General features: G+C 61.8%; 52 protein-coding genes and 2 pseudogenes (1 of these 54 running past the window's edge). 8 read left to right on the forward strand and 46 right to left on the reverse strand.

All coding sequences use genetic code 11. The annotated features are described in order from the left end of the window. Positions 1–230 precede the first annotated feature (230 nt). Positions 231–1,707, reverse strand: a pseudogene (locus HV770_RS09670) (phage integrase family protein); the annotation flags it as partial. 342 nt (positions 1,708–2,049) lie between these two features. Here HV770_RS09670 and HV770_RS39385 point away from each other — a divergent pair. Beyond that, on the forward strand, positions 2,050–2,181 hold the full coding sequence (locus HV770_RS39385) for a hypothetical protein (RefSeq protein WP_281366206.1): 132 nt from the start codon (positions 2,050–2,052) through the stop codon (positions 2,179–2,181). 33 nt (positions 2,182–2,214) lie between these two features. On the opposite strand, the gene HV770_RS09675 is transcribed toward HV770_RS39385, so the two are convergent. The 15 genes from HV770_RS09675 to HV770_RS09745 all read right to left on the reverse strand — a co-directional run bounded on the left by HV770_RS09675 (position 2,215) and on the right by HV770_RS09745 (position 22,759). Then, complete coding sequence (locus HV770_RS09675) at positions 2,215–6,717, reverse strand: DEAD/DEAH box helicase (protein WP_175159195.1); 4,503 nt, start codon at positions 6,715–6,717, stop codon at positions 2,215–2,217. After that, on the reverse strand, positions 6,707–8,692 hold the full coding sequence (locus HV770_RS09680) for a phospholipase D-like domain-containing protein (protein WP_246290788.1): 1,986 nt from the start codon (positions 8,690–8,692) through the stop codon (positions 6,707–6,709). Before HV770_RS09680 ends, HV770_RS09675 begins: the two co-directional genes overlap by 11 nt. 41 nt (positions 8,693–8,733) lie before the next feature. Beyond that, positions 8,734–10,008: a hypothetical protein gene (locus HV770_RS09685; protein ID WP_175159196.1), complete on the reverse strand. Its 1,275-nt coding sequence runs from the start codon at positions 10,006–10,008 to the stop codon at positions 8,734–8,736. 171 nt (positions 10,009–10,179) lie between these two features. Further along, entirely contained in the window at positions 10,180–10,362 is a 183-nt protein-coding gene (locus HV770_RS38520) for a hypothetical protein (protein WP_246290789.1), read from the reverse strand. A 342-nt stretch (positions 10,363–10,704) separates the two neighbouring features. After that, a complete protein-coding gene (locus tag HV770_RS09695) occupies positions 10,705–11,112 on the reverse strand; it encodes an SMI1/KNR4 family protein (protein WP_175159198.1) in 408 nt (135 codons plus the stop codon). 13 nt (positions 11,113–11,125) lie between these two features. Next, positions 11,126–11,713 carry an HNH/ENDO VII family nuclease gene (locus HV770_RS09700; protein ID WP_246290790.1) on the reverse strand — a complete coding sequence of 196 codons (588 nt, stop codon included), beginning with the start codon at positions 11,711–11,713 and terminating at the stop codon, positions 11,126–11,128. Continuing rightward, the gene (locus tag HV770_RS09705) at positions 11,710–15,021 is read right to left on the reverse strand and encodes an ATP-binding protein (protein ID WP_217468581.1); all 3,312 of its coding nucleotides are present in this window, start codon (positions 15,019–15,021) and stop codon (positions 11,710–11,712) included. The genes HV770_RS09700 and HV770_RS09705 overlap by 4 nt, the downstream gene beginning before the upstream one ends. Before the next feature lie 5 nt (positions 15,022–15,026). After that, entirely contained in the window at positions 15,027–15,947 is a 921-nt protein-coding gene (locus HV770_RS09710; RefSeq protein ID WP_217468582.1) for a hypothetical protein, read from the reverse strand. A 13-nt stretch (positions 15,948–15,960) separates the two neighbouring features. Further along, positions 15,961–18,216: a dynamin family protein gene (locus tag HV770_RS09715; RefSeq protein ID WP_175159199.1), complete on the reverse strand. Its 2,256-nt coding sequence runs from the start codon at positions 18,214–18,216 to the stop codon at positions 15,961–15,963. Further along, positions 18,213–19,223, reverse strand: coding sequence for a dynamin family protein (locus HV770_RS09720; protein WP_217468583.1), 1,011 nt, complete (start codon positions 19,221–19,223; stop codon positions 18,213–18,215). The genes HV770_RS09715 and HV770_RS09720 overlap by 4 nt, the downstream gene beginning before the upstream one ends. A 61-nt stretch (positions 19,224–19,284) precedes the next feature. Next, on the reverse strand, positions 19,285–19,557 hold the full coding sequence (locus HV770_RS39390) for an H-NS family nucleoid-associated regulatory protein (protein ID WP_175159200.1): 273 nt from the start codon (positions 19,555–19,557) through the stop codon (positions 19,285–19,287). Between the two features lie 169 nt (positions 19,558–19,726). Beyond that, positions 19,727–20,809 carry a helix-turn-helix transcriptional regulator gene (locus HV770_RS09730; RefSeq protein WP_246290791.1) on the reverse strand — a complete coding sequence of 361 codons (1,083 nt, stop codon included), beginning with the start codon at positions 20,807–20,809 and terminating at the stop codon, positions 19,727–19,729. Positions 20,810–20,841: 32 nt separating this feature from the next. Further along, entirely contained in the window at positions 20,842–21,411 is a 570-nt protein-coding gene (locus HV770_RS09735) for a hypothetical protein (RefSeq protein ID WP_217468584.1), read from the reverse strand. Next, a complete protein-coding gene (locus HV770_RS09740) occupies positions 21,344–21,769 on the reverse strand; it encodes a hypothetical protein (RefSeq protein WP_175159202.1) in 426 nt (141 codons plus the stop codon). Before HV770_RS09740 ends, HV770_RS09735 begins: the two co-directional genes overlap by 68 nt. Before the next feature lie 171 nt (positions 21,770–21,940). Next, positions 21,941–22,759: an SIR2 family NAD-dependent protein deacylase gene (locus HV770_RS09745; RefSeq protein ID WP_175159203.1), complete on the reverse strand. Its 819-nt coding sequence runs from the start codon at positions 22,757–22,759 to the stop codon at positions 21,941–21,943. Positions 22,760–23,032: 273 nt separating this feature from the next. On the opposite strand from HV770_RS09745, the gene HV770_RS09750 reads away from it, so the two are divergent. Together HV770_RS09750 and HV770_RS09755 are read left to right on the forward strand one after the other, a co-directional pair. Next, entirely contained in the window at positions 23,033–23,956 is a 924-nt protein-coding gene (locus HV770_RS09750) for a GlxA family transcriptional regulator (protein ID WP_246290792.1), read from the forward strand. Continuing rightward, the gene (locus HV770_RS09755) at positions 23,953–24,639 is read left to right on the forward strand and encodes a hypothetical protein (protein WP_175159204.1); all 687 of its coding nucleotides are present in this window, start codon (positions 23,953–23,955) and stop codon (positions 24,637–24,639) included. Before HV770_RS09750 ends, HV770_RS09755 begins: the two co-directional genes overlap by 4 nt. Before the next feature lie 447 nt (positions 24,640–25,086). Here HV770_RS09755 and HV770_RS39670 read toward each other — a convergent pair whose 3' ends face one another. After that, positions 25,087–25,365: a hypothetical protein gene (locus HV770_RS39670; protein ID WP_175159205.1), complete on the reverse strand. Its 279-nt coding sequence runs from the start codon at positions 25,363–25,365 to the stop codon at positions 25,087–25,089. A gap of 1,043 nt (positions 25,366–26,408) precedes the next feature. On the opposite strand from HV770_RS39670, the gene HV770_RS09765 reads away from it, so the two are divergent. Next, the gene (locus HV770_RS09765; protein ID WP_175159206.1) at positions 26,409–26,837 is read left to right on the forward strand and encodes a hypothetical protein; all 429 of its coding nucleotides are present in this window, start codon (positions 26,409–26,411) and stop codon (positions 26,835–26,837) included. 60 nt (positions 26,838–26,897) lie between these two features. Here the strand turns inward: HV770_RS09765 and HV770_RS09770 are convergent. From HV770_RS09770 to HV770_RS09870, 21 genes and pseudogenes are all read right to left on the reverse strand, one after another. Continuing rightward, positions 26,898–27,684 (reverse strand): annotated as a pseudogene (locus HV770_RS09770) (DNA adenine methylase). A 15-nt stretch (positions 27,685–27,699) separates the two neighbouring features. Beyond that, positions 27,700–28,749: a relaxase/mobilization nuclease domain-containing protein gene (locus HV770_RS09775; RefSeq protein WP_175159207.1), complete on the reverse strand. Its 1,050-nt coding sequence runs from the start codon at positions 28,747–28,749 to the stop codon at positions 27,700–27,702. 1 nt (position 28,750) lies between these two features. After that, positions 28,751–29,278 (reverse strand): plasmid stabilization protein, encoded by a 528-nt coding sequence (locus tag HV770_RS09780; protein WP_175159208.1) that lies wholly within the window; start codon positions 29,276–29,278, stop codon positions 28,751–28,753. Between the two features lie 10 nt (positions 29,279–29,288). Beyond that, positions 29,289–30,854, reverse strand: a complete 1,566-nt coding sequence (locus HV770_RS09785; protein WP_175159209.1) for an LPD7 domain-containing protein — start codon at positions 30,852–30,854, stop codon at positions 29,289–29,291. Positions 30,855–30,894: 40 nt separating this feature from the next. Continuing rightward, entirely contained in the window at positions 30,895–32,781 is a 1,887-nt protein-coding gene (locus HV770_RS09790) for a PriCT-2 domain-containing protein (protein WP_175159210.1), read from the reverse strand. Then, a complete protein-coding gene (locus tag HV770_RS09795) occupies positions 32,778–34,559 on the reverse strand; it encodes a type IV secretory system conjugative DNA transfer family protein (protein WP_175159211.1) in 1,782 nt (593 codons plus the stop codon). The genes HV770_RS09790 and HV770_RS09795 overlap by 4 nt, the downstream gene beginning before the upstream one ends. After that, the gene (locus HV770_RS09800) at positions 34,556–34,957 is read right to left on the reverse strand and encodes a hypothetical protein (RefSeq protein ID WP_175159212.1); all 402 of its coding nucleotides are present in this window, start codon (positions 34,955–34,957) and stop codon (positions 34,556–34,558) included. Before HV770_RS09800 ends, HV770_RS09795 begins: the two co-directional genes overlap by 4 nt. Before the next feature lie 14 nt (positions 34,958–34,971). Next, on the reverse strand, positions 34,972–36,099 hold the full coding sequence (gene virB11, locus HV770_RS09805) for a P-type DNA transfer ATPase VirB11 (RefSeq protein ID WP_175159213.1): 1,128 nt from the start codon (positions 36,097–36,099) through the stop codon (positions 34,972–34,974). After that, the gene (gene virB10, locus HV770_RS09810; protein ID WP_175159214.1) at positions 36,096–37,313 is read right to left on the reverse strand and encodes a type IV secretion system protein VirB10; all 1,218 of its coding nucleotides are present in this window, start codon (positions 37,311–37,313) and stop codon (positions 36,096–36,098) included. Before virB10 ends, virB11 begins: the two co-directional genes overlap by 4 nt. After that, positions 37,306–38,142 carry a TrbG/VirB9 family P-type conjugative transfer protein gene (locus tag HV770_RS09815; protein ID WP_175159215.1) on the reverse strand — a complete coding sequence of 279 codons (837 nt, stop codon included), beginning with the start codon at positions 38,140–38,142 and terminating at the stop codon, positions 37,306–37,308. Before HV770_RS09815 ends, virB10 begins: the two co-directional genes overlap by 8 nt. Beyond that, positions 38,139–38,855, reverse strand: a complete 717-nt coding sequence (locus HV770_RS09820) for a VirB8 family type IV secretion system protein (protein ID WP_175159216.1) — start codon at positions 38,853–38,855, stop codon at positions 38,139–38,141. The genes HV770_RS09815 and HV770_RS09820 overlap by 4 nt, the downstream gene beginning before the upstream one ends. Positions 38,856–39,032: 177 nt before the next feature. Continuing rightward, positions 39,033–39,740, reverse strand: a complete 708-nt coding sequence (locus HV770_RS09825) for a TrbJ/VirB5 family protein (protein ID WP_175159217.1) — start codon at positions 39,738–39,740, stop codon at positions 39,033–39,035. Further along, a complete protein-coding gene (locus tag HV770_RS09830) occupies positions 39,737–40,894 on the reverse strand; it encodes a TrbL/VirB6 family protein (protein WP_175159218.1) in 1,158 nt (385 codons plus the stop codon). The genes HV770_RS09825 and HV770_RS09830 overlap by 4 nt, the downstream gene beginning before the upstream one ends. Then, entirely contained in the window at positions 40,891–43,380 is a 2,490-nt protein-coding gene (locus tag HV770_RS09835) for a VirB4 family type IV secretion/conjugal transfer ATPase (RefSeq protein WP_175159219.1), read from the reverse strand. Before HV770_RS09835 ends, HV770_RS09830 begins: the two co-directional genes overlap by 4 nt. 1 nt (position 43,381) lies before the next feature. After that, positions 43,382–43,702 carry a VirB3 family type IV secretion system protein gene (locus HV770_RS09840; RefSeq protein ID WP_175159220.1) on the reverse strand — a complete coding sequence of 107 codons (321 nt, stop codon included), beginning with the start codon at positions 43,700–43,702 and terminating at the stop codon, positions 43,382–43,384. Positions 43,703–43,715: 13 nt separating this feature from the next. Beyond that, positions 43,716–44,057 (reverse strand): TrbC/VirB2 family protein, encoded by a 342-nt coding sequence (locus HV770_RS09845; RefSeq protein WP_175159221.1) that lies wholly within the window; start codon positions 44,055–44,057, stop codon positions 43,716–43,718. A gap of 35 nt (positions 44,058–44,092) precedes the next feature. Then, a complete protein-coding gene (locus tag HV770_RS09850; protein WP_175159222.1) occupies positions 44,093–44,740 on the reverse strand; it encodes a lytic transglycosylase domain-containing protein in 648 nt (215 codons plus the stop codon). Then, positions 44,737–45,315: a hypothetical protein gene (locus HV770_RS09855; RefSeq protein WP_175159223.1), complete on the reverse strand. Its 579-nt coding sequence runs from the start codon at positions 45,313–45,315 to the stop codon at positions 44,737–44,739. Before HV770_RS09855 ends, HV770_RS09850 begins: the two co-directional genes overlap by 4 nt. After that, the gene (locus HV770_RS09860) at positions 45,308–46,156 is read right to left on the reverse strand and encodes a ParA family protein (RefSeq protein ID WP_175159224.1); all 849 of its coding nucleotides are present in this window, start codon (positions 46,154–46,156) and stop codon (positions 45,308–45,310) included. Before HV770_RS09860 ends, HV770_RS09855 begins: the two co-directional genes overlap by 8 nt. 464 nt (positions 46,157–46,620) lie before the next feature. Then, on the reverse strand, positions 46,621–46,944 hold the full coding sequence (locus HV770_RS09865) for a hypothetical protein (RefSeq protein WP_175159225.1): 324 nt from the start codon (positions 46,942–46,944) through the stop codon (positions 46,621–46,623). Further along, positions 46,941–47,174 (reverse strand): helix-turn-helix transcriptional regulator, encoded by a 234-nt coding sequence (locus tag HV770_RS09870; RefSeq protein WP_175159226.1) that lies wholly within the window; start codon positions 47,172–47,174, stop codon positions 46,941–46,943. Before HV770_RS09870 ends, HV770_RS09865 begins: the two co-directional genes overlap by 4 nt. Before the next feature lie 273 nt (positions 47,175–47,447). Here HV770_RS09870 and HV770_RS09875 point away from each other — a divergent pair, with 273 nt between their 5' ends. Further along, positions 47,448–47,666 carry a hypothetical protein gene (locus HV770_RS09875; protein WP_175159227.1) on the forward strand — a complete coding sequence of 73 codons (219 nt, stop codon included), beginning with the start codon at positions 47,448–47,450 and terminating at the stop codon, positions 47,664–47,666. A 273-nt stretch (positions 47,667–47,939) separates the two neighbouring features. Here the strand turns inward: HV770_RS09875 and HV770_RS09880 are convergent, their stop codons facing one another. From HV770_RS09880 to urtB, 8 genes are all read right to left on the reverse strand, one after another. After that, the gene (locus HV770_RS09880) at positions 47,940–48,974 is read right to left on the reverse strand and encodes a porin (RefSeq protein WP_175159228.1); all 1,035 of its coding nucleotides are present in this window, start codon (positions 48,972–48,974) and stop codon (positions 47,940–47,942) included. A 74-nt stretch (positions 48,975–49,048) separates the two neighbouring features. After that, positions 49,049–49,594, reverse strand: a complete 546-nt coding sequence (locus HV770_RS09885; protein ID WP_175159229.1) for an amino acid synthesis family protein — start codon at positions 49,592–49,594, stop codon at positions 49,049–49,051. Then, the gene (locus tag HV770_RS09890; RefSeq protein WP_175159230.1) at positions 49,591–51,006 is read right to left on the reverse strand and encodes an amidase family protein; all 1,416 of its coding nucleotides are present in this window, start codon (positions 51,004–51,006) and stop codon (positions 49,591–49,593) included. The genes HV770_RS09885 and HV770_RS09890 overlap by 4 nt, the downstream gene beginning before the upstream one ends. A 54-nt stretch (positions 51,007–51,060) precedes the next feature. Further along, complete coding sequence (locus HV770_RS09895) at positions 51,061–52,239, reverse strand: ABC transporter substrate-binding protein (RefSeq protein ID WP_175159556.1); 1,179 nt, start codon at positions 52,237–52,239, stop codon at positions 51,061–51,063. Between the two features lie 28 nt (positions 52,240–52,267). Further along, on the reverse strand, positions 52,268–53,014 hold the full coding sequence (locus HV770_RS09900) for an ABC transporter ATP-binding protein (RefSeq protein ID WP_175159231.1): 747 nt from the start codon (positions 53,012–53,014) through the stop codon (positions 52,268–52,270). Continuing rightward, positions 53,001–53,735 (reverse strand): ABC transporter ATP-binding protein, encoded by a 735-nt coding sequence (locus HV770_RS09905; RefSeq protein WP_175159232.1) that lies wholly within the window; start codon positions 53,733–53,735, stop codon positions 53,001–53,003. The genes HV770_RS09900 and HV770_RS09905 overlap by 14 nt, the downstream gene beginning before the upstream one ends. Beyond that, positions 53,735–54,808 carry a branched-chain amino acid ABC transporter permease gene (locus tag HV770_RS09910; protein WP_175159233.1) on the reverse strand — a complete coding sequence of 358 codons (1,074 nt, stop codon included), beginning with the start codon at positions 54,806–54,808 and terminating at the stop codon, positions 53,735–53,737. Before HV770_RS09910 ends, HV770_RS09905 begins: the two co-directional genes overlap by 1 nt. 5 nt (positions 54,809–54,813) lie before the next feature. Next, a complete protein-coding gene (gene urtB / locus HV770_RS09915) occupies positions 54,814–55,689 on the reverse strand; it encodes an urea ABC transporter permease subunit UrtB (RefSeq protein WP_175159234.1) in 876 nt (291 codons plus the stop codon). Between the two features lie 165 nt (positions 55,690–55,854). Between urtB and HV770_RS09920 the strand changes: the two genes are divergently transcribed. The 3 genes from HV770_RS09920 to HV770_RS09930 all read left to right on the forward strand — a co-directional run. Continuing rightward, the gene (locus HV770_RS09920; RefSeq protein WP_175159235.1) at positions 55,855–56,214 is read left to right on the forward strand and encodes a helix-turn-helix transcriptional regulator; all 360 of its coding nucleotides are present in this window, start codon (positions 55,855–55,857) and stop codon (positions 56,212–56,214) included. Between the two features lie 57 nt (positions 56,215–56,271). Beyond that, a complete protein-coding gene (locus HV770_RS09925) occupies positions 56,272–56,601 on the forward strand; it encodes a helix-turn-helix domain-containing protein (protein WP_175159236.1) in 330 nt (109 codons plus the stop codon). A gap of 339 nt (positions 56,602–56,940) precedes the next feature. Further along, positions 56,941–57,671, forward strand: partial view of an amidase family protein gene (locus tag HV770_RS09930; RefSeq protein ID WP_175159237.1) — the 5' portion only. It continues 694 nt past the right edge of the window; only the first 731 of its 1,425 coding nucleotides appear in the window; its start codon is at positions 56,941–56,943; the stop codon falls past the right edge of the window.

Below are 57,671 nucleotides of genomic sequence, written 5' to 3' on the forward strand. Positions count from 1 at the left end.
AGTGGGCCGCAGCGTATCAGGCTGCAATAAGCCCGAATATAAAGCTGCAACCCATCCTGCCACAGTCGTAGCACGCGAAAACCGTCGCAAACGGGAGGCGTTCATATAAGGGCAGATGAAAGACTGTGGTTTCGGACAGACTCCCGCGGAGCAGTTCTACTCGTTGGCGGTATAAGTAGTCCTCAGCATGCTGGCCATTGTTCAACGCACTTTTCTTAGTGCGACAGAACCAGCGCGTCTGTCGCATGGGTATGGCGCATCCAGTGTGGACTCGCCTGCCGCAGTTTTTGTGCAACCGCCGGGCCGTCGGCGTCGACAAGATCAGCGGTCCTGGCAAAGAACAGCCGCAGCACGTTCCAGAGTCGCGCGCTGGTGATGCACGCCGCACCGTCCTCGGCGAGACTCGCGATCAACGGCGTGTCCGGTCTCCAGCGGCCGGGCGTCACGGGTAGCCGCCGTTCGACCAGGTGACGATCGAGCGCCATGCGGGCGAGCGGCGGCAATGCGACCTTGGCCATTTTTCGTCCTTTCCGGACGACCTTGAGCCAATGGTCGCCGCGCGCGTCGGTCTCGATATCGCCGAGTGCGGTGCCAACCAGTTCGCTTGCGCGCAGACCCGTCGCATAGCCAAAGTCCAGGATGAAGCGCAGTCGCTGTGCCGCCTCGGGCGCCCAGCGGTATGACCACTCGAGGCCGTCGGCGATCGCGCGGATGAGCAGCCATTCCCCTTCGGTAAATGCATGAGACGTGTCGAGCGCACCCGCACGGGCGCTCCCCCACCTTCACGCCGGCAAACGGATTCGCCAGCAGATACCGCTGCGCAATGAGCCAGCGAAACGGCGCGCCCAGCACGGACAGTGCATAGGCGGCGGAACGGGCCGACAGCCCGCCCAAGAACGGGCGCCAGTCGGGTGCGCTGCGTGGCCGGACCGGTCCCACCCAGCATTCCCGTCGTGTCGGTCGGCGCAGGAACGCGCGATAGGCGACCGCATCCTCGGTCGTGAGCGACGAAAGCGCCCTCCCGGTTCGACGATCGCCCACAGGATGAGCCGCTCGGCTTCCTTCCGGTACGCGCGCTGCGTCGCCGCAGACTCGTGCAGTGGTAACCAAGCCTGCACCGCCTGGTAGTCGTTGTCTGCATTGAGCGTGCAGGTAGCGCGCGAGCCCCCGATAGGCGCCGGCCGAGCCGTCGACCTCGTCCGGCAGCCGCAACTGCTCCCACGGCACGATACTGCTGGCCGGCGAGACGGCGATAAGCGCCCTCGCCCGCTCGGTCAGCGCCGGGTGCGCGGCAAAGAACGCCTCAACGCGACGCGCACCGGCAGGGCCGAACCCGGGAATAGCCTTCCACCACTGGCGCCGACTCGGAATCCGTACGGTGAGGTCCGGCAGCGTCGAGATAGCGTGTGCACGCAGGGTGGCGACCGCTCGCGCCGGCAGCCAGATGCCGATGTCGTCACTGATCTGCGGAGTCGGCATGCGCGCGTGCCGCAGGACCTCGATCGCGTCTGCGACCGCCTTCGCTTCCCGAAAACGCTCCCCGTCAGGGTGCTCAAAAACGGTGGTGAGATCCGGCCGGCCGACCTGCCGTGCGACCCTCGCCGGCCGCCGACGAACTCCGCCGTGGACACCGCGCGCCGACTGCCCTGCTCCGATGCGATCCGACAGGTAGCGTTCCACGGCTTTGCGAACCGACATGCCGGTGTACTAGGGGCGCAGCATGGCCGCATCATCAGCTTCCGCCCTCGCAGTGCACGTGCAGGCTCAACCGGTAGCACGTTCACCGGAGCTCAAGTCGGGTTTTTGCTAAGACGTCCAGCCGATTGCATCAAGACGTTTCGCGCCTCCTTGAAAAGGCCCAACTGAAAAGAGGCGCAAGCAATGTGGGCTACGCCTCTTTTAGTGAATCCGGACATCATTTGTCGCAATGCTCCGTCATTCTTTGACTGCGCACATTGCATTGACGGTCCACGGCGCCAAGCGCACATGTCCGCACTCGCATGCGTGTGACCTCATTAACCCGTGCGCGACTTTAAAGGAACCGATATCGTGTCGAACAATTCCCCGCTAGAAAGCCTCGCCGCATTCGCGATCGTCTTCGTCGCCGGTGTGCTGGCTACCACCGCATTTGGCAAATACATCGACAAGGTGAAGCGCGACGCACGGGCTTCAGTAGGCTGACCCGTTCGACCAGGGACACGATGCAACCCACAGTCACAGTGCCAGCGCCGAACCGACGGCCTGAATGAGCGTGTCCCGACATCCTTTGCGTTGAAAGTTGGTGAGCGCCTGCATTTTCGTTCGCACCATCTGCCACGCTTCGAGCAGATCGGTGCGCGCTTTATCCCAGGCTGCGGGATGGTGATAGAGCGTCACGAAACGATACTTGTCACCTTTCCAGGTGAATGCCGCAGCGCCCTCGGCGACTTCTCCTTCCCATGCATCCAGCCAAACGTGCGGAAGCTCTTCATATTTAGAGAGCGGCAACTCCGGTTTCGGTCCTTTGATGATCGGACTGGCGGCAAGCTCCCAGACCATCTTCGGTCCGGATATGACGTTCTTATTGCCCATCGCATCGTTCAAATCCAGATACGCCTGAATGCGAAAGTGCTCCTTGCCCATAGCGCACAGGTGCAAAATCCCCCCTTCGAGAAACGCAAGCGGCGTCACCGTCAAACGGAGCTGCGGATTGTCGTCCGCCGTTTCGCATAGCGTATCCAGTACCGCGTTGAATGCGCCGTTAAACCATTCCTGAACGCCCGCAAGCACGCTACCGCATGCCAAAAAATCGTCGTGCTTCATGCTGGAGATATTTCCTTCTCTAAAGGTTTTCAGGAGCCGGGATACGTGCAGGTCCGCATCGCCACCGTACGATTGGTTCAGCGCAGCAAGGGCCGGAAACGCGGCGCGTGCACGATATTCTTTCTCGACATATTGCTCGGGATTCTTCACTGTGGATCGGTAGTAGAGCGCCATCCTCCCCATCTCCGCCGAAAGTCGCGTAAGCAAGTTTTGTTCATCGCCGTCGGCATCGCTCACCACGACAGCGAACCATACGATGCCAGCCTCCGCCATCAGATAGCCCCAACGCCGGTCATGGTTCTTCGTCGCGAGCCAGCGCTGCAAGTTGCGTCCCTCTGCCGTCGAGACCGCCGCCGCTGCACAGACAGCGGTACGCAACAACCAGAACTCCCCGCCAACCGACTCCAGAATCACCCTGCCGCTCCCCTGCCCTCGGCATGCAAACGCGTACGACATATCCATTGCGCGGGTCGCGGTTTTCACCAACGGATCGAGTGCGAAACCTTTCGCGTTAGTATGCTTGACCGACGAGGGTTCTCCTTCAGCAAGCGCCTCGCTCAAGGAGCGCGCTTCGGCAAGCGTGCCCGGTACCAGCATTTCCTCCGTACAAAAGATGTCCGCATCCTTCGAACCGGTTCGCGAAAGGCGCAGCACGCCTGTTCCCGTGTCAATCGTCCGCTGTGCCAACCTGCTGTCTCCCGACTCGTCGGAAACGCATCGCCGCACACGCACGCAGTTGAACGCCGGCAAGTATTCCGCCGACGTGAGCGCGCTTTCGTCAGTGGCTTGCACGGATCGCACGGTGTCGTCACCACCCTTGCATCGAATACCGTCAAGTAAAGTAATCTCTGACGGCGCGGCGTCTTTTGCGACGAGCGCCCTCGCGGAATCGGGAAAAAACACTGCGCCGGATTGCGGAAAATAATTGGTCGCCGCAACCTGAATCGACTCGTCGTCAAACGTTGCGAGACTCAACTCACCGATTTCATCCTTGCGCTTACCGAGGTCCATTCGAAGATCACTGACGATCTTGGCCTGAATCACGCGCTCGACCTGAAAGCGGTCGAGTGTGCCGTCCAGATAAGGGAAAGCAACACCAAGCCGCGGCAGACCCTGCGTCCGGTCGCCCTGAGCGCTCGCGAAGCGCTCGATCCGTCGTCCGATCAGACTGCCCAACCGGTCGATACGCCCGATGCGCTGCTCGAGGTCACCCGAGGTCCACGCCACCCCGTAGTGCACGATGTTGTCGCAGAACAGGTGCATATCGACGCCCTCTTTCAGCACGTCTGTACAGATCAGCACGTTCGGGTAGGTCGGAAACTTGAACTGCGTGACCGCATTCTGGTTTCGCAGGCGACTCGAACGACCAATCACCGGCGACATCTGACGAAACGCCAGATGCACGCGTTCACGGTAAATCTCTCCCCAGTCGACTGCCGCGCCACTGCGCATACATTTGTCGACGATCAGATCAAAATGCTCGATCCAGCGGCGGAATCTTTCCTTCCAGTTGCCAATGTAATTGGCAAATTCATGGCTTGCAGCGCTGTGCGGTCCGGCCTCCAGCAGCCATAGCAACTTGTCGGGCAGTTCGGTTTTGTCCGTCGGCGTGCGTGCTACGTGCGTATGCAAAATGTACAGATCGACCAGAAAATCGGTTTGCCTTATCGATTGAAGCACGCATAGCTGCAACGCGGCGAGCTTCCACGCATCAACCGCGTTGTCGGCCGCGTTGCCGAACAGCCATTGCCGAGGCGGGTCGGCGCTGAGTTCTTCCGCTCGCCTTTCACCCAGAACGATCTGCAGAAAGCGGGTCCAGCGCGCCGCATTGTTCTGCCAGTGGGATTCATTCGCCTTGCTCACCACCTCATCGCACGCTTGCGGACGCTTCAGGAGAAAGCCTCGCAGCGGGTTGCGCGAGGCATCCTTCGCGCTGAGCAGGCGCGATCCGAACGAAACCAGCATCCCGTGATCGCCGCCTTTTTTTGCGCGCTTCAGCGCTTCGAAATAAGGGAGCTTGAGCGCGTCCTTATAGGCGGTGCCGCGTGGTTCGTCAGCTGACGGCCCTTCATCGCCGAGTTGCTCGATACTTTCGCGTTCGACGTCCTCGTCGGCCTTTCTCTCCGCCGCGACGACCTCCTCGTCAGCGCTCTCGGTTGGTCTCGCGTGTTCTGTCTCCCAAAACTCGCCTTTGATCCACGGCGATTTACCTTGCATGCCAAAGGCGGACCGCATCAACTGGGTTCGCCATGTCTCGATCCGCTGATCCATTTGTTGCTGGAACTTCGTATGCAGCAGGTCGCGGATTTCCTCCACCGTATCGATACGCCGCACGAAGACGAGCGTCTTCTGACAGCTGGCGTCTTTGAGGCTGTGTTCGAACAGCGCGTCGGCGGCACGATTCAGTTTGGCGTGAGGAAGCGCGACACCCTGCCGCGCGGTCGGTGTCGCGCCACCGAGCGCCTTCATCGCGTTCTCGAAGTCGCGATTCAAGTCGTCGATAACGGTACGGTCAAACGCTATACCGGCTTCATCGTCCTGCGTGTGTTGTCTTGCATCACGCAGGGATTCATATTCGCGCTCGGCGATCGGCTCCGATGTGCCCTGTTTCCAGGACCCGAGCGTGCGTCTAACGGACGCCGACAATGATTCAAACGACGCGCATTCGCCGAGGCGAAACTTGTTTCCTTTGCCGGCAAGCGCACCAACCAGCCGTTTCTGCACCAGCGACATCGTCAGCGACAGAAATGGGTCGTCCGCACCGGTATAACGAATCCGCTCGTATTTACGGTACTGGATCTTTCCGTATCGCGTGTCCTGGCTATCCGCATACGTGCGGGTTCGACGCACCATGAACTTCGGCAGCAGGGGCACGACGTCGCGCCTACCTTCCGGTTGCGCGTGAAGCTGCCAGGTGATACGGCTGCACGATTCCTGATAGTTGCAGTTGCCGCAATCGCGCGGAATTTCCAACTCGCGCTTGTCGTCGGCGCTACCTACGAACAAAGGCTTGCGGCAAAGATAGGTATCGAGACTGCGAATGTCGTTCACGCTCGAATGCAGCGGCGTCGCGCTCATGAACAACCAGCGTTCAACATTGCGCCGGAAAATCGCGGCAATATGGCTATTCTGAAAATTTCCCGTATGACGAAGATACTGTGCTTCATCGAAGATCACCAGATCGAGCGGCTGGTTGGGAACCGACGCACCATTTTCAAGCCGGGAGCCGTTTGTCATCAATGCGCCGATGCGCCGGCAATACGCCGCGCCAAGTGCGTGCGTGAGGTCCTCTTTCTCGGCTTTGGACAGCTTCCGGCGCGTCGCGGGAATCGCGCATTCATCCTTGTCCATATCGTCGATCGAGGCCGCGCCAATCTTTTCCCGATACTCTCCCAATATCGAAGCCGAATCTTCGCCCTTGAGCGAAAGCGGCCGTCTAAAAGACGAATACCGCATCAGATGAATCCGGGCATCGCCGAGGCTTAGCGTTTCGACGAAGTCGCGCAGGCTATGGTGAAAATTCAGATGCTCCAGTGGGCTCGCCTCCGCTGTACTGAGCAAGCGGTTGTCGAGCAACCTGTAGCAGGTTCGCAGAAACTCCGACCATTCGCTTTGCCACTGGCGCTGCAGCGTTGCGCTTGAGCAGACGATCACCACGCGCGAATCCGGCTTGCGCAGGAATTGCGTCGCGATGATGCCCATTGCCTGCCGCGTCTTTCCCATACCGACTTCGTCGGCGAGATAGGCAAACGATTTGCTCTGCAGCAAATGCCAAAGAGCAGCCACCCCTTCGCTCTGAAGAGCGGCCTGCGCACTCGGGGTTGCGCGCACGGCGTCGTGACCATCGAAGTCGATGTATGAGCGAACGGCTTGCGCAGTCAGATCGGTTGGAATGAGGTCTGTTTTATTGTCCATGAACCGCTCGCGTTTGATTGCTTACTTCCCGGCCAATCTCCTTGCGAAACCAGGCAAGAAAACCCTCGACGCCTTTCGGCGTGGCCTCGCCGAACATTGAGCGGAACGACTCCGATTTGCCGAGCAGGGCCACCATCTCCACGTGAAGCGCGGCAATCTCCGCGTTGATGTCGATTCGCAATGTCTCGCGCAACTTGGAATTCGTCGTCCTGTCCAGACGCGCGACGATGTCGCCCATCTCCGAGAGCTGGATATAGCGGCCAATCTTTTCCTCGTGCGTAACCGCGGCCTGCGCGGTGATCGCCCGATAAAGCGTCACGGCGCCGTACGGCGCCAGTTTGTCGTATGGATCGCGCGTCGCCCCCGGAGTTTCGGGCGTCTGGTAATACTCGAGCAGCTTCCACGCGCCCTGAAACAGGCCAAAGAAATCGAAGGTCGGGTCGGCAGGGATTTCTTCGCCGTCGCCCGCGCCGTCGGCGAGGTCGGACAGTGCGCGCTCCTTCGCATTGCGATCGGATGGCTGCGGATTGAGGCCTCGCAGCAATTCGAGGACCTTGTTGAGCCGTGGACGGGGCTGGTAGCCGAGCTGATCGTCGTCTGCATTGACCTGGGTGATCAGCCCGCGGAAGGTCATGGGCTCGCTCTGGCCAAGGCGGTATGCGACTGAGAACGAACGCACGGGCTGCGCGCCCTTATACCGCAGCGTCATGACTTGCGGCTGACCGGTGACGGCGGCATCGAAGCAATGGCAGTGGCTGCCAATCGACAGCACGATCTCGTTGACCGGCACGTCGCTGGTGAGGGTCAGGCGTGCGCGAAATTCGTTCGCCTCCCAGTCGTACAGGACGGTTGCGTCGAACGGAGGAAGCGGGGGTGCGGCCTCCTCCTCGTCCTCGCCGCTTTGCGCGAAAGCCGGCTCTTTTAGCGGCTGTAACAGCGTTCTCCATGGGTCCGGCGCGTCGCTGAGTTCATAGCGAAGCATCGCCTCGATATTCGTCAATATCTGGTCCCGCGCAGTGAGCATCGCCGCCTGGGTGAAATTCGCCGAACCGATGCAGAGTACCTGCTGCTTCTCGTTATGGAGGAGCAAGGCCTTGGCGTGTGTATAGCGTTCGCCATCATCCCTGAAGCCGGCAAAGGTATGACGCGTCAGGTCTAACGTATCGCACGGGAAGCGGTACAGGCCGTCGGCAGTGAGCGATGGCACAAAGCGGCACTCCTTGACACCGAGCGCTTGAACCAGCGTGTGCACCTCGCTCCAGTAGGGCGACACGACCGTAGCAGTGTGCCAGTCGCTCTCGCCTTTCAAAGCGTGAAGCATCGAGCTTTTTCCGTACCCCTGCGGCAGCGAAAGATGCAGCGTCGGTGTAGCCGGCGTATGCCGCGGGAACTGCTTGGGCTCGTCCAGTGCAGCATGTAATGCCGCCAGAATATTCCGAACCTCGCCCTCCTCCTGATACCCTGTGTTGCCCGCGAATTCGAGTTGGCGCGCGGCCTCGGCTTGCAGCCATTTGATTAGTGGACGCAGTTCCTCAGCATGGCGGGAGGTCACGGCCGTCATCCCGACAACCTCGCGATTGATCGCCCAACCGGACAGCGTCAGATTGCCACTGCCGACTGACAGCCAGATGCCCTGCTCCTGCGTGTCTTTCAACGTGCCGGCCATCAACATCAGCTTTGGATGAAAGCGACCGCGTGCGAGACCGACCGGCAGTAACCCGTAGCGCATGTCGCCCTTGGGCTCGGGGCAGGTCGAGCGGTCGCATACCACGAGGCATTTGACCGTGTTCAGGTCCTCATTGATCGCATAACGCGTCTCAGAAGCGCCTTTCAGATCGCTGACGGTGTCGCCGACGAGCAGCGGCAAGACGTTGGCCTCGAAAAACCGCGACGCAAAGTTAAAGGTCGTAAAGAGAACGTGGCGCGGATGATCGGTTGAGAAGCGGTCACGGATATACTCGAGCGTGCCGCGCATGACGTGCTCGACGCCGGATCTCGGTGAAGTCATAGCGGTGCTCAAAATACCTGCTCGTAGAGATTCGATGCGGTGTTGAGGTAGTAGTCGTTCATCCACGGCTGTCCGCTTTCGAGGCGCTTCCTCGCGTCTTCCGGGCTTCGGTCGCCGATCACAGGCAGCAACACCGCACCGCCTTCAATCAACACCAACGGGTCGCGTCCGCGCTCTTTCATGCATCGTGTGTGATAGGCGACCAACTCGTGCAGGAACGCAATCAGAACAGCCTCCGTCGAGGCAGCCTCCGCGGTTGAAGCACTAGCAAGGATTTCGGCTAACACCTGCATATGCTTCATGCGCGAAGAATCCTGTTCACCCGCAAGCGTCACAAACCGCTCGGCGCGATCGCGCATAGTCGGCAACATTGCATCCAGTTCGCGCGCGACGAGATCGAGTTTCTTGCCAGGTGCGCCACGCAGATAGTCGAACGCGTCCTGCATCACGAGAAGGAACGGCTCGCATCGCTGGATACAGTCGATCGCATGAGCCAGCTGCGGTAGTACGAGCTTGCCAACGCGGTCTTTGAAATTCAACTCCTGCGTCGCGGCCAGCTTGCGCAGCGCGAGGAACTCACGAGCCAGAGTTTGCTGATACGTATCGCCGAACAGGCGCTCCTGGAGCGTTTGGCGAAGCGTGTGCTGATCGAAGACGCTAGCCAGCGCTGTTGCCAACGCACCGCCGAGGTATTGGTCCGGAAACAACGACTTGCCGGCGCCCTTGAGCGGATCAGCCAAGGCGGCTTTGAGTACTTTTGTGGCATCCGCCGTCCAGCGCTCGGCTAGCTGACTGGCGACGCCGGGCGCAACTATCCAGCTGTCATCCACAAGGCCGGCGCGTCGGCAAGTGCCGCGATAATACTGATAAAGCCCGTTCGCAACGGTCTTGCCCATCTTCGTCGTTACACTGAAGTTCTCTCCGCCAGCGGCGAGCGCGTTATAGCCGAAACACGCTGCATGGCCGTTGTGATACAGCCAGTATTCGATGAGCCCTTCCATCAGCCGGAAAAAGCGTCGACGGGCGCCGTCGCGCTCGAGCAGCGATTGAAGGTCATCCAGATTGATCAGCCACTGGATCAGAACCACCGCTTTGATGCCATTCACCTGCCCAACCGGCGACGCCAGGTTTGGAACGAGTCTGCGCCCAAACGCGCTCCATACCGGCAGCAAGCCCAAGGGGTCGCGGCCGCCGGACGACCTGCTCAAGGCGGGGTCCGCATCGGTGAAATACGGAAGACCGGCCGCCGACATGGCGGCGGCACGGCCGTCGAATTCAGTCATGAAGAGCCGTCAAATGCGTGGCAGGAAATGGGTAAACGTCTAAAGACGCCTTCTTGTTGGTGGAGAACCAGATGCGTCCAGATGTCCGGAAAACTCGGGAGAAACGTTGCTTGCCTCGTCTGCATGGACGCGGGTAGGGTCAACCTACCCGCACACCACCGGCACACAACGTTAGAAGTCTTCGGCCCACCGTTCCCAGAAACCCGGTTCGTCGTGATGCGCGTTCGTCATGGCAACATCCAGCGAAAGCGCCCAGAAACGCATGTTCGGCAAACGCACGTTGCCGTCGGGCAGATCGAGAAACGCAGCCAACTGCTGATAGACCGGATCGCCGGCGTCGTAGCAAACGTCCACATATATGCTCCCGCGATAGCCGCGCATCACATTCGGATTAGATATTTCGCCGCATTCGCGCCACCCGATATCGTGTGCGTCGAGCCACTGGATAACCTGTGCGCGCGTTTGATTCTCAGTCCATACGCTTCGCTTGCCCTGCGGGTCGTCGAAGAACGTCAGGTACAGCACGTCTCGCTGTTTCTGGCGAGCGATAGCATCTATATGTTCGAGTACAGTTGGCATATCAGCAGCGACCGGCCATAAAAGAAGGGGCACTCATGCTAATCCTGCAAAGAGACAAATCGTGTCCCGGCAGAATGTGCCCATACCTCTCGCTGGCCGGAGACGTTTTCACCAGAACTATTCGCCGAAAATCTTCTGCGACAGAAACGCTTCCAGGCCTTCATCCAGCACGCGGACGACACCACCATTCGGCGTGGCCCACAGTACGATCCGCTGCGCCTTGTTGTCGTATAGATAGTACTGACCGTCGCCAATCTCCAGCAGCGGCGCCGCATTCGCCGGATAGCTCGCATCGCGGCTCAGGTCGTTGTACGCATTGAGCACATTGAGGTAGTGGTCTGCCGGGACGCCGAGGCCGTAGGTCTCGTAGGCGCCGAATACAATCACGCCGAAGTCCGAGAGGAAGGACTTGTATTCGCTCGATAGAGAAAATGGCAGCTTCTGCTCTAGCGCCTGGATGCTTGCCGGGTCTGCCGGACGGGTATTCGCCTGATGGCGTTCAACCAGTTGTTTGACGTTTCGCATAATGAACTCGAAGTTAGCTTTGTGACTCGATCTGTGCAGCCCTGGCCTTCCAGTACTCTTCCCGCTCCTTGCCGAAATCCTCCCGATTGATTTCCGACTCCTTCAGCTTGTTGTGCAGAACGTTATCGTTGCCTTTCCCGCGGTGTTCCGCGCAGGTAAGTTCGGCAAGGGGCGAGTCCTGCTTCTGGCCGATATGGTGCAATTCAATCGGCCGGCCATTGGCATCGAGCGGCGCGCGGCCAGCCTTCATCCGTTCAAGGTTGGTCTTGCCGAAGAGGTCCACCTTTTCGTAGTCGATGTCCGTACGAATCAATGCATCCTTGTCATTGACTTTCGTTGCCTCGAGATTGGCATTGTCGTAGATCTGGCCTTCGGCCTCACTGCCAATCGCGTCCAGGACGCTCTCCGGAAAGCCATCCCCTTTCAGTTTCTCACGAGTTTCGCCGCTGAGCGACGGAAGCTCGAGACGGTTTTCCTGGGTCAGGAAAAGAGGTTTGTCGAGCTCGACGACATCCAAGCACAAGTCGGGCATCTCGCGAGCCAGCTCCACCAACTTGTTGGAGGCGTCGGTCTGCTCAAGCGCGAAGGTTTCTAAATTCACAGGGCACTCCCTTTTTCAACACTAGCTCGCCAACCGGCATAGATCTCAAGATGGCTTCCTTTCTGCATGCTGTAGTCCTTCATCAGACACTGCTGGGCGGCGAAGGCCAGCTCACCTGCCAGACCGTCGGCGAGCGGGGACAGCAACGCGCCCAGCAGGTCACGTAGTACGTTGAAGCCACCTAGTACGTTGACGTGAGCCGCTGCCTGAATGGCCTGTTGGACGCCAGATCGGCAACCCAGGACATCCACGATCAGCGCCGCGGTGAATCCAAAGCGCTCCGGTTTCCAGAGCGTAAGCGGCTGCTCACGCTTCGACTCATTGAGGGCCTGATAGAGGGGTATCTTGCTTCGCGTAAGCAAAGGCAAGCTGCGCATGCCCGCTTCGATCAGGTTCAGATCGGCAGTGTCGGCGCTACGAATACGCGTCGCCAGTAGCAGCTTGAGCACCTGTTCGTTGAACGCGCTTCGGCTTGAAGTCGCTTTGTCCGACGGATGGTAGACGTAAGGCGTCTCACGGCCTGCGAATTTTTTGACCTGACAAAGCACCGGCTCCAGCCAGTCGTTCTGGTAGACGATGGCGACGCCTTTCGGCAGTCTCGCGATCTCTTCAAGCTGGTCATCGCGCAGCGCAACTGATTTGCCGATCAGGCGCCGGTCCATTTCATCCGGCAGGCGCATGATGATTTTCGTATTGGTGTTGCGGATCGCGGCAATATCCACTGCGTGCGGCGATTGATCCGCAATGATGAAACCTTCACCATACGTCCGCATCTCGGCAATCGCGTTGGTCAGCATCTCAACGGATTTGCCGATCACGCTCGACCCTTCCGTACTCCCCTCGCCTGCGCTACGCTTGAGTATGTTGTGCGCTTCCTCGAGAACGGTGACATGGCGGAGCTGCTGGTTCATGCCGCCGTTAGCCATCCGGTATTCGCTCAGGCGCATCACCACAATGCCCATGATCAGGGCCTTGGTTTCCGAAGAACCAACGCGGCTTAGGTCCACGATCACGTTGCTGTCGAACAAGGTGGCACTGTCGATCTCGTCGGCGACGAAGATCTGGCCGTTCAAGCCGTTGGTCAACGATTTGATCCGCGTCGACAGTGAGCCGATATAGTTACCCTTGAGTTCCTGCGAATAGGCAGATGCCGTGATCACGCTTTCAAGCGCAATGAGCAGATCGGCGAACGTCGGAAAGAGGCTATCGCTGTAGCGGTTTGCTGACGATTCGAGATCCCATCCGCACTCTTCGTATGCCTGCAGAATGGCGTCCTTGAGCACCGCCGGCATCGCTGCGTACATCGGCCAGCAGACATTGAAAATCTCCACCAACCGATCCACGTGCTCAAGCACATGAACAGCCACGGGGAACTTGAAAGGATTGATCCGCAGCAGTTCGCTGTGCGCCGGATGCGTGCCGAACACGCTGACGTCAGGGCGTTGACCGAAAATGTGTTTGTACTCGCCCTTCGCCGGCTCGATTACCAGAAACGGCACGCCCGCGGCTTCGATCTGGCTGAGCATTTCATGGAGCGTGTTGCTTTTGCCGGCGCCGGTCGAGCCACTCACGAACACATGGCTGGAGAGCTGGTTCAGATTCAGCGAAATAGTTTGTGGCAGGTTTTCCCAGAGATGGCGAATGTTACCGAGCGTCAGCGTTTTTCCCGCACCCGCTTCGGCGAACGTTCCGTCGAGTCGCTGAACCTTGCGTCCGAATGCCTGCGTTTCCAGCACGGCGACCGTGGAAGTCGACCGGCGAGGCAGGCTCAATTGAATCGCCAGTTCCTTACCCGATACAAGCGTGGCCGGCGTCAGGTAGCTGATCGGCACCGTCTTTGAGAAATTGGGCCGCAGTTGTGGATGGCTCAGCGCGGTCAGCCAATCGATGATTGATTTCTTGCGGCCTGATTGCCAGGTCGTGAGCGCAAAATCCTCGTGACTCGATTTGCTGCCGCGGATCAACCCGAGAAAAATGCTGGCAAGAGATTCGGAAGACGCGGTGCTGTCGCCGATAAAATACGCTGCGGAATTCCAGCCACCATATGTTTTGGCCTCGTCGATACGTTCGAGGTGGTGGTCGATCTTCGACAACAGGCGCTCGATAGTCTTGTCGATCGCCTCGATCGACATTTGCCGGCTCGAACCGTTGGTCTTATTGAGCGAGCGGGTGTCTGTCGTACTCGTCGTCCTGGTGTCCGAAGTCGTTCTGGAGGCCGCTTCGCTCCACGACGTGCCGTGGCTTTCGCTACGCCCATTCGACGTGGATTGGCTCGTGCCGGTGGTCTGCTGCTCATTGAATGCGGTAGTAACCGCCGTCGCAACTAAACCACCCGCGACCATCACCAACGGTGCGAACGGCCCCGAAGCGATCGCGGCCGCGCCAATCGCCAGGCTCGCCGCGGAGCCGCCGATCGACGCGGCCTTGGCTGCCGCAGTTTGCGAACTCAGTGAACTCGACGTGCCGGTAGTCTCCGTTGTACTCGTGCCGACCGTTTCGGAGGTGCCTTTAGTTTCCGTCAGGCCAAGACTTTGCCCCAGGGATTGACTCAACCCCTCGCTGATGCTCTGACCGACACTGTCGCTTTCTTGCTCACCAAACGACACCTGCTGCTTCAGCAGCGGCGAAAGCTGGGTCGCTACCTGCTCGTATCCGGTGCGGATCAGGTCGAGATTCTGCGAGGAAACCGGCTCGGCCAGAATGATCGCTTGATAGACGCGACTTTCAGCGGCATCGATAAAGCGTTCGAGCCCTTGCATGAAGTGTTCGCGATTTTCCGTCGACAGTGCTGGCACGCCCGTGACAGCGGTGATGCTCGCAGCCGTACTGTCCTTTTCGGCCGCTACGCTCTCGAGTAACGCGTTGACCTCCTGGACATTGAGCGGGAGTAGCGAACTACCCGAAAAATGACCTTTGAAGGTCTCACGCAAAAGCTCGCCGGCGTTTTGCCCAAGCATTCTTCCCGGCTCGCCTCGCGCGCCGATGAACACTTCTGTTTCGACGCCATCCGAACGCAGAAACAGGAACACCGAATAGCCTGCGGCGCCCAATGCCGTGTAGGCCGCGGTGGTGCTTTCGAGGACCGACTGCTTGTTGCCCTGGACAATCCGCTCGATGCGGAAGATCCGCACGTCGCTGGCGCGGTTGAGTGGGACGCCCTTTTCGGCGAAGGCATGAACGAAATAATGCTCCAACTCCGCCAGATAGCTGCGGTTGATCAGAGACCGTCCGGCTTCGAGCGTGGCTGCGGTGTTCTGATTGATTGAGGGAATCTCGATCTCAGGTTGGCGTACTGATGTCAGAATCATTGAGCTTATTTCACCAGCGAGAGACAAATCACCACCGCCGCGAGCGCGCCGCCAAATAGCAGGGCAATTTTGAAGATTGGATTCAGTTCCGGGCGCGCCGTGCGTGATTCGGGGCTCGGCGTGGATGGTGCCTGATCCGCGGTGGCCTTGGCCGCACGCTGGCGTGGGTCTGGTTGGAGGCTTGGTGTGCTCGGTGCAGCGATGGGAGCAAAGCCTTCCACGCCGAGTTGACGCAGGTGCTCCCGGACCTCCACCAGGTGTAGGAAGCGCTTTTCCGAGAAGTTGGTCTTCAGATAGACAGTCTGGTTGTCGTAGTAGGCCAGTAACCATTGACTCTGGTCTGGATCGATCTCGCGCGCGAAGGCTTTCTCCGCGTAGGGCTCAAATAGGCCTGATACTTGTCCTTTCGTCCAAGCCGACGCGTTCCGAAGATCCTGTCTGCTAAGCCGGTTATTGTTGAGTTCGAGTCGCAACGCCGTTTGAACGGTCAGCAAGTCGCCTTCATCGACGAACTTCTTCAGATTGCTAGAGGGCTGATAGGACGAAGGCGTGCCGTCAAAGCGCTTGGCTTGAGAGCGCTCGCTCACACCAGAGGCCCCACTGCTAACAGACGGCGGAACGAAGCCTTTGTAGCCTTCCTGCCGAAAATACTCGCGAACCGTGATCAAGTGTTCGAGACGCTCTTTGGAGAAATTTTGTTTCGCACAACGCTTCTGCCGGCTGTAGTAAGCGACGTCCCATTTGAACTGCGCGGGGTCGATTTCTGCGAGCATCTCGTCCGCGGCATAGGAATCCAGCAGGTTGGGCGTAGCGTTTTCCGCTTGCGCTAGAAACTGCCTCAAGAATTCGCCACTGACTTGCGTTTCTTCGAACGCCAAGAGAAATTCATGGCGGACCTTTGCGATAGTTGTGTCTATTGTGCTCATGAGTTTCCCGAGTTCAAACGGCCAAAGTCTGATCAAGTCTTGACTTGAAGCTCCTGATCCAGTCATGTAGGAGCCTAGCCTCTTCGAGAGCAAGCTCCCGCTCCTTGCGCTCACCTATCTTCCCTCTCAGCGAGTCCAACAACTCATTGAACTTTGATTCGAACTCATTGTTCATATATTCGACGAAGCGATTAGTCAGTTTATCTTTCCCGCTCTCGATTTCGGTGCGCGCAGCCCGTATTAGACCCGTGAAGGCCGTCTCAATTTGGGTCAAGCGCTCCTTCCAGAACTCACCGAGATCAACGTATTCCTCGTCGCCGTATACGTTCACGGTCTTCTTTCTCGTCCAGGAGAACGGGTTGTACCAGCGACTGTCGCTCTCCTCTCGCTGCGACTTGACCACGCGCCGCTCCTTAATATCATCGCGCTGAAGCGTGAGATTTAGCGAAATGTCAACCATTTTTTTCCTGATGCCTTCGAGGACGGGTAAATTCAAGTCTTGGGTCCCCGCGAACAGTGCCTGGATATATCGCGCGTAATTCTTCTGGAGTTCTTCGCCGATGAGATGCTGACTGGATGCAAACAGCGCCTCATATTCGTTGATAAGCTTCTTGTACTCGAATCTCAGCGTCTCTTCCGCATTTCCGACCATCGCCTCTGCTTCTGTTACCAAAGCCGTGCGTTGGAAGCCGCGTTCCATCGCACGGATCATTGGGGCAACGGATGCCTCGAGTTCAACAAGCCTAGCCTCCACAAGGGGGGGTAGCGCCATGCCTTCCGCCTGAACCTTATCTCTGTAGGCATCCGTTTCAAACCCTTTTTCCTGGCGCGCCTTCAACACGGCGATCTCCCCCTCGACCCGGCGAAGCGTCGCTTCATCCTGATCCAGCTGCTCGATCAACCCCGTTTCGTTGAGCCCCACTTCAATCGCTTTGGTAAGTGCATCGTAAGCACGCTTAACGCGATGCGGGAAGTTGTACTTGTCGATGTACTCATCGATCATCGCTTCCACCGCCGGCAAACCACTGCCCAGCAGCAGACTGGAGAGATTCTTCTCTTCCAGATTACGTCTCACCCGCGACGTAATCGGCATGTACTGCAACATGTCCATGCGCGGTTCTTCGCTGAACAGATCCGCCATACTCTTGTAGTCGTTACGCTCTTTACGCGTATGGCCATCGCTGGGCTTACGAATCAGTCTCGCGAGGTTTGCCGAAATCGGGTAGATCGTCGGATTCTGAATCCCGTTGCTGCTGAGATATTGCCTGACACGCGTCAGGACCGATGCCGGGTCTTCACCGTTCTCAGGATCGAACACATCCATCTTGTTGATAACGAAGATAAAGCGATCCTTGCTCTGCTTGCCGCCTTTGCGCATCGTCTCAGCCACCAGACCGAGCAGATGCTTGTCGTCATTGGTGCCGAGCTGGCTGGCGTTGAGCACGTACAGGATCAACGGATTGCGCCGCGAATCCTGCACAAATCCCATCGTGGTGCGTTGGTGCTCTTCGTCCTGGCTGTTGTTCGGCCCGGGTGTATCGGTCAACACAAGCCGCACGTATGCGCGCTCTTCAATGCCTTCGATATTGCCTTGAATATCGATGAGCTTGGTATCCGCAGAGGTATTCCAGTCTTTGATCGTTTCCGCCGTGACGTTCTCGGAACTCGCCAGCACCTGCCCTCGTGCGCCTAGGCGTTGGGCCGTGAAGCGCTGCTTCATCGAATCGTTGTCAGTGATTCGCGCGATCGTCGCCGTGGTCGCCTCGTTGGCGGCGGGGAGCAGATCACGGCCGAGCATCGCGTTGATCAGCGTCGATTTCCCCGACGACATGGTGGCGACGACGTAGACGTCGAAATCCTTATTGAACGCTTCATCAAATGATCTTTTCGCCTCTTCGTTCTCGGAGATGAAAAGTTTGAACTCCGGGTGTTCGGCGGCTTCGTCCATCAGACCACGGATTTTTTCGAGGCGAACCTCACTGGAGTCGATTTCTTTCCAGCTCACATTCACCTGCATGCCACCCGCATTGGCCACTTCAGCCGCCGCAGCCACATCCAGAAAGTCCGATTCAACGCCGGTGAAGGTGACGTCGAAACGCTTGTCGCCGTTGAACAGAACACTCAATTCGTCGAACAGTTTCTCTACCCACACCTGAAGGCGCATTTCCTTGTAGCTCGACAGCTTGCAACCTTCCGCAGGAGGCTGGCCATTGGCCAGAAACTGGGTATCGACGATGAACGGATTGTGGATGATTTCGATCTTATTCATTTTGATTCGGCCAAACGGCGTTGACGTTGAATGAGCAGCTCTACAGTCCTGAGCCCGCTGTAGGTGATCAGTTGCTTCATTTCGTTTTCTTCTGCGAGTCTCTCGTCGGATGCAATCGCGTCACTGCGTTGCTCCAGTTCGTCCAGTTCTTTGAACAGCCGCTTTTTTACGGTAGCGGGTGCGGTCGTGACATGGATCAGCGCGCGCTTCCGGTCGCTGAATTCATCCAGCGTTTGGTGCAGCTTCGAGCGCTGCGGACGCGTCATACTCAATCGATTCAACGCTTTCCTCGCGTAGAGTGCCGCGTCAGCGATAGTGGGAATGACAATGGGATCGCGGAAACCGGCGTCGCTCAGATACTTGTGGACGCGCTCGATGTGCTCCCCGATATCTTCACCCTTTTCCGGATCGAGCAAATCGATCTTATTCAAAACGAAGTAGATCTCGTGCGCGGGATCTTCTGGTAATCCGTTACCCAACATATCGAGGCACGCGCGATCGTCGACGGTGCCCAATTGACCGGCGTTCAGCACGTAACACAGCGCCTTGAACGGGATGTTCTGCACGGCCTCCCGCATCAATTGGCCATGCCGTTCGTTCTGACTGTTATTCGGTCCCGGCGTGTCATAAACGACGAGTCCGGAAGCCGGACGCGGCGCAACATTGAAGCTACCCTTGAGCTCGATACGCTTGATACGCCCATCCGAATTCCAGTCGCGGAGCAGTTCGGCGGAAGCATCGCGTTGAGTGGCCAATACTGCGCCCGAGTCGAGATAGCAAGCCCCTCTAAAAGACTTGACCCCTTTCCTGTGCTCGACCCGTGTCAGACAAGCGGTCGTCGCCTCATTGGCGACGTGCAATAGTTCATCGCCAATCAAAGCGTTGATGAACGAGGACTTGCCAGCACTCATGGGCGCCGCCACTAACACCTCGAACAGATCCTTCGTAGAGGATGTGGGCTTTCTTTTCCCCGGCGTATGCGCTCTCTCCTGCGCGGGTCTTTTCATACTCTCACCATCAACATCACTAGTACCAGCCCGACAATGCACTAAAGCACAATCGGGTGGACTAGGGACGGCTCCCGGTGGGAAAGGGCCAATCCGCAGCGGGGCTCAGCGCTGTCTTAACTGCCACCGGATTTCGCTGACTTTCTTGCGCGACCGCAGCTTCTTCCTCGTCGGAGGAGGCCTCTTCGCCAAAGACCTGCTCGAGGGTAAGCCCATATTCAATCACGCGCGCACGGACTTCATCGAGCACAGCCTGCAATTCTGCGAGTCGTGCTTCTTCAGCTTGCGCAGCGAGCGCTTCAGCTTGCGCTTTGAGTTCAAGGTAGTTTGCCATTTTGTGCCGCCTTTATAGGAGATTGAAAATGCCACTCACGCCGCAATATCGACTGCTTTCGAAAATTCTTCAGTCTGTCGCGGAGAATAACGGCGAGACGGGACATTTCGAGTCCCGCTCGAATTTAGCTTGAATTTAAAATCGGATCGACCGACGCGTCGGGATTGACTCACTGCGGATAGAGCTCCCCCAGCGCGCGAGCTTCCTGCGCAAACTCCGCACGCAGGCTCTGCGGCCCGATCACTTCGACGTACGGCCCAAACGAACGCAACCACCAGCGCAGGCGCTGACTCAGCACCGCGGTACCCTGCACTTCGAGTCCATCTTCGATCTGCCGGGCCTCCTGATCCGCAGCGAAAGGCGTCTCCAGAAGGTGATTGCCGGCGCCATTCAGGAACCGCAACGTGAGGGTGACTTCGCCTTCGACCATAAAGTCGAACTGCCGCTGCTGCTTCACATAGTCGTCAAGCCTGAAGGCGCGGGGATACGAGAAAGACTCCAGCATCATCTTCGTGCTGTCCAGCCGGTCCAGCCGGTACATCGTCGGATTCGGACGGCCTTCAGTGCCGCCGATCAGGTAGACGAGGCCGCCTACCTCGACGAGGCCGAGCGGCAAGATCACCTTGCACTTGTCATTCGTCACATTGGAGCGCGGGCGGTAGACGATTTCCAGCTTGCGCTCGTGAAAGAGCGCCTGGGAAACGATGGCGAAGATCTCGGCATCGATCTGTGGGTAACGCAGCGCGAACCCGCTGTTCTCCACCGCGACTTTGTCCGCCCATCGCCTGTAACGGCGCTCGTCCTCCGTCACCGCCGCTTCGAGACGCTTGTCCGCGACCTCGAACAGATCGGCCAGCGCTTCCGCGACGAGGGTCGGGATCTGCCGCGACGTGAAGCTACGCAGCATATGCAGGGCCAGCGCTTCCTCTCGCGTCATGATTGCGCCGGATTTCCCCGCCATGCCGCCCGCGCCGGCGCCTTTGCGCCAGTACCAGGCCGCACCACGTTTCTCCATGTCGACGATGCCCTCGAGCTGCAGCCGCTCCAGACGCCGTTGCACCGTTTTGATAACCGGCGCGTCAGACTCGATGATCTCCAGCTTTTTGTGGACCGCCGGCGTGCTGAGATACTGATTGCTCGACCCGGCATTGGGCAATACGCTAATGATCTTGCTATCAAGAATATCCATGCGGGAGAACGTTCGATGAGTTGTAGGCTGCATGACATCCGAGTTAACGGCGACGCGCGGCAAATCTTAAGCGGATACACCAAAGATTGGATTTCTTATTTGGCGTCAATGGCTTGCGCGCCGCTCAGATTGCCGGCGAGGCATCGCACGTCATAACCGATCACGAATAGCGACGCTTCAAATGCATGGAGGCGCGAGTGTGGTTGTGCGCTCAACAATTGCGGAGCCTGTCTGAGCAGGTCTTCCGCGATCCAGCCAAGCCGCAGTTTGGCTGATGCCCAACGGGCCGGCATGTCTGGCTGGGTGTAGTACATCGAGGCGCCTTTGGACATCAGCGCCCCGGTATCCAAGCCGATCAATTTACGGCGTGCTGAGGCGTCCATGGTCGGGAATAAAAGCCGAGCCGGAACCTGCCGCCATGCACGCCGAGTTTTGATGCGGAACAGTTCGACGAGAGAGGCCATTGCGGCAGCCACGCGCGAATCGTAAATCGGCAGCCCATCATCCGATGCCAACGCATACACCTTGGTCAGCATCGAGTTGACGTTCTCGATCGCACCGAGTTGGTCCAGATGGCCGCTGCTCAGACGAAACGCTTCACGCGCTGCCTTGAGATAGGACGAGTTGTCCGCTCGCGCGCTTTGCCTCAAGGAATGGCCGCGCACCGACGCTGCTCTTGCGCTCGCCACCCCTCTCAAAGATCGCTTGGCACGCTCGCATCGCGGCCTCGTCCGACTCGCTTGCCAGCGCCGCCCTCAATGTCTCTCCGAGACGCTTGAGGCTGCGCGCCGTGCTGTCCCAGCACAGCGATTTCACTGACGATCCCCTATCATCGGTCCAGTCAGCGCGCCAGACATAAGTGTCGATGACGCCATCAAAGCCGTGCACGGTCCTGACAACGCCCTGGGGCACGCGGGCCGAACTGCCGATGTTCAACTCGACCGGCACGCGGCCTGCAAAGCCGGCGAGCCACGTGACGAGTTCAGCGACTTCGGGGTCGCCTAGAAATTGTTTCCGGTTCATCTGGTTGGCGCCTCTTCGATCAAATACGTCGCCGGGCGAGCGGATCTTGCGGTCCTTACATGTCGCCGCGACAGCCTTATAACGGCGTCGGAAGTGATTTCTTTAGACAGAGCCTCGAAACACAGCATGTCCCGAAGCGTTGTGCGATCGGCTAGTGGCTGATCCTTATCACTATGCGCCGAGTGCCGCGTCTATCAGCGTCAATACGTCAAGCGCGCGCCCTTCCAATCCGATGCCGATTGCATGATCAATCAGCGGCTCGCGAGCATTGATGCGAATCACGCGAGGGCCGTGCCGCTCGCTGAAACGTCGAACCGTAGGCAGTGCCGTGCCCGCGCCCACCTCCAGAACAATGAGGCGCTTGACCGACGCAAGCCACAGGACACGGCGCGCCGCCTGCGCGTCAGCACGGGAAGACAGCCACGCCGAGTCCCAGAACATCAGGATATTCGGCCTCGACACTGCGCCGCAGTGTTTGCAGCGCGGCAACGGACCGGTGTGACGGCATACGCGCTCGTCTACCTGCGGCACGAAGTCCGCCGCCGACTTGATATGCGACGAACAAGGTTCGGTGCACTGCAAGTAATGAATCGAGCCGTGATGTTCCTCGATCCGGTCCTCTGTGAAACCCGCCCGTTGGAATTGTCCATCCACGTTGCTCGTGAAGACGAACGCACCGCGCTCCGCGCGTTCGCTCCAACGTTTGAGAATCGCAGAGCCTGGATGCGGTTCGGTCTCGCGATAAAGTTGGAGGCGGTGTCCGTAGAAGCCCCACGCGAGCTCCGGCTCGTCTTCGAATGCACGTGGGTTCACGATGGACTGAAAATCCCGCTTTGCGTCGGCAAGCGCCGGGTAAGCACACCACAAGTCCGCATTGCTGCGAAAATCCGGCAAGCCCGAGTCGACGCCCATCCCCGCCCCCGCCGTGACGAGCAGACCATCTGCGTCGCGTAGCCACGCGACCGCTTGCTGCACGCGCACTTCCAGCATTGAGGATTCCTCCACGTCTTTGGATGTTGAATACCGTGCCATCAGGTATTCGCGCCCAGGTTCCGCTCAACGCGACACCCGTGCCATTGGCAATCATCCTAGCGCGCCATTGGGACAATCAATGTCTCGATACGACTGCCTGCCGCCAAAGAATGCATGGGACAGCCGTTGTCCGAAAGCGCCGCTATCTTCTCGCCGTGCCGACGTCGAACCACGCCAGCGTTCAAGATAACTCCGCTTTGAAAGGACACAAAACTGCTCGATACAAACACAGTGAAGCACATTGGCATCGCCTTGTTCAACGGCTTTGCGCTCCCTGAGGCGGCGTCTATCGTCGAAGCATTTCATTCGGCGAATACCCTTGCTGATAGCGCGCCACACAGCGTCACACGCTATGACGTACGGCTGTTATCAACGACCGGCGGCCGCATCGCCAGTTCGTCGCTCGTGTTTGTCTGGACTGACAGTGTGGAGGCGCTCCGCCATGCGGACAACTTCGATGCGCTGTTCATTGCAGGCGGCGAAGGGGTACATAACGCGACCGGCGATGAGCGGTTGCTCACGTGGCTGCGCCGCGCCTATCGCCGCAGCGAATTGGTGCTCCCTATCGCGGAGGGGCGGTTCCTGCTCGAAGCAGCCGGGTTTGCATATTCGTCCAATAGCGAACGCGATGACGAGCCCACGCGTCGCCCAGGCCTCGATCCGAAAGCGTCACTCGACGTATCGAACCCACTGCAGACCGCGTTGAGTGTCATCCGGGATGATCTCGGCACGGAGATCGCGCGTAAAACCGCAGAGTGCGTCTTGCCGCCCGCATCGACGCACTTCACATCGACCCTGCGTAGAACGGCGTCGCCATCCGTCAGCAAACGAATCCGGGACTCCGCGCACTGGCTCGAAGCAAACAGCGACCGGCCGGTTGCCATTGACGAAGCAGCGCAACTCGCCGCCATGAGCGAGCGCAATTTCCTGCGACGCTTCAAGGCGGAAATGGGCGTGACGCCTTCGGACTATCTGGCGTGTGTCCGGCTTGATAGAAGTTGCCGACTCCTTGTCGAGACGACGCTTCCGGTCGACAAGATTGCCCGTCGTTGCGGCGTAGGGAGCGGGGGACAACTAGCGAAGCTTTTTCGCAAGCACCTGGCGGTAACCCCCACCGAATACCGTGCGAGCAAACGTCCATCAGGCACTTGGTGACAGCGCGTCCCTCAGAAGCGATCGATCAGGTTCAAAACGCGACGGCGATCGACCGCTTTTTGCAGGCACGCAAGACATTGCGGATCTATCAGACACGATTTGACTCCATGGGCGGCCACACTATCAATCTACTGAACAGCAAGGAGAGCGACAGTATGCGAAATCTCAATTCAAACGCACTTGAAATCGCGGCACGTCGCGTCAGTCAGCCGGTGCGCGCCGACGGCGCCGCGTTGCATATCGGCCTGCGGTTGTGGGGTTTTGTCGAATCCGAGGTCAATACGTGGATTCCGAATCTTCCGACACTCGACGGATTGCTCTCTTGGGAGATCGCCCGGCAGCGGGACGGCGACGGTGCCGGCATGATCATCCACCTGGTCAAGTCCTCGTCGAACGCGTTGGGATCATTCTGCTGGAACTGCGTGGGCGCCAACGAAGCTATTCGAGCGTCGGCGAATGCAGCACGCGTCGAAGCCGCGTTGTTTTCCGGCGATGAGCGCCGCTTGCCCGCCGTCCGATCCGGACTCTGGGCGATGGCAGGCACTCGTCCGGTAGAAACCGCACTCCATACCCTGGCCCATGCAGTCATCGTTCCGCGACTCATGCATGAACGCGCGCGCCAGAAAGCGGGTGCGGTTCGCGTGGCGCCGCGGCGCGTCGTTCTAACGGCCGCGGCGACGTGACTGTCATGCTTGCATAGCCCGGTCTTTATAGACTTGGTTTGGGTTTGATAAGCATCGAGCAGACACAGACAGTTAGTTGCATTGTTCAGACTTTGCTTTGAACCATAAGAGTGAGCCGTTAGCCCCGAACCTGACGCACTAGCTACCTTCGCGAGGGAGTCGAGCAATAACTCGTTCGTCGACACGTTCACTTCGCCTTCCAGATGGAAACATGCCTCAACCACCGCGTTCGCCGGAGACGACCGAGTGCGGTCCTCCTCGGACTTTGGATGGGCATTGAATCAGTAGCGTGCTGCAGGACGGCCGTGCACCGGCTGTCTCGAGGTCGGGAATGCGTTCCACCACTCGTGCCCGCGCCGAATCTGGACGGGCCAGTCTCTCGGTGCTGAAATGCCTTGCGCAGACAGGCCGGTGACCGCGCGCGGCGACAGCCAGGCGCCGAGGTCTTTACTGATCTGCCGAGTCGGCATGCGCATCCCGGAAGAGTTCGGTCGCCTCTACGGTCGTCTTCGCCTCCCGCAAACGCTCACCGTCAGGGAGCCCAAGAATGGCGGCGAGATCCGTCCAGGCTTTCACCAACTTGCGCCGGATACCGCCGAGGACGCCGCGCGCCGACCGCGCTGCCCCAACGCGGTCCGGCAGATAGCGTTCCGCGGCGTTACGAACCGGCATACCGGCGTACCAGGCGCGCAGCATGGCCAGCTCATCGGCATCGGGAAAATCCACCGGGCGAGGTTCGGGTGAAGGCGTCGGGGTCGGTATGAGGCGCGTTTTCATAGGCGGCAGTTTGGCACAACAACAATACTATTGTGATAAGTCTTCCTATGCTAATAGTTCCCTATTCAAGCAACTCCTAGTCTTCGCGAAGGGGGCTGACATTCCGCCCGGACAACCGACTCGTGCCGAATCCAAGACAGAAGCTTTGGCTACCGAAACGACCTCTTATGAAGACACATCCGCCTACATTAGGATTACGAACTAAACAGGAGGCCTGTCGCCCCTCCCGCTAGTACAACAATTGCTGCCTGCGTTGGATTACCGCCCCGATGGATCGACAGCATGTGGTGCGGGCAACTGACAATGTCCGTAAAGCCACGCACAAACCGGAAACTGGCGCATCGTGGGTGGCCTTGATGGCGAGTGCACGGGCGGGCTGGCAATCGTCGAAGGCGATCTTGACCGAAACTTGACCGAAGCACGCAGAAATTGCCCTCAAAAGGGCTTAAAGCATAGTCGGTTAGTGGACGGCCACCACTGCAAGTCATTGATTTAACTTGACTTTATTTTCCGCCTGTTGACCGCGAATGGGATTTTCAATTCCTTGGTCACAGCTTCGAATCCCGTATGGCCCACCAGCGATTATCTGTTGGGAAAACCAAGGGCTGCGCAAAACGGGCCCCTGATCAATGAAGCTCCTGAGACTTCAACCGAAGATTTCAAGACCGTTCCTTTGCACGAGCTGAAGCATACGCGCCACGATGCCACTGGACTTCTTGTCGCCTTGTCCGAATCCCTGTCGAATCGAACGTCGACGCTGGCGACCTGATGAAGCCTGTCACAGGAATCTCCTTCGCCAGACGCGTTTCCACTTCCTGCCAGATCTGGCGTCTGGCAGATCGCCGTGGCAGTCGCGCTTCCGCATCTGAATCGATCAGGTTGCATTCGTCAGTCAAACGTCTATATTTGGCAGATGAAACCTCGCTCCTGCCTGAGCCCATGTCTTGACCGGAGCAGGTTTATGCCGCAATGCGTGCCTGAAGCAGCGAATCATGGGTTGGCTGAAACTCGCGCTAATCGTCGCTATCGTCGTCGCTGTCGCAAAAGGCCTCCAGCTGTTCAACCGGCACAGCCGGCGCCGGTTCGGCCATTCCTTCTTTACAACACGCGGATTCTGGCTCACCGCCATCGCGATCAATCTGCTCTGGTGGGGCTTCTATTTCTGGGGGAAAGCACACCTTCAGCATACAGCAACATCCGACGGAATCATCCTGATGGTCTTCGGGCTTGCCGCCGTTGCATGGCTGCTGTACGAGAATATCCGCGACACCGATCTCCTCCACGGCATCGGTGGCTCGGCGCTGCAACTGCTCCTGTTTTTTCCGCTCGCACTCTACAGCTTTCCGTCGCTGATCATGGGCATGGTCTTCGTGCTGATCGCCTCGTACAAGGCGGGCCGCGCACTCCTCATGGATCGCTGACACCACAACGTGAATCGAAGCGCGGCGCCAGACTCTCTCAAACTGGCGCCGTTACCAATGTCAGAATCGTCCCACAGGGTCTTTCGACCGGTCCTCGCTGTAGGTAATGAGTTCGCTGCGCGGTGCGGTATTTCCTATACCGCCAGCGGTGTACTGGATATCGACGCATTCCATATCAAACTGCGCGAACAACGCCCTCATCGCCGGGTGGTTATTGACCGTCAGTCGCCCGCCCCCGCAACCCGCCGAGCATTCCCGCCATACGCTCGTACTGTTCAAATTCAAACGGCAGGCCGCAGCCCCCCGCTTCCCAGTATGGGCACAAGATAGAAAAAAGTGTGTGGCCGATCGTACCGGTGCATGCAGGCATGCCGGTCCAGCTTTTCGATATACGGTCCCGACAGCCTGAGATGGGCCGCCGAAAGCGTCTCCTCCAGGCGTAACAGATTGAGCGCCGACGACGAGGTCGTCGCGGTACCGAAAGTCCGCCCTTCAACCCGGCCGCCGAAGCCGTTCTGCTGGAGGTAGTAGAAGCGCGCTGCACGCTGGATGTCGGTCGGTGTGTGCGGTGGTATATCGCTCAACCACCTGAAAACCTCCTGACTGCTCAGTGCCCACTTAGTTGCCTCACAAACTCTTCGAGGTGACGCTGGACCACGCGGTACAGGTTCACGAGTTCATCGTTCACGTCGTTCAGGACTTCGACCGCCGCGGGCGGGCGCATGAAGAAGAGTGCCGCTGCACCCGCGACGACCTCAACATAACAGCTGTGGGCCGGAAACCGCGGAATGAGTATGTCCGCGAGCCGCCGCTTGCCGCCTATCCACAGAATGATCGGCATCGCCATTCACATCTCCTCTGCTCACCGCTCCACGCGGACATCCAGGTCGTCCGGAAACAGTTCCTGCTGGGTCTCACCGCGGTCCGTGCGACGTAATCCACGATCACGCATTGAGCTACGCCGACGTAACCCTTCGTTCCGGCCGGTGCGTCCGGTGTCGGGCCGGTCGTGCTGGACCGGCATCGTCTGCACGAAGTCTGTGATCATTTCCGTCAGGCTCCGGTCATCAGCACTCTGCGAGCCAGCCATCGCGTGAACGACGCCTTGCCATGCTTCGAGCGGCCCAGCGTGTGCGTGCCACGAGGCAAGGCGGGTCGGCTCGTCCAGCCCCGATCGCCAGTAACGTGGTATTTCTCCGCGCGCGCTCAGATGCACGACAGCCTGTTTCGGATAGCGCCGCGTTTCTCCACGGGCGAGTCGCGGCGTCGCGTTTGCCTCAACGCCGTGCTCCCGCAACTGAGCGGCAAACCGTTCGCGCCAGCGTTGCAGGTCCTTCCTGCGCGGGTTGAGCCGCCTGCCGTCCAGTCCACGTACCTGCACGCTCAGATGCACGTGCGGGTGCGCTTCATCGTCGTGCGCCGCAAAGACATACCGTCTGCCGTCACTGAATTCCGCAGCCGCGAACGCGCGCGCGGCATTGCGCACCGCCTGCCGGTCCGTCCCCGGTGGCATTGACAGCAACACGTTGAACACCTCCCGCCTGCGGCTTTCCTCTGGAATACCCCATCCACCGAGGTGCCACGCATCCGCGAGATCGTGCAGCGCCTCGCGACCCAGCACGGTCATCCCGTCCTGGTCCTCGAGTTCCACCTTACCGTTGCGCGAGATGTAGCGCAGATGACGGCGCACAGCGCCCATGCCCTGCGCGCTCGACGCCTTGTTCGTGATCTTAACCATCACCTCGGGGATACGCCTGAGCGTGCGGGCGAGCTGCTCGCGCATGTGCCGCACATCCCGCTGGAGTTCGCCGCGCGACACACGCGGTGCCCGCACGTGTCGCAGCGGATCGTGAAAGAGCCGGTCACCCCAGTTCAGCAGCATCTGATCCACGTATGTCTTCGGAAAAGGCATGCTAACGGCTCCAGCGATCGAGATTGGCGCGCAGCACCTGCATGACTGTACGCAGGTGCGCATCGATCGCGCCACGCGCACCCTCGATCATGTGCGTCATGTGCGCCGCGTCGCGCGCATCACCATGCGCCTGCAACCGTCCGAGCAACGTCACGATCGTGGCCAGATGCTGGTTCGATTCCGCAAGCAGTCGCATCTCCCGGTCGCCCAGCTGCGGCTCATGCACAAGCTGCGCGCGGATCACAGCGACCACCCAGCGATTGACAGTCAGTCCACTCGCCAGCGCACGCTGTCTGGCCGCATCGAGTTCCTCGTGTGTGAGGCGAACTTCGATGCGTTCGCGATGCCCGTCGACCGGAAAACGGCCTTCATGCCCGGCGAACCCGTCCGGCGACTCGTCCTGCCCCAGCACACCGTGGACCAGTTGCCGCACACCATCGGCCGCCGTGACGCCGTGAAGGACGCACCACGCCTCCCAGCGTGGCTTCGCCGGCCCGAGATCCACACACAGTCGCATACGCGTGGTCATGCGCGTGCTCCTACAGGGACGGAGGCGCCGGTTCTGCCGGACTACGTTCAAACTCGCGGGCCAGGACGCGCTCCGCCGTGGTGCGGGTGCGGCGGTTGCGTGCGGAAGGAGCCTCCGGATCGAACACGCGCGGTCGCGGCACGGTGACGCCCTCGGCCATGAACGCGTCCAGCAGCCGTTGCGCATGCCGCTGCACGCGCGCAATGGATCGCTCGCTGAAACCCTGCTGCCGCATCGCGGCGGTGAGCACGGCCATCTGCAAGGGGTGCTCTTCGGGTGACGCGACGGGCGGTTGCCGCCGCACGGCCTGGGCGTGCTGCGCAGTTGCCGGCCCCGCAGTCCCGCTCCTTCCAGCGTCGCTCCTGCTGTCGGACGCCTCGCGACGCGACTGCGTCCGCTCCTTCCCGACGACATCGACCTGCCACGTATTGCGATAGACTTCCTTTTCCTCTTCGCCGATCACATTTCCTGTCGCGTCGAGTACCGGGACCGTCACTGTCACGAGACGCCGGCCAAGGTTTTCGAGCATGACCTGCTGTCCGGCCAGCGCCCCGGACTCCGCAACGGCCCGCTCCAGATCCACACCCCAGACGACATGGTCCGCATCACCCGCGTCGCGATAGACCACGTAATACGAGTCACTGCGCGAAGGGTTGTGCTGGTAGGGCGCGCCGCCGTGCTCGACCAGTTCACCTGTATGGCGCTGCCGCTCCTGTCCCTCGGATTCAGCAGCGCGTGGCGCCGTTTCGGCGGCTGGAGCATCACGCGGCGGCTCAGCAGCCTCCAGTGGCGCGGCGGCACCCGTCTCCGGTAGCCGGGAGGCATCGCGCTTCGCTGGTTGCGCCGCCTGTGATTCCGTGGGGCCGGGCGCCGCCGCAGGCGTTTTCGGGGAATCCGCAGGAGCTCGCATAGTCGCAGGCGTCTGTGTGACATCAATGCGGTTGGTCATCCGGTCACGACGACCTTCGGCCAGACGCGCCAGGTCGACTGCCTTCGGCTCGTAGCCGGTCACCTCGATGCCGAACAGCATCGCCCGGACCCACACCTCGCGCCGGAACTGCTCGTGGCCTGACACCCGCACGCGCCCCCAGGCCTTGGCACGAACCATGTCCACCATCGACTCAACGACGTCCGGCCGGTTGTGTTCCGTCACCAGGTAGGGACCGATATCCTCGAATGCGAGCTGATGCGACGCATCCTTCAGGAAATACTGGTTGCCCGACCGCAGGTAGCGCTTTCGCACTGTCTCTGGCGGATTCCCAAGCGGCGCCCATCGCATGGTGGCCGCGTCGTCGCTGGCCCGCGGCGTCGCTTCCGACGCCGGTTGCGGTGCCGCAGCTTGCGGTGGAGCACCCGCCTGGATGGCCTGATCACGCAGTCGCGCCCGCGCGGCATCGAACTCGCGGCGCCGGCGTGCGCCCAGGGCATCCGCCGACGTCTGGTCGAAGCGGTCTGCGCCCGCAGCGCCGTCCTGCGGATCCGGACGAGGCGGCGGGTCCGGCTCGATCACGTTGATAACCGGATCGTCGGCAGGCGTGCCGGCGGGGGTAGTACGGGTTGTGGTTTCATCCATCATGGATCTCCCTCTGGTCGCTGGCTGACGCAGCGTCGCGCAATCAGCGTTGCTGCCCTTCGCCCTGTTCGCGGCCGGTGCGCTCCTTCGACTGCGCGAGAGCGGCCGCCCGTGCTTCCCTCACCCGCGTCCATGACACGCCCTGCAACTGGTCGAGTGTCGCATCGAGCTCGTTGCCGAAACCCACCTCGCGTGCGGACTTCTTTAGCGACGCAACCGTTCGCTCGAGCAGATCGCGCGCACGGTCCCACGGATACACCTTCCCGTGGTTGCCGTCGTAGCCGACCTGCACCTCCGCCCCATTGAGGCGCTGGTTTTCGTCCATCCACCGCAGCCGGTCCGAGACGAACTCCACGTTCGCCTTCGCGTGGAACACCACGCTACGCGTCGACACTTCCTGGATCAGGTAGTGCTCGGTGTTGAACACCTCGCCACGGTAGGGACCACCGTTCTCGCGGGGCGTCGCCATGCGGATCTGCGCGCCGAAACGATGCTGGGCCAGCGCCTTGATCTCGCCGGGCACCTCGTCGAGTCCGTACAGTGGCCCGCCCACCTGACGGCGCACCAGCGCATCCGGCGCACGCGCTGGTGGAGACTCCACGTTCGGCGCTTCGGTCTCGCGCCGGTCCTCTCCCGGCGGCTGGGACTGTTCCTGCCCGGCTGCCGGCGCCGGGTTTTCCTGCGGCGCCGGTTCTGGCGCGTCCTGATTCGCCGCCCGGCGACGCGAGGTACGGCGCCGGCCCGACGCCTCTGCGTCACCCACGAGTTTCTCTTTCACGTTACCCATTTCACCCTCCTTCGGTGCATCGCCCGATCCGTCTGCAGCCATGGCCTGACCAGACACCTCCTCACCCACAATTGCCCGCCCAGGCGCCTCGTAAAGTGACTCCCGTAAAAGCTCACCAACGGCATGGGATCCGGACAGCACGGTCATGTCGTCGAAGTCAGTCGGCATCTCGCCGGCAATGCGGGCCTCCGGTGCAAAGCGCGGTTCTGCCAGCAGCGAGGACGTGCCGGACGCGGCCTGCCTCGCATGTTCATACCCGGCGCCGAGATCGGCTAGCACCGCGATCTCCGCTTCCGGGTAACGGCCGCGCCACGTCGCTGCCACCGGCCGCAGGTTGCCGCTCGACAGGGCGGCGACGCTGAACCAGCCCGTCGCCTGCCACACTGCCAGTGCCGTTGCCACCCCTTCGCCGATCAGGATCGGCGTGACCGCACCGTCGCGAAACTGGTCCGGTTCAACGACCCAGTAGCCGCCCGACTTGGCACCACCGGCCAGCGCAGACTTGCGTCCTTCGGCATCGATCAGTTCCAGTGTCGAGAGGGTCCCGCCAATGCGAACCGGCACCACCAGCACACGTCCGGTGAGCAGCTCCCCGGCACTGCGCGGCGCATATCCGAGCAGCGCATGCAACTCTTCAACCTCGAGTTCGCGCAGCGTGGGGACCGCCCTGACCTGCTTGCGTTCGAGATACGGATGTCCGGGCCCCACCGGCCGTGCCCACCTCCAGATCGCGAGTGCCTCCCGGGCGACCGCCGCCTGTCGCGCGCGCATACGCGCCTCAACCCTGCCCTCCTGCCGCACCTGGTCCATGCAAGGACGCGCTGATGGCACGCTCGCTCTGTCCGCAGGATCCATTGCGGCACGCGACGCCCTGACATCGAAACCGTGCTGCTGCGCGAGCCAGAAGAGCGACGCGAGCGTCTTGCCGCCCGACTCGCCGGCCGAGTGCCACGTCACCCGCGCCGCACGCTCGCTGTAGTTGTGGGCGGTGCGGCTCCATTCGTCCCAGATGTCGAAGCCGGCCTCGCCGAATCCATGCTTGAGCGCGAACGCCATGTCGACCCACGTCGCGTAGTCTTCGGCTGGAATCGTGGCCAGCGCCACGCGCGCACGCTCCTCTTCACTCAGGTACCCGGCACTCATTGGCCTTCTCCGTGAAGCGGCACGACATTCGAACTGTCACCCACATGCGATGCAACCCGTCCGTGCTGGGTGCGAGATGCGCCTGCGGCGCGCGCAGACTTCCGCCGAAGCGTGCCATCCGGGGGGCGCAGTTCCGCGACGTCGAGATCAGACGGCGACAGCCGCCGCGCCGCGACGGCAACGCGCGCAGCCGGCACCCCCAGCAGCATGAAATGCCGCTCGGCATAGGCGGTGGCCTCGTCATCGCTCATGTCGCCAAGATGCCGTGGCAGGTCGCGCGGATCCCAGGCCTGGAGCACTTCCAGATACTCCGGCGGAATGTGCATCACGCCGGCTTCATCCACGTCGTCAGGTTGCACATCCCTTACGCGCCGTTCGACCTGAGCCACGAAACGCACGAGATCCATCGCCGGGATGGCTGGCGCCGTGCGCAGGCGGGAGGTGAACACCGGATCACGCCAGTAGCAGATCCGTTCGGCCAGGATCGGCTTCGTGTTTTCGAGCAGGATGATTTCCTTCTCGCGCCCCAGTTCCTTCAGTTCCTGAGGCAACAGCAGGGCCCGGCGCTGCTCGGAGAAGCTCTCGCTCGAGCCGCCCCGGCCACCGAGGATCGCGTTCGACCGGCTCACACTGCGCGAGCGGTCTGTGAAGGTGCCGAGCATCTCCGAGTATTCGTTCGCATCCTTCTGTTCGCGCGGCGCGTAGATGATCTGCATCGCGTGATTCGTGACGAACGTCCTCGCGTCGGCCCGACCGTAGACCGATTCGAGCTGTGAAACAGACTGGACAATCGAAAGCAGCCGCAGGTTGTATCCCGACATGTAGGCGACAGCGCGGGCGATGATGTGAATCTTGCCGACCGACGTGAATTCGTCCATCAGCATCAGGCACTGTACCTTCAGCTCCGGGTTGTCCTGGGGCAGTTGCCGCGTGTTCAGGTTGACGAGTTGCGAGAACACCAGGTTGACGACCAGCGCGGCCTCGGCCAGATGGTCCGGCGTGATGCCGACATACACCGACATGCGGCGTCTGCGCACGTCGCGCAGATCGAAGTCATTGGCGCTCGTCGCGGCATCAACGATCGGATTGGCCCAGATCGTCAGCGGCGCATTGAACGTCGCCAGGATGCTCGCCAGGACCTTGTCGTCGTTCGCAAGAAAGCGGTTCAGCGCGTCGACGCACGCACCAGTGAGCAGCCGCCGGTTCTGCAGCAGCGCCTGCTGGAGATACACCTTGACGGGCATGCCGTTACCGGACGACTGCCGCAGCACCTCGCCCATCGTCACCGGATAGTCGGGCACATCGGTGTCGCCGCTGCGGCGCGCATCGCGCCACTCGCATAGCAGCAGTACGATCCCGAGAAACAGGTTGCGGGCCTGGTCCTTCCAGAAGTCGTCGTGACCGCCGACCGGATACAGCGCGTATCCGATTGCAAGAATATCGCCGACGCGGAACAACCCGTCCGGGATCGGCGACAACGGGTTATACCGGTGCGTACGGCCATCCTCGGCAAACGGATTGAACAGGTACACGTCATGGCCGTGTGCGCGACGAAACCCTGCCGTGAGGTTGAAGTTCTCCTGCTTGATATCGAGCACGACCACCGAATCCGGGTAGCTGAGCAGGTTGGGCACCACGATGCCGACGCCCTTACCCGACCGTGCCGGCGCCGCCAGCAGCACGAACTGCTGGCCAGTGAACCGAAGGTAGCGGCCACGCCAGACGCCCACGACCAGCGGCGGGCCGCTGAATGCTTCTGATGTCGTCACCGTGCTCATAGCAGCCCTGCCCGGCGGATGTCCGCCTCGTTTGCGAACCGCGCGCTGCCATAGAGATGCCGGCGGCCGGAGCGACCCAGCAGCGTGTAAGCGCCAAGCGCCGGCGCACCAAACGCGAGCACGAGGCCGAACAGCGCGGCGCCAGCAAGCCGCCGCCCCTGCCCTGGCAGGCGTCCGTCGTACCAGGCCAGCGCAGCATCCGGCCAGGCATGAAACCCGGCATGAAGCGGATTGGCATGCTGGCTCGCGACGAAGAAAAACGACGCCGGCCAGAGGGCGAGGATCAGACCGGCAGCAGCAGTGGCCACAATCGCGAGCGTGACCAGCGCGCGCACCGCGTGATACCCGCCCCCCCTGGTGGTTGACCGTACCGTTCCGGTTGACTTTCCGATGTCCATGACCTGCTCTCCTTTCACCGGAAATCCGCCTGATGGCGATGCAGCGGATCGAACCAGACTTCCGTCATCGACCATCGCCGGCCGGTCTGCTCACCTGACCCGTCGAAAAGAGCCGTAGCCTCCATGTGCGCCACCACATCGATCGTCATGAAGAGCAGGCGGCGCAGTGCCGCGTCATCCCACGTCGAAGCTTCCGGATGTTCCTTCGCCATCAGCGCGAACCGCTCGATCGCGACCGGGGCGCTCGATGCGTGATAGCTCGTGATCGAACCCGAATGGCCCGTGGTCAGGAGTTTCAGAAAGTCGTACGCCTCGCTGCCGCGCAGTTCGGCGAGCAACACGCGGTCGGGACGCATGCGCATCGTGCTGGCGATCAGGTCCGCGGGCGTCACCCGCGCCTGAGCGTGACCACCCTTGCTGTAGATCAGGTGCACGCAGTTATCGATGTGGCGGATGAAGAGTTCGCGCACATCCTCGATCGTCACGATGCGCTCGGTAGCCGGAATGTACCGGCACAGCGTCTTCATGAAGCTCGTCTTGCCCGAGCCGGTGTTGCCCACGATCGCGAGGTTCAGCCGCCCGCGCACCGCCCGCTCGAAGAAGGCCGGGAAATCACGCGCTTCGAGGTACCTGGCGAGTTCGCGATCGAGAGGCCGTAGCGCCGGCATCGTCTCATCAAGTCCAGCCGGGCGGCGCCACGTGGTGTGCGCGAACAGGCCCTCGCTCGTGTATGCATCGAGCGTTTTCTCGCGCGAGGCGGGACGGCGGATCGTCACCGACACGGTACGCGGGGGTACTACCGGTGGAATCACGATCTGGATGCGCGCATCACCTGGCAGCAGCGCGGAGAGCACCGGATGCAGCGCCGAGACCTCCTGGTTCGTGAGCGTGGCAATCGCGACCGCGAACGACATCAGGCGCTCGAAATCAAGGTCCGTGCAGTCGTGCACATGCCATCCGAGATGGGTTTCGGTCAGCACGCATTGTGGCCGGTTGATCACCAGCTCCGTGACCATCGGATCATCGAGCAGCCCCGCGAACGGCCGCATGAGCTCGCGTACCGACGCGTCCTCTGCCAGCCTCGGCAATGGCGCATCGGCTGACACAGGTGCGTCGTTCAGGATGTGGGCCGGCGCGTTCATCGCGAGCCCTCCGGATCGAGCGCGTAGACCGCACTGAAGTCCAGGTCCCGCGCGACGACGATCGTGAACTCTGCCCCCTGGTTCTGTGACAGCGTGGGCGGGATGTTGATCGTGCTGTCGAGTACCCGCGAGGCCATGTCATTGCCCTGCTGCTGCGTGTTCTCGAACACCACCGGGCCGTTGCTATTGCCGCCACGCGTCGCGAGATAGCCGATCGCGTCCTGCGTCATGCCGAGCAGCATGGCCGCGCCGATCCGTTCGCCCCAATGGTTGTTCACATAGCCGCCCACGCCCATGCGTCCGAGCGCGTCCGCGGCCGGCGAATCGATCTCGACCGTCACCCCTTCGGGAGTCCTGATGCGGGCCGACAGAATGAACACCCGTTTCTGTCCAGGTGCCAGGTTCGAGCGGTACTCGCTGTTGATCTGCGAACCCCGTTCAATCAGCACCACACGGCCGTCATCGGAATAGACGTTCTTCGTCACTGTGCAGGTCGAGATACCCGCCTGGGTCGAATCGAACGCGGTATCTCCCACGCAGTCGATCTTGGCGCCTTGTGCAAGGACCAGACTGCGGTTGCCGAGAAAGCCTGCGCGCGCTTTCGGCGTCACCGTCGGCGTCAGCGCCTGGGCAAGCGGACTGCTGCCCTGGGGCTGGCTGACCGCCACAGCAGTCGCGCCCGGCGAAACGCCCGGTGTTGATGCGGCAAGCTCTGCTGCTTCGTTGGCAGGACCATTGCTTCCGCCTGTGCTTCCGGTGGCGAGCAGCGGCGCGTCGTAATAGCTGCGAGCCGGCGCGGTATGGACAGGAGTGTGGGGCGTCGCGGCGGCAACGGGGGCCGACGCGGCGGCACTCGCTGTGACCGGGCTGCCTGGCACTGCGGCAACTGCTGATGCCGCTACGGTCCCGTCGCCGAACACCCGCCCCTGGGACGGCTGGTCCTGCACGGCATCCCGTCTGGCCTTCTCAGCCGCATCGTGCCGCTCGAGAAACCCGTGTATCGTCCAGACCGCTCCGCCGATCACGACCGCCACGACCACGAGCGGCGCAAGCCACCAGGCACGGGGCCGAGCACCCTGCTGCCCCAACTCCGGCATGCCACGATCGGCTGGCTGGTTCGCAGGGCCACCGTTTATGGGTTCGGTGACCTTTGCGGGGTCGCCCTCGGGCACAACGTTGGGCGCAATCACATTGCGCGGCGTTTCCTCATTCATGGCCGTCGCTCCGCAGGACTCGCTTCACACCGCTCACCGTCGTGCCATCCGCAGGCGGTACCCCGTCCACATCGAACGCCTCGTTCCACAGACCGACGACCTCGTCACCGAGACGCAGCACGAAACGTCGCGCGAGCTCATGCACGACGATCACGTCGTCTTCCATGTGCCGGTCGACGACGCTTTCGCTGTCGTTGCCGGCCACGCGGAAGATCGCAGGAATACGCCGGTTGTTGGGAATGCGGATATAGGTGAAGCGCCCGTCATCCCACGCCGCAGTCGGCGCGATATCCTCCGAGTGCGGCATCACCTGCATCGAGTAGGCGGTATTGCGCACCACCGGCGATTGGTCCAGGCGCGCGCGTACGAGGGCGGCATCATCGGCGGCCTTTGTCTTCGCGGCTTGGGCGTCGGGATAGACGAAGGTGATGCGATACATCTCCTCGTCGTTGGCGAACCGGGCTCTCAGCGGCAGCACCACGAGGTCAAAGCTGTAGCTGCGCCGGTCTGTACGGATCTCCAGGTTCGTGTCGTGCGCGGCGAGCTGGGGCTTGAGGTAGACGTCGTGCTCACCCCGGTTTGCAACCACCTGCCATCCGTCCCGGTCGCCGGGGGCCACGACGAGAATGTGCTCGGCCGGATCGAGCGCAATGTGCGTCGCGAAACCGCGCTGCGCGATGATCCGCACCACCTCGTCCTGCCGGTACACGACCTGCCGCACACGCGGGTCGCCCGACCAGCCGGGCACGTCGTACGCGCGGGCGCCACCGCAGAGCGCTGCCAGCGTGGTCGCCAGCACAACGGTGCTCACCAGGTTGTCCAGTTTCATGACACACCTCCCGGGACCGACTGTGATGCCGGCGACGACGCTGCGGGGGTGTATTCGGGATCGCGGCTGTACGCCGTCACCCTGAAGCCGAACGGGTTTTCAATCGCCGTGCGCTCGCGTGTAAAGACGGATGGCCGGTACGTGAAGGCCAGCGTGATGACGAAACGCTGCGGCGCCTCCGCGTTACCGATACCGTTCTTCCACGTCGTGCGCTCGATGTGCACGACGGCATGCCCCGGTTCATCCGGCACAAGCGTCGTCGAGAGGATGCGGATGCGCCGCTGTGCATTTGCCCCGAGCTGCCGGTCCAGCGCGTCCGGTCCGCCGTAGATCGCCCGGTAATCACGCGCGACCCGGTCGTCGCTCATGTCGAGCACGCGGTCGTAGTCCATCTGCAGCAGGCCCCAGTCGTAACGCTCGCGCGAGCGCACGTACGCCTCGACCCAGTGCTTGTCCTCGATGTCGCGCATAGGGATGTGCTTCGCGTCGAGCACATCGATCACCTGCGCTTCGCCCGTCAGCCGGTCAACTTCGATCGGCAGTGGCACGAGCCGATAGAAGGGGATCATCACAGCCAATGCGGTTGCACACAGGATGGCCACCACGACCGAGGTCGCGGCCACGTACCATGCCCGACGCTCGGACCGCTCCTGCAGGTGCGTGACCGACACCTCGAAATCGAGCGCCCGACGATAGTCACGGTCACTGCTCATGACTGCCCCCATCCGGTGGCGGAACGGGTGACACGCGGTTCACCGGAACACGGTGCGAACCATCCGGCAGAACGGGTGCAGGTGGGCTGCCGGCGCACCCATTAATAAGTATCACTAACTGCATGACAACGACCGCGGTGATGGAACGGATCATGTCATCCTCCTCGGTTACGGAACTCAGTTGCCAAAACTTGCGGGCACCATCTGGTCCTGCAACCGTGCGGTATTGCCGGCGCGCTTGAGGACGATCTCCTGCTGCTGCCCGGCGATGAGCCGGTCTTCCGAATCGGCGAGCATCCTGAAGAGCTGCAGCTTCGTCATTTCGTTGCCGACCGCCGTGCTCTCAATCTGGATGCGGGCCTGCAGTTCCGAAATCCCTTTCTGGTCCTGCGTGACGTCGATCTGCTGCATCAGGCCCTGGATCTGGTCGAGCTCCTGGAGCTCCGTCTGGTACGCCTGTGTGCCGAATGCCTTGTCCTGGAACGGCTTGTTGAGTGCGCGCTGGCAGACCTGCTGGTCGACACCACTCTGGTCCTCGCAGTTGTAGATCTCGCTCGCCGAGCGCAGCGTCTGCGCACTGCCAGTGAGACCCGCATATCCCCCGTTCTGGATCGCTGTATAAACGGACTGCCAGTTCGATGGCAGGGAGTTCGACAGAACCGGATTGCTCATCAGGGACCCAAATCCACGGGTGCCACTGAGCGACTGATACAGCTGGAGCTCCTGCTGCACTTCCTCCTTCAGTTGCCCGACAGTCGCGATCGCCTGCACGACGTTCTGTGCGTCATACACAGGAATGCCCTGGGCACGAACGACGGAAGACAGGCAACCGGTCGCGGCGATTGCGCCTGCTATCAGAGCGCGCCGTACATGTGAGGTGGTCATGATGCAGACTCTCCATCGTTTGCCCGATCGCCCAGGTGCTCGCGGGCCGCACGCTGGTAGGCTGGCATCGAACCGCTTCCCGCTCCGCCATCCGAAATCTTTCCGCCGGGCCGGCGCGGACCATGCCCGAAGCGCATGACGGCATCGACGCCGCGAAGCGCCTGGCGTGCGGCGTATCCCGCAACGAATGCACCAAACCCGGACAGGGTGGCGCCACCAGCCAGGCCGGAGGCGACCGCAGGCAGTTGCCATCCGACAGTGGCCAGCAGGAGGCCCGTGACGCACATGCCCAGTCCCGCTGCCCAGGACGCTGCGCTGTCGAGTGCGCTGTGAACAGCGGCTGTCAGCGAAGACGCATTTGCATCGGGTGCCGAGGTCGTCACCTGGAACGGCGCGAGATCTGCGGAGAACGCGGTCAGCGCCATACCCAGAAACGCCGCAATGAGTACCTGCAACAGCGCGTAGTTAGCAATCTTCGCGGTCCACGCCTCGAAGAAGCGGGCTGTCGGGCTGAATGCGCCACATGCGATGAACAGGGGGCCAAGGCCGAGCACCAGCTCCAGCAGCATCCTCGCCATCAGCACCTCGAATGCGAGGACGATCAGGAAGACCGAGGCACCGAGCGCGGCTACCAGCCCGCAAAAGAAATCGCCGATGCCGGCCACGATGCCCGCCATGCTGAAGCCTTCGTGCGTCGCCTTGTTGAAGTAGGCATCCATCACGATGTCGATCTGCCGGTCATAGCAGTCGAGGGTCTGGTAAATGGAGGACGCGCTCGTACCCGTCACGCTGGCGCCACTCACCGTTCCGCAGCCGGCATTACCCGCCCCGGCATTCGCGGCCGCCGTCTGGATCGTCCGGGCCAGGCCTGAGGTAGCGCCCTCCACCGCGGTGACGATCTGCGACTGGTAGATGCCCGCACCGAGCGCAAAGGCAAGCATGATGGCCACCTTCATCCCACGCCACGCAAAGGCGGGTACCGACTCATGGGCCTCGCCACGCACCACGGCCAACCCGTACGCGATGATCCAGATCGTGAGGGCCGTCGTGACGACCGGCACCAGCGCACTGGAGAGCGCCGAGGACACGCTCGTGACGTACGTCGACATGCCGTTTTCGAGCGTGCCGCCAACCGCTGTGAAAAGGCCGCTCATCGAGCACCTCTTCCCGACACACGCGGGGCCAGCATGTTCAGGGCTGCCCCGCTCGCACGCCGTCGCGCCAGCCGTTCATGAAACACGGGAAGCCACGCAGCGGGTTCGTCGCCCACCTCGGCACGGATGCCGTCGAGCAGTTCGACGTTGTCCGTCGTTCCCGACAGCACGTCGAGCACGTCGCCGAGTCCGCCGAGATCCAGCCGGCCGATCGCCGAGTGGTGTCCCTGCTTGACAAGAAACAGGCGGCTGTTCTCCCCCAGCGTGCGAACGATATTGAATTCGGCCTCGGTGAGCTTGAAGCCGTGGACGTAGTCGTCGTAGTCCGCCCGCGGATTGGGCAGGAAGAAGAATGTCGCGGTCTGCTCGATGAGCGCCCGCGCGATAGGGCTGCGCAGGACGTCCGCCGGCGACTGCGTGTCGAAGATGCCCAGACCGTTCTGCTTGCGGATGGTCTTCTGCCTGTTGTTCGCGAAATCCGTAAATACCGGGTCCCCGAGGCGCTTCCAGAACTCGGTCATCACATAGATGAAGCGCCGCCCGTCGATCAGGCTTCCGGTCAGGTGCAGCAGGTACATCGTCACCGGCGTCGACACCTCCGGATCGTCCAGCAGTTCTGTATCGTCGAAGCCGAACAGGTGGTTCTCGCTGAAAGCCAGCAGGTCCGACGGGTTGTCCAGCGCCCAGCCGAGCCGGCCGCCCGCACACCACCTGGTCAGTCGCGCATGCAGGCTGTTCTCGCCCACGTTGGGCATCAGCTGCCGCACCATCGACAGGCGCCGAAGCGGCCGCGCCATGCGGGCCACTTCCCGCACGGCACGCGAAACGTCGAGCTCATCCCTGGCCGAAAGCGGCGCACCCGTGTCGACGAGCCGGCGCACGAGGCGCTCCCAGAAATCCAGTACCGCCTCGTCCGGTTCGAGCTGGAACGGATTGAGCCCCGTCGGGACACCCCGGTGAAAGACGGTGTAGCGGCCGCCCACCGCGCGGATCGCGATCTCGGTACCGCGGTCCTTGTCGTAGACAACGCCCGTGACGCCATACTTCATCGCCATGGCAAGCAGGAACAGCTCAAGTACCGTCTTGCCCGCGCCCGCCTGCCCAATGATCTGGGTGTTGGCGAGTGCCTTCTCGTCGGCCGATTCCTTCTTTTCCGGGGTCGCGTGGAAGTTCAGATAGAGCGGCTGGCCGCTCGGCGTCTTGACAATGGTGATTGCCTCGCCCCACGGGTTGCCGTCGCGCTTGCCCGTCGCGAAGTTGTGCAGGCTCGCGAGCCCACAGAAATTGCGCGAGGTAAGCTTCGCCTCCCGTGGCCGGTAGCGCCAGTTGCCGGGTAGTTGCGCGAACCACGCCGCGTCTGCCACGAGGTCGACGAGCGCGGTCTGGAAGCCCACGTCCGCGAGCTGCGTGCGCGCCTTCGCCACGTGCCGCGCGACCTCGTCCGGGCGGTCCCCGAGCACGGCTAGCGAATAGTGATATTCGCCCAGGACGAAATCGCCATTGATCAGGTCGTTCAGCGCCTGGTCCATCGCCTGGACCTGCGACACGGCGACGTCCTCGCCGGCAATCAGCTGGTTGCGCTGGCGCTCAAGCGCTTCCTTTGCCGTTGGGCGGTCAAGGATCGTGAAGCTCTGCGTCTCGATGTACTCGAAGTCGCCGTAGAGCAGACCGTCGAGCATTCCGGGCTCCGTTTCTTCGGGGTAGTCCTTCAGGTCGAGCAGCGCCGCGTAGCACGTTGCGCCCGGCATGCGGATCTCGACCTTCTCGGTGCGGAAGAAAAGTCGCGACGTCGGCAGTGCCTCGGCAATGCGGCCTGACGGCACCGGCACGGGCTCCCAGGCGGCGTTGACGAGATAACCCAGAAACTCCAGTGCCGTTGAGAAACGCACCGGCCGCTGCGTATGGTGGATCTGCTTCGCGTAGCGAACCTGCTTCCTGTAGACGCCAAGGGCCACCGGATCCCACGGTTTCAGGCCCGATTCGACCTGCGCGGCGAGTTCCGCCATCACCTTCAGCGCCTCATACTCGTCCCGCCTGATATCGTCGGCGGTGCGACGGGCTGCCTGACTGAAGAGGCGCCCCAGCCGCGTGCGATGCGGCCGGTAGACGAGCGTCAGGTAAAGCTCGTTGGCCATCATCCGGTAGCCCGCAAAGCTCGCGTAGTACCGTGTGGCAAGCTCCTGACAGAACGGGTTGCCGTAGGGCGTGGCGAAGTGGTCAGTCACGCGCCGGCGGAGCCGATGGGACCAGAGTCCCACATGGCCACCCGGCAGGCTGCGCACGAGCTGGTTGAACCCTTCGTGACGCACCAGGATGTCACCTGGATCGGCCGCCTCGAAGGCAATGCCGGCGATCTTCCACACGCGCAGATAGTCACCTTCCCGCGTGCGGATCACGTGGTCGGTCACATGCGATGAGAACGGCACGAAGTCCGCGAGCACGACCTCGCGTTCGGCCACGTCGATGAGGTGCGGCTGCGCAGCCATGTCAGCCCCTCCTCTTGACGCGAACCGGCACGTAGGCGTGCGCGCCCCAGAAACGGCGATTGCGCTGGCGAAACGCCATGCGAACGCACAGCACGCACTGCGCAAGCCGCTGGTCGTCGTGCCGCGTGACCGAACGCATCGTCACGAACACCGGCACGAGAAGCAGCGCGACGCCGACGCCCACCGGCGGGCTTGCGAGCAGCGCCCAGATCGCGGGAATCAGGATGCTGCCGCCCACCATCAGCAACGGCACAAGCGGCACGCCCCACAGCATCGCGGGTCGTGTGCAGCCCTTGAAGACGGGATCCCTGAGCTGGTCCATGTTTGCCTCTGGATCAGCTCGTCGGGATCAGCATCGCTGCGATCACCGTGGCGCAGCCCACGAACAGGCCGCCGATGAACACGTTGGCGATATCGCCAAAGCGCGCGTGCTGGAACATCATCTTGAAGCCCGCCCAGATGATCGAGATCGAGCACACCACTGCACCCACGCTGAGTAATGTGGTCTGGATCGTTGTCAGCAGGGTGTTGACCTGAGAGAGCTGCGCATATGCCGGCGTCACCGTCAGTGCCAGCAGGGGCGCAATCGCGAGCCCGCGCCGGACGGCTCGCGCCGACCCACGCATCCATGTCTCCCGTGGAATAGATTTCCACTTGATTTGTAGTCCTGATTTCATGGTCTGCTCCTGTTACACACATGGGTCCTGCCTGGTCAGAAGACGACCGCGCTTTCCTGCGCCATGTCGCCGGGTAGACCAGTCTGGCGATTTCGTCTGCGGTCCGTGGTCGACGGCGTTCCATCCCGGATGCGCGACGGACCGGAACGCGCGCCTTGCGGACTGGACGGAATGACGCGAATGGGCGCGACGTCAGCAGCAATGGCTGGAACCACCGGATCAGGGCGAGCAGCGTCAGCGACAACCCGCTGCACGTAGCCCGTTCGAAAACCTGTGGAGAAATCGCCGCTCGCGTAGCACGACAGCCCCGCGCGCAATGCGTCCTGCGCTCGTGCATACTCGTGCCGCGCGTGCTCGAAGCAGCCCTGCAGGATGGCCGCGCCGGCGGCGAGATTGCGGCATGGATCGAAGACGGTCTCCCGTGTCAGGCCGAACCGGATCCAGTTCGCGCGGTTCACCTGCGCGAGTCCTGCGCTGTAATCCCGCCCGGCGGCCTCCAGCGCGCGTGCCGTCGCAATGGCCTCATTGAGGTTCGCTGGCTGGCGCTCGAGGCGGCCATGTACCACCCCGATCGCGTACGGGTTGAAACCCGACTCGACCCGCACGATGGCGGCCATCGTGGCGGGCGCCACGGCCGGCGCGCACTGCTGCGTCAGGGCCAGAAATGCGGCGAGGGTAATCATTCGCCACCTCCCTGACCGCCCGGGCTTTCGGCCTCCCGCTCCAGAAAGAGGCGTGCGGACTGGGTCGGCTCGTATGGGATAGCGGTACTGCCGGCCCCGTAGAACTCGGTGATCGTACGGTCTGCGCCTTTCGCGTCCCACCACACCCGCGTGTACAGGACGCCGTCGATTTCGACATTGATTGCGCCGCGCGCATTGCATAGCAGCTCACTCTGCTCGGGGCCACTCCAGTACAGCAGATCCTCGCGGCAGTACCCGGCGCCCGCAAAGATGTTCACCGCCGACGTCCCCTGCGAGCCACCTGCGCCGAAGTCGCATGTCGGAAAAGGATCGCCGTGGCGCAAGGCTGCCCACAGCCTCCCGATCGGCGGGACACACTCGTCATACTGCTCAGGGCCACCGGGATTCGAGAGGCACAGGATCACCCGGCAACCCCAGTCGTCGCCATGGGCAGTGCCAGGCGCCAGCATTGATGCACCGACGGATGCGGCGAGGACAATCGACCAGCGGCGCAACCCCCGCAGCAGCCGGCGACCGGCGATGGCAATGTCGAATGAGATGGCTACGTCATGCATCGCATACCTCTGCACGACGAAGGGCAGGCATTGCACCGTTCCCGATTGCATCGAGCCGGCGAGTGAGGACCTCCAGACAGGCGACCACTGTCCGCGAGGATTCGGCTACCCGGACTTCTTGCTCGGGCAGCCGGCCGCGCGGCACTGAGTAACCCACAGCGCGCCCGACAGCTGTCAGGCGAGGCAGCCAGGCGTATCCGTGGGGAAACGCCTGGTCCGCGATCAGCCATTCATGCAGCGTCGTTTCCATCACCTTCACCCACGCTTCTTCCATCGGTCCAGGGATTGCGACGACGGGCAGAAGCCCGACAAAGTGCAATGCCGGATTCAGTCGCGCCCGAACGTTGCGGATCCCATACGTGCCATTGATGATTTCCGAGGCGCAGCCGACGCATTCCGGCGACATCGCTATGGGGCTCAGCACCGCGTCCACCAGCGCCTCTGCACAGACAGCGCGCAGGTCGGGCATCACGGGAGTATCGATCAGGCACACGTCGAACTGCGGCGCCACCACGCATAGCAGATGACGAAGGTTCGCGTAGTAGCGTGTGCGGGCGGGATCGTCACGCGAGTGCAGACCGTCGACGGTGTCGCCGCTGAGCACGCGAACGCAGCCGTGGGGTGCGGGCCGGGCGCGCCCGGACGGGTCCGGCACCGGGTTGCCGGACCCGATCGCCTCATCCTGCCCGCCGGCGAGCATCCGTGCGCAGCGCGGCGGCTCGGCAAGGTCCAGTACCAGCACGCGCCAGTAATTGACGCGATGCAGGTGACGGGCAAGCAGGCAGGTCAGCATCGTCCTGCCCGAGTTACTCTTTGCCGAAATGATCAGAAGCGATTTCATCGTTCATCGTCCTCAGCCGCGCCCGCTGTCGATGAATCTGCGAAGAAAAAGGAACCCGCGGCGCCGGAGAGGCTGACCGCGGGCTCAACGGGGGATCATTGCATCAGCGCCAGAAAGCAGAAAAGCCTGCAGGTGCAGGCTTTTTGCGAATGCGTCACGGCACACCACGTCGTCGCACAGACATCGAACTGCGGGGCCGCTAACGCGTACTCGGTCGTGCGTGGCACGTTGACCGGATCAGATTGTTGGCTTCAATCTAGACGAGTGCGCCGCCCATTGCAAGTGGCCTCAGGCACCGCGCAGTCTTTCCATTTACCCACGTCCTCTCAGGTGTTCCCACGAGTTCCCCAAAAAAATCTCTGCTGTGGGGCCTTCCACCCAGATTCGCCGAGGGCAGCATCGGCCGGGTCAGACCGTGCAGGCGGCGGGCCGGGTCGAGTCGAACCGTCGGCGACAGCACACCATCATTGCCTGTCGTCAGACGGGTGCGAGCCGTCGCGATCCTGGTTCCCGCTCTCCAGGGCGCGTGCGAGTGCCGTACGTGCGGCCGAAAGTTCCAGCTCGAAGCGTTGCGCGGGCCGACGGGGTATGCGCAGCCGCCTGCAGATGATCTCATGGCTGGCATGCCAGAGATACACCATGCGCAGCATGTCGCGATGCCGCGGATGCAGGGTCTGCCATGCTTTCGTGATCCGCGCCGCATCGACCGGATCGTAAGCGCCGCGAGATGCATTGCCCCAATTTTCCAGCCGCCGATGCAGTGGTGGCGAAGCGGGATCGCGACTCATGGCGCGCCTCCCACGTCGTCGCGCGCAGGCGCACGATAACGCGCGGGATTCTCGAGAAACTGTTCAATGTCGGCCGCGCGCCATCCCACCAGGCGGCCGCCCAGCCGTATCGCCGGGGGAAATGTTCCCGCCGCCATGCGACGGTAAATTGTTGAGCGCGACAGCCCCGTTCTCTCTTCGACGTGGCGGCGGCGCAGGATCCAGTGCGCCTCGCTGTTCGCAGTTGACATTGCCTTCCCCCAGAAAAAATGCCGGCCTGACGTTGCCGGTACATGGGGGCATTCAAGCAGCGGTCGGGTCCGACTTCCAAACCCGTCTTATCGACGGGAAGCTCCCGTCGGACGGGGCGAACGACACACAGGTGAGGCAAAACGTATCACCTGTCGACGGCGGAGATTACCGCGGTCGATCTCACGAACGGGAAGCGTAGAATATTCAGTACCTGACGTACGGTCGCGGTCCCGCAGAGGTGGCACCCGTCGCATCAACCAGGAGAGACGGTCGTGCTGTCTTCCAATGAATGGCGAACGCGTACCGTTGAGGATGGCGTCGTGCGCTGCCCATCCTGCAACTCGTTGAACGTGACGATGGGCGCGTGTGCTGTAGGCGCGTACACGATCTACCAGAAGTATGTGTGCGAAGGCTGCGGGTACGAATTCCAGGCCATGTTTGGCCTGATCGGATGTGTTCCAGGAAGCAACAACGAGGGCAACGACACCTGACGCATTCTTGCCCCGGCAGGCGAGTGAGCACACCGGCATGGAACCCATGCATACGCCCACAGGCGCGCCTGCGTCGCAAACCTGCAGCTGTTGAAGCGAGTCCGTCCGGGGTGAGTCAAGCACGCCTCGAAGGAAAGCGCAAGCGACGTCTGGCGTCCGCGCCCCCCGTTTCCAGCGTGTTCGCTGCAGGGCATGCGCCAGATGTCGTCACCGGGATATGACCGTCCAGCGAACTGGAGCCTTCAACCGTCGGAGTCTGCTGAATCAGGCCGGCTAGAACTTCATCCTGATCCCCGCACCCAGGCTGTTGCCTGACGACACGCTGGTCATTGTGTCGTACCGCCAGGCGGCATAGACGTCCGTGCGTTTCGAGAGCGGATAGTCGTATCCGAGCACCACTGTCGACCAGCGGACATCGCTCCCCTGTACAGGCCGCCGAAGCGTCCCCGCCCAGGACACAAGTACGTTGCCCGTTCCGACCTGCGCGCTGGCGCCTACCTGAACGGTATCGTCGGTAAGCTCATTGTTGTTGGTCACCCGTTCGTACTGCAGATAGAGCTTCACCGCCTGCAGGCGATACGCCGCTCCGACGAGCCACGCCGTCTGTTCCGTGGCGCCATTCAGGAAAAGCGACGCCGTGTGAAGGCTCTGGACTGCTGCCGTCGCGGAAAACGGCCCCGCGAAGTAAAGCACGTTCGCACTGTAGTTCGCCTGCCCTGCATGCCCCGCGACGCCCGCATTGCTGTACAGCACACTTCCCGTCAGACCGCTAACGTCCGGCGACTGGTAGACAATCGAATCGTCGATCGCCGTATCGCTTTGCACCGACGCAGCACCCATCGCGGAGCCCAGAAACGTGTGGGCCACCATGGGCGAGAAGACGAACGAGTTGCCGAACGGGTTGAACAGCAGCGTGGACACGAACAGCAGGGAATCATTACGCCCAAGGGTCAGCTGACCGTATTGCCCGCTCAGACCGACGAACGCCCTGCGCCCGAAGAAGGACTGTCCGGCGTACGCGCCTGACTGGCCACTGTTGATCCGGTAAAAACTCTCCAGCGTAAAGATGGCCTTCATGCCACCGCCCAGATCCTCGGCGCCCGACATGCCCCAATACGACGTCGACAGCCCGCCCGAACCCACCTCCCACGCGTTGCCCGCCGAGCCGGGCGTACGCACCACCCCGGCAAATGCATCGGCCAGCCCGTAGAGAGACACTGACGACTGCGCGTGCGCCATGCCCACTGTCAGACACAACGACAGCGCCGCCAGACCTTTGCTGCATTTTCCCCGCACATCCCTGCGCATGATTTCTCCTTCATCGTTTTTTGAGTGTTTCTTCTGGGGGGCACCTGCCTGACGGCGCGATGTCTCGTCGCGCCTCACCCCGGCCTGACGCGCGCGAGCGGCCTTCCTCGCTCGGCCAGCGCAACGGCAACCAGCAGTTCGTGCGGCGCCGGCGAGTCGGGTACGCAGAGCGATACGGTGTCGAAGTGGTCGAAGCTCCACATGTCTGTGACGCTGTGCAGCGGGATGTCGACGCACGCACCAGGCGGCCCGCGCTTCGTGACGGACGGCATGATCGAGGACGCGCCAGGCAGGCAGTCGCGCACCGCCTTGCCGAGTCGCGGATGCAGTAGCGCTGCTGCCCACTCAAGCGGCACGCCGGTGCCCGCGAGCGCCGCCTTCCCGTAACCGTGGATGTCTTGCCCCGCACAACCGAGCGCAAGCAGCGCCCGTCCGGTGAGCATCCGGCCGAGCTCAGCGCCCGCCGCATACAGCGCATCGAGCTCACCACCGACATCCATGTCGGCCGGCTTCAGCACGGCAGCGGCGACGACCTGACGATGCGGTGGGCTCACGACTGTGCCGAGTTCCGCGCACCGCTCAACAAGATGGATCACGATCCGCGTAATCTGGACGTTCATGGCGCGATCTCCATGTCACCCGGAAGCTGCAGTTCCCCTGTCGGTGCCGGAAAATCTCCCCTCGCCAGCTCGTAAGCGCGCGCTGCGCGCAGTACCAGCGCATCGCTGCCCCGGGGGCCAATGATCTGCAGACCGACAGGCAGATCACCGGCGAATCCGCAAGGCACCGATATCGCGGGCAGTCCGGCCTGGTTGCACCACGCCGTCAGGACAGGCGCCTGACGCAGATGGGCCGGCAGCCCTGAAACTGGAGGCGGGCCGCAATGAAACGTCGGTGTGAGCAGCAGGTCGTGATGCTGGAAGAACGTCTCCATTGACGCCGCGAGCGCATGACGGGCAAACAGTGCGTCGGCGAACGTCGCGGTGTTCACCTGCGCGCCCGCATCCGCCAGTGCCTTCAGGTCGGGATCGAGCAGCGTCCTGTCAGCTTCTTCCATGTGCCGCACGCGCTGTGCAAAGAACACGGACCACTGGATCGAATGCATGCGGCCGTCCCCGTAGAAATCCGCAAGGGGTACTACTTCGGTTTCGTCCACCCGCGTGCCGAGTGCCGCGAATGTGCTGGCTTGCCTCCCGACACATTCCGCAATGGGCGATTTCACGGATATGCCCGCCGGGGCAGCGCAGTACGCGATGCGCAGACCCGCGATGCTGTCGTCCAGCATGCCGGCATATCTGGACCAGCCACCCGTTACCGAGCCTCCGTTGAGGGTTTCGTGAGTCATCGCATCGAGCATCAACGCTGCATCCGGTACGTTGCGTGCCATCGGTCCCAGCGTGGACAGAGCGGTCCATGACGTTGCTGAACCGGCCGGTACGAGCCCGAATGTGGGCTTGAATCCGACCACGCCGCTCCAGCAGGCCGGAATCCGGATGGAGCCTCCCCCATCGGTCGCAAGCGACAGCGGCCCCATGCCCAGCGCAACCGCGACCGCCGATCCGCCGCTGCTGCCTCCCGGGGAGAGTCGCGTATCCCACGGATTGCGCGTTGCGCCTGTCAACGGACAGTCGGTGACGATCTTGTTGCCGAACTCGGAAGTCGTTGTCTTGCCGAACGGTATGGCGCCCGCGCGCCGCAGCCGCGCCACGGCCGGCGCATCGGCCATTTCGCGGTCTGGGGAAGTGGTCCATGACCCATGCCGTGTCGGAAGACCGGCTACGGCGACGAGATCCTTGACCGATACCGGTACGCCATCAAGCGGACCACACGGCTCGCCGCGCATCCACCGCCGCTCCGCCTCGCTGGCGGCCGACATTGCCCCTTCCTCGTCGAGGGCGCAGAACGCGTTGACAACCGGATCAAGCTTCGTGACGCGGTCCAGTACCGCGCACATGACCTCGACGGGCGAGAGCGTGCGCTGCCGGAATCCGGCAGTCAGCTGACTCGCGCCAAGCGTGACAATTTCACTCATTATGTAGTCCTCATCTATTGGTGCGTGCCTTGCCTCAGAATGCTGGAGCCACGCCTATCCTTCACAAACCGGCGTTACCGGGCCGGTGGATCCCAGGATCGAAAAACTGTTGTCGGCGAGCGCCTGGCCGATCCGTGTCTGGCAAAGCACATGACCGCCGTCGTGGCTCACACCCGTTTTGCCACGCGGCAGGGCAACGGAGACGGCGGGCAAAGCGGCCCTGACGCGGCCGGCGTCGACACTTCCCGCCGACCTGACGGCCTCGGCGAACAGACGAATGCCTGCATACGTGTTCTCGCCATGCGGCAGCACCACGGCGTAGCGGCCAAGGCGAGGATCGCGTGCGTCGGCGTACCGGGCCGTATAGCGCGTGAGGAACGCGTGGTTTTCGGGGTTGCCGATGCTCATGAAGTACGACGACACGCCGATCGTCCCAGTCGATGCGCCCGTGGTTGCAATCGAGAGGGATTCGTGCGCGATGTCCGTCACCAGTTGCGGTTTCATCGCAAACGACCGGTACTGCTTCACGAACGTCACAGGGTCGTCCCCGATGCTGTGCCACACGATCTGCGGATTCGCGCTGGCGACCCGTTGCAGGGTCGCACCGTAGTCGCGCGTGCCGAAGGGCAGCCAGTAGACGTCGAGGAACTTGCCGCCATGGCGGGCCACCGCCGCCTGCAGCTGCGGGATCAGCACCTTCCGGTTGCTGCCGATGTCGGAGACGACCGCGCAGACGGACCGTCCACCATCGCGCATGAGCCACGCAATGAGCGGCTCGATCCGCTGGCTCGCAGCCAGCCCGGTCGTGAGCAGTTGCGGGTCGCATCGTCCTTCGTCGAAGTTCGGATAGACGATGAGCTTTCGGGCCGCCCTTGACGCCTGAAGGGCCGCTTCGCGCTCTGACGGCAGCACCATGCCCGTGATCATCGCAACGTCGTCACGCATGAAGAGTTGCCGTGCCTTCTCCAGCGTCACGGCCGTGGACATCTGCGTGTCCTCAACGCTCAGCTGCAGCGGCCGGCCAAGCAGCCCGCCCGCCGCATTGATCTCGTCCACTGCCAGCGCGGCGCAGTTGCGGTTGGTCTGTCCCACGCGCGTCAGGGGGCCGCTGAGCGGTGCGAGCAGCCCGATCTTCAGCGGGACGGCGCCACGTGCAAACGGAGAGACAGCCGATGCAGCAAGGGAAGCGGCCGCACCAAGCAGCAAGCTTCGGGAAAAGTCACGACGGTTCATGCGTTTTCTCACTTGATATTGCTGGGTTTCACTGGATGTTTTCATGAGGCAAGTCCGGTGCGGGCTCCGCGGCCGGAGGAGAGAGATAGCGCGCGAGCGGGTGTTCGCCTCTGTCACCCGGTTGCGATTCAACGGCGCCGGCATGCACGAGGCGACCATTACTGAGCACAATGCAACGCTGCGCGCTCTGAAGGACAAGATCGAGGTTCTGTTCGACAAGGAGCACCGCCAGCTTCGAGCGGCGGCATAGTTCCGGGATCACTTCGCCAATGCGCTCGACCAGGTTAGGCTGCACGCCATCGGACGGCTCATCCAGCAGGAGCAGTTTTGGACGGCCGCACAGGGCACGTGCGATGGCGAGGACCTGCTGCTCGCCACCCGAGAGCGTGCCGCCCTGCTGCGACAGACGCGACCCGAGCACCGGGAAGTAATCGAATACCTCGTCGAGGATGCCCGCCCCGCCGGCGGCCTGCGCACCCATCAGCAGGTTCTCCCGCACGGTCAGTTTCGGAAAGATCCAGCGTCCCTGCGGCACAAGTCCGATGCCCCGGCATGCAATCTCGTGCGTGCGCAGGCCTGTGACCGGCTGCCCGAGGAAAGAGACCTCCCCGCTTACGCGCGGCAGCAACCCCATGACCGCCTTCACCAAGGTGGTCTTGCCGGCACCATTGCACCCAAGCACGCCGACCACCTCGTTCGGCAGCACGTCCAGCCTTAGGTTGTGAACCACATCCACGTCGCCGTATCCGGCGCACAGGTTTTCAATGCGCAGCATGTGTCGCCCCCCGCCCCAGATAGATGCGGCGGATCTCCTCGTCGTTCGCGATCTGCGCATACGATCCCCTTCGAACCACCTCTCCCCGATGCATGACCCATGTCTCACACTCAAGGGACTGCACGAAGCCCAGGTCGTGTTCGATGGCGAGCACCGCGCACCCCTCCCGTAGCCGGTGGATGAGGCGCACCAGCCGCTGCGAGTCCTTCGCGGACAGACCGGCTGCGGGTTCGTCGAGGAGCAGCAATGCGGGCTGGCACATGATCGCCATACCGATTTCGAGCCACTGCCGCTCGCCGTGCGGCAGATGCGAGGCGAGCTCGCCCGCCTGCCCGGTAAGCCCAATCTCCTCCAACACCGCGTCAGGATCGGGCATCGGCGAAGCCCGGTGAGCCGCAACGCCGAGACCGGCCACCATCAGGTTGTCGCGTACGGTCATCGTGAGGAAGGTATTGGTTCCCTGGAACTTGCGCACCACGCCGCGGCGGCAGAACGCGTGCATCGGGCGGCCCGTCATCCGTTCGCCATCGAGATACAATTCGCCGGAACCGGGGGCAATCGCGCCTGAGAGCAGGCCAACAAGCGTGCTCTTGCCCGCGCCGTTCGGCCCGATCACGCACAGCAGATCGCGTGGCGCGATCGTGATGTCCACACCGGCCACGGCGTTTATTCCGCCAAATGGGCGCGAGAGGCCCGTGCCCTGAAGAAACTGGGTGTCCATTACCGTTCCTCCTGCGCATCGCCCGCACGATGAACGGGTGGCCTGTTCCATGGCATCCGGGCGACGCGGCGCGCGAACTCCACCAATCCATGGAGTCGCAGTCCGTTCGGCATGAAGAGCACACAGCCGAGAAACAGGCCACCCAGGATCAGTGGCCAGCCGTCTGTGCTGTAGCTGGAGACGGTCTGCCTGAGGAGTGTCAGAACGACGGCGGCGATAACGGGTCCACCGGTTCTTCCCCGCCCGCCGATGGCCACCCAGAGAATGACCTCCGTCGCAAGAACCGGCGAAAACACGTCCGGGGCCACCACGCCCGAGCAGGCCGCCATCAGCGCGCCCGCGATGGCCGCAAGTGCTGCCGACACGATGAAGACCAGCAGCAGGTGAAACGACGTGTCATAGCCGCATGCCTTTGCCCGCCATTCGTTGGCGGCGATCGCATCAAGCACCTTGCCGCAGCGACTGCGGCACGCGAGCCACACCAGACCTGTTGCGGCAAGCAGAAAGATGGCCACGGTGTACCAGGATGCGCGCGGGCCGCCCAGATCGAACGTGTGGCCGCCCAGGCCGAACGACAGTCCGGGTATGCCCAGGATGCCCGTATCTCCTCCTGTGACCGACTGCCAGCTGACGGCAAGCTGCTGTGCGACGATCAGCACGGCCAGGCTGATGATGGCAAAGAAGTGAAGCCTTACCCCGGCAAAGAGCAGGAAATAGCCAATGACGGCGGCGACAGCCGCAGCGCAGAGCACGCCGGCAGCGAGCCCCATCGCAGGAGCCAGTCCGAACTGGACGGTCGTGACGGCAAATCCGTAAGCGCCGAGACCCAGGAACGTGGTATGCCCAAGCGTGAGCACCCCGGCCCGTCCCCAGAGCAGGTCGTAGCTCAATGCGAGGATCCCCATGACGAGTGCATCGCGCACCGTTGACAGCACCCAGGGACCGGCAAAAAAAGGCACGATCACCACGACTGCCACCACTGCGCCCCATATCAGCAGGGGTGGAACATCCTGGGGGCCAAAAGCCGGTTGTGAGAACCATAGCCGGAGGCGGCCTGCATGTTTTCCAGACATACGCTTTATCCTTTGCCGAGAAGCTGATGCGCCGCACTGAATCCCGGAATCAGCCCTTGCGGCCTGAACCGGATCACCACAATGGAGAGGACCAGCACCAGTGCAGAAGCGAGTGAGGGATCGACGCGATAGCCCAGCAGCGTTTCGGCCGCGCCGATGACTGCGCTGCCCAGGATGCTTCCCGCGATCGATCCGATGCCGCCCAGCACGATCACGAAGAACGCCTTGGCGAGATACGAGACGCCCAGATGCGACTCCACCGAAACCATGGGCGCGACGAGCACGCCGGCGAGCGAGGCAAGCGCCGCACCGCCACAGAATGCGATGCGGTTCAGGCGCCGCGTGTCGATGCCGGTGGCCTCGGCCATCGCCGGGTGCTGGATCACGGCACGCAGTTGCGTACCAAAGCGCGTACGGGCGAATAGCAGCCAGCACCCCGTGGTGACGGTCAGCGCAACAGCAATCACGAAGATCCGGTAGGCCGGATAGCTACCGCCGGGGACCGGAACCGTTCCGTCGAAGGGGGCATAGACGAGCATTGGCTGGGTGCCGAAGACGAGTTCCAGTGCCTTCTGCAGGATCACGCTGATCGCATAGGTCGCGAGAAGCGTGTCCAGTGGCCGGTCATAGAGCAGCCGGATGATGAAACGTTCGAGGCACCATCCGAGGACGGCTCCGACAGCCGGGGCCACCAGCAGGGCAAGCCAGAAGGCCTGCTTCCCGCCAGCCGCCTGCGCGACCGCGAGCGCGTATGCGCCGATCGTGACCCACTCGGCATGCGCGAGGTTCACGATGTCCATCATGCCGAAGACTATCGCGAGCCCAAGCGCCACCAGCATGAGGATGCTCACGTAACCCAGAATGTTAAGAATCGTCGTCATATGAGCAAGTCCCCTTCCGTATGTCTGCGGGACTCTCGCCCCCTTATGTGCAATCTGCAACTGAATCGCATTTCAGTTCCTCCGCCCTCAAGGCAAAGCGTTTCTTAGGAAGAAGACTAAGAAAGTCTTAGTAAAAATGGCGAGCAATTCCCAGAGACTCCGAGGATGCCGGATAAGCACACGACATCCTCCGTTTTTGCAAAACGCCTCAAACAGGCACGGATACGCTCGGGCCTGACCCAGGAGCAGCTCGGTATTAGTGCAGGAATCGACGAATTCTCCGCCAGTGCCCGCATTAACCAGTACGAAAGAGGCAAGCACCTGCCTCACCTCGTAATGGGGCAACGCCTGGCGAGAACACTGCACGTCCCGACGTCGTTCCTCTACGAGGAGGACGATCTGCTTGCAGCACTGCTCGCAACTGCTGCTCCGCTCACGCGTGCCAGGAAAAAGATCCTCCTTGCGAATGCCGAGACGCTGACACAATCAGCATCCTCCAGGACCAGAAAACCAAATAATCCTTAGTCTTTAGACTAAGAAATACTTAGCAAAATCCCTGAGCGAATCCGGGAAACTCGCCGGATGTCGCGCGATACACCCACTTCTGATGCCGTCTTCCCCCGCCGCCTGAAACAGGCGCGACTGCGCTCGGGCTTCACCCAGGAGCAGCTTGGCATTCAGGCGGGTATTGACGAATTCTCGGCCAGTACCCGCGTCAACCAGTACGAAAAGGGCAAACACACCCCTGCGATACAGACCAGCCAGCGTCTGGCGCGAGCACTCCTTGTGCCCACGGGCTTCCTCTACGAGGACGACGACCTGATCGCGAACCTGCTGGCAGTCGCGGGCAGGCTGAGCAAGGAAAAGAAGAGGGCTCTCCTCGCCAGCGCAGAGAAACTCGCTCAGGAATAAACTAAGACTTCCTGAGTCTCAAAGCCAGCCGCAGACGACGCCATATCTGGCGCTTTGCCTGTACTGCGCCCTGCGCCCTGATCGGACGACAACTCCTACGGAATGCTTCGTGACGGCGCACCGCGACGTCCGTCAACCTCGCGTCATGTGCTGAGCCGAGACTACTGCTTCGCCGCAGGATGCTGCTTTCCGTATTTATGATCATAAATTTACGTCGCCACTATTGGTATGTCAATGCTGGAAGATCGCTCGTTTACCCTCGATGCCAACTCGCCATCGATTCTTGACACTGGCAAGCGTCACGTCTAAGGTATTTATGATGATTAATAGGGAGACGACATGAGCAGTGACATCTGCGATCTGACAGCACACGAGCTTCATACTCTTTACGCGACGAAGGGCGCCTCCCCCGTGGAGGTCATGCAGGCCGTGCTCCTGCGCATAGAACAGCTAGACCCCGCCGTGAATGCCTTCTGCCAGATAGCCGCGGATGCACTCGACATGGCGCGTGCGTCCGAGACACGATGGCAACACACGCGCCCGCTCGGGCCGCTGGACGGCGTGCCGATCAGCGTCAAGGACAACGTCGCGGTCTCCGGACTTGCCACAAGGTACGGCTCGCGGGCCACGGACGAAAGCCCGGCGCGCCACGACAGCCCGTGCGTGGCAAGGCTTCGCGAATCTGGCGCCATCTGCTTCGCGAAGACCACCCTGCCTGATTTCGCCCACAAGATTGTCACCGACAGCCCGCTCACCGGCGTCACGCGCAACCCTTGGGACACGCAACGGACCCCCGGCGGCAGCAGTGGCGGCGCCGCAGCGGCGGTCTCCCTCGGTATGGCGCCGGTAGGGATTGGCACTGACGGCGGCGGGTCAATCCGGATTCCAGCCGCTTTCACCGGCACGTTCGGCTTCAAGCCGAGCTTCGGTCGTGTCCCGCATGCACCCCGCGGGCCGTTTGGGTTACTAAGCCATGTTGGTCCCGTGACCCGCTGCGTGGCGGATGCAGCCCGCATCCTGACCGTCATCAGTCGCCCTGACAGTCGCGACTGGTACGCGTTGCCATTCGA

The sequence above is a fragment of the Paraburkholderia fynbosensis genome (assembly GCF_902859935.1).
GTDB classification, from domain to species: Bacteria; Pseudomonadota; Gammaproteobacteria; order Burkholderiales; family Burkholderiaceae; genus Paraburkholderia; species Paraburkholderia fynbosensis.

Bases quoted from the DNA above. Each gene is read 5' to 3' on its own strand.
- HV770_RS09675 (WP_175159195.1), bottom strand. From the start codon at position 6,717: ATGGACAATAAAACAGACCTCATTCCAACCGATCTGACTGCGCAAGCC.
- HV770_RS09680 (WP_246290788.1), bottom strand. From the start codon at position 8,692: ATGCGCGGCACGCTCGAGTATATCCGTGACCGCTTCTCAACCGATCAT.
- HV770_RS09685 (WP_175159196.1), bottom strand. From the start codon at position 10,008: ATGACTGAATTCGACGGCCGTGCCGCCGCCATGTCGGCGGCCGGTCTT.
- HV770_RS09695 (WP_175159198.1), bottom strand. From the start codon at position 11,112: ATGCGAAACGTCAAACAACTGGTTGAACGCCATCAGGCGAATACCCGT.
- HV770_RS09705 (WP_217468581.1), bottom strand. From the start codon at position 15,021: ATGATTCTGACATCAGTACGCCAACCTGAGATCGAGATTCCCTCAATC.
- HV770_RS09710 (WP_217468582.1), bottom strand. From the start codon at position 15,947: ATGAGCACAATAGACACAACTATCGCAAAGGTCCGCCATGAATTTCTC.
- HV770_RS09715 (WP_175159199.1), bottom strand. From the start codon at position 18,216: ATGAATAAGATCGAAATCATCCACAATCCGTTCATCGTCGATACCCAG.
- HV770_RS09720 (WP_217468583.1), bottom strand. From the start codon at position 19,223: ATGAAAAGACCCGCGCAGGAGAGAGCGCATACGCCGGGGAAAAGAAAG.
- HV770_RS39390 (WP_175159200.1), bottom strand. From the start codon at position 19,557: ATGGCAAACTACCTTGAACTCAAAGCGCAAGCTGAAGCGCTCGCTGCG.
- HV770_RS09740 (WP_175159202.1), bottom strand. From the start codon at position 21,769: ATGAACCGGAAACAATTTCTAGGCGACCCCGAAGTCGCTGAACTCGTC.
- HV770_RS09745 (WP_175159203.1), bottom strand. From the start codon at position 22,759: ATGCTGGAAGTGCGCGTGCAGCAAGCGGTCGCGTGGCTACGCGACGCA.
- HV770_RS09765 (WP_175159206.1), top strand. From the start codon at position 26,409: ATGGGTTGGCTGAAACTCGCGCTAATCGTCGCTATCGTCGTCGCTGTC.
- HV770_RS09775 (WP_175159207.1), bottom strand. From the start codon at position 28,749: ATGCCTTTTCCGAAGACATACGTGGATCAGATGCTGCTGAACTGGGGT.
- HV770_RS09780 (WP_175159208.1), bottom strand. From the start codon at position 29,278: ATGACCACGCGTATGCGACTGTGTGTGGATCTCGGGCCGGCGAAGCCA.
- HV770_RS09785 (WP_175159209.1), bottom strand. From the start codon at position 30,854: ATGATGGATGAAACCACAACCCGTACTACCCCCGCCGGCACGCCTGCC.
- HV770_RS09790 (WP_175159210.1), bottom strand. From the start codon at position 32,781: ATGAGTGCCGGGTACCTGAGTGAAGAGGAGCGTGCGCGCGTGGCGCTG.
- HV770_RS09795 (WP_175159211.1), bottom strand. From the start codon at position 34,559: ATGAGCACGGTGACGACATCAGAAGCATTCAGCGGCCCGCCGCTGGTC.
- HV770_RS09800 (WP_175159212.1), bottom strand. From the start codon at position 34,957: ATGGACATCGGAAAGTCAACCGGAACGGTACGGTCAACCACCAGGGGG.
- virB11 (WP_175159213.1), bottom strand. From the start codon at position 36,099: ATGAACGCGCCGGCCCACATCCTGAACGACGCACCTGTGTCAGCCGAT.
- virB10 (WP_175159214.1), bottom strand. From the start codon at position 37,313: ATGAATGAGGAAACGCCGCGCAATGTGATTGCGCCCAACGTTGTGCCC.
- HV770_RS09815 (WP_175159215.1), bottom strand. From the start codon at position 38,142: ATGAAACTGGACAACCTGGTGAGCACCGTTGTGCTGGCGACCACGCTG.
- HV770_RS09820 (WP_175159216.1), bottom strand. From the start codon at position 38,855: ATGAGCAGTGACCGTGACTATCGTCGGGCGCTCGATTTCGAGGTGTCG.
- HV770_RS09825 (WP_175159217.1), bottom strand. From the start codon at position 39,740: ATGACCACCTCACATGTACGGCGCGCTCTGATAGCAGGCGCAATCGCC.
- HV770_RS09830 (WP_175159218.1), bottom strand. From the start codon at position 40,894: ATGAGCGGCCTTTTCACAGCGGTTGGCGGCACGCTCGAAAACGGCATG.
- HV770_RS09835 (WP_175159219.1), bottom strand. From the start codon at position 43,380: ATGGCTGCGCAGCCGCACCTCATCGACGTGGCCGAACGCGAGGTCGTG.
- HV770_RS09840 (WP_175159220.1), bottom strand. From the start codon at position 43,702: ATGGACCAGCTCAGGGATCCCGTCTTCAAGGGCTGCACACGACCCGCG.
- HV770_RS09845 (WP_175159221.1), bottom strand. From the start codon at position 44,057: ATGAAATCAGGACTACAAATCAAGTGGAAATCTATTCCACGGGAGACA.
- HV770_RS09850 (WP_175159222.1), bottom strand. From the start codon at position 44,740: ATGATTACCCTCGCCGCATTTCTGGCCCTGACGCAGCAGTGCGCGCCG.
- HV770_RS09855 (WP_175159223.1), bottom strand. From the start codon at position 45,315: ATGCATGACGTAGCCATCTCATTCGACATTGCCATCGCCGGTCGCCGG.
- HV770_RS09860 (WP_175159224.1), bottom strand. From the start codon at position 46,156: ATGAAATCGCTTCTGATCATTTCGGCAAAGAGTAACTCGGGCAGGACG.
- HV770_RS09865 (WP_175159225.1), bottom strand. From the start codon at position 46,944: ATGAGTCGCGATCCCGCTTCGCCACCACTGCATCGGCGGCTGGAAAAT.
- HV770_RS09870 (WP_175159226.1), bottom strand. From the start codon at position 47,174: ATGTCAACTGCGAACAGCGAGGCGCACTGGATCCTGCGCCGCCGCCAC.
- HV770_RS09880 (WP_175159228.1), bottom strand. From the start codon at position 48,974: ATGCGCAGGGATGTGCGGGGAAAATGCAGCAAAGGTCTGGCGGCGCTG.
- HV770_RS09885 (WP_175159229.1), bottom strand. From the start codon at position 49,594: ATGAACGTCCAGATTACGCGGATCGTGATCCATCTTGTTGAGCGGTGC.
- HV770_RS09890 (WP_175159230.1), bottom strand. From the start codon at position 51,006: ATGAGTGAAATTGTCACGCTTGGCGCGAGTCAGCTGACTGCCGGATTC.
- HV770_RS09895 (WP_175159556.1), bottom strand. From the start codon at position 52,239: ATGAACCGTCGTGACTTTTCCCGAAGCTTGCTGCTTGGTGCGGCCGCT.
- HV770_RS09900 (WP_175159231.1), bottom strand. From the start codon at position 53,014: ATGCTGCGCATTGAAAACCTGTGCGCCGGATACGGCGACGTGGATGTG.
- HV770_RS09905 (WP_175159232.1), bottom strand. From the start codon at position 53,735: ATGGACACCCAGTTTCTTCAGGGCACGGGCCTCTCGCGCCCATTTGGC.
- HV770_RS09910 (WP_175159233.1), bottom strand. From the start codon at position 54,808: ATGTCTGGAAAACATGCAGGCCGCCTCCGGCTATGGTTCTCACAACCG.
- urtB (WP_175159234.1), bottom strand. From the start codon at position 55,689: ATGACGACGATTCTTAACATTCTGGGTTACGTGAGCATCCTCATGCTG.
- HV770_RS09920 (WP_175159235.1), top strand. From the start codon at position 55,855: ATGCCGGATAAGCACACGACATCCTCCGTTTTTGCAAAACGCCTCAAA.
- HV770_RS09925 (WP_175159236.1), top strand. From the start codon at position 56,272: ATGTCGCGCGATACACCCACTTCTGATGCCGTCTTCCCCCGCCGCCTG.